Here is a 43,617-nt window from a genome sequence, read left to right as displayed (position 1 = left end):
GGATTTTCCTCGAGCCATTCGGTCATCCGGTCGGCCATCAGGCTTTCGAGCGGCTGGCGCACTTCGGAGGAGACGAGCTTGTCCTTGGTCTGCGAGCTGAACTTGGGATCGGGCAGCTTGACCGAGACGATCGCGGTCAGGCCTTCGCGCATGTCCTCGCCGGTCAGCGACACCTTTTCCTTTTTCAGCATCCCCGACTTTTCGCCATAGCCGTTCAATGTGCGCGTCAGCGCGGCGCGGAACGCCGCAAGATGGGTGCCGCCGTCGCGCTGCGGGATGTTGTTCGTGAAGCAGAGGACATTTTCATAATAGCTGTCGTTCCACTCGAGCGCGACGTCGATGCCGATGCCGTCGCGCTCGCTGCTGATCGCGATCGGATCGGGCAGCAGCGCATTCTTGTTGCGGTCGAGATATTTGACGAACGCCGCGATTCCTCCTTCGTAGAAGAGGTCGTGCGTCTCATGTTCGGCGTGGCGCGCATCGACGAGCTTGATGCGCACGCCCGAATTGAGGAAGGCGAGCTCGCGGTAACGATGCTCAAGCTTCTCGAAATCGAATTCGGTGACGTTCTTGAACGTCTCGGTCGACGCCTGGAAGGTCACGCGCGTGCCCTTCTTGCCCGCAGGCGCGGGGCCGTTGACCTTCAGCGGCGCGACCGAATCGCCATGTTCGAAGCGCATCCAATGCTCTTCGCCATCGCGCCAGATCGTCAGTTCGAGCCATTCACTGAGCGCGTTGACGACCGAGACGCCGACGCCGTGCAGGCCGCCCGATACCTTGTATGCATTGTCGTCGCTGGTGTTCTCGAACTTACCACCCGCGTGGAGCTGGGTCATGATGACCTCGGCCGCCGAAATCCCTTCCTCGGCATGGATGCCCGTCGGGATGCCGCGGCCATTGTCCTCGACGCTGACCGATCCGTCGCTGTTCAGCGTGATCAGGACGAGGTCGCAATGTCCCGCGAGCGCCTCGTCGATCGCATTGTCCGAAACCTCGAATACCATGTGATGCAGGCCCGACCCGTCGTCGGTGTCGCCGATATACATGCCCGGCCGTTTGCGCACGGCGTCGAGGCCCTTCAGAACCTTGATCGAATCGGCGCCATAGGCATTTGCGTTGGGTTGTTTCGGGGCGCTTTCGGGCGCGCTGTTCTCGGGGGTGTCTGTCATAGCGATTATATAGGGTCGGAGGCGGTAAAACCCAAGCGAAAATGCGGCTCTTGCACCTGTGGTGACGAGCGTTGCGCGGGGGCGCCGCGACGGCTAGTTTCGCATTCATGAAACAACGTCTCGCCTCACCCCTCGCCGCCGTCCTCACCCTTTCGCTCGCCGCGTGCAGCCAGCCGGCGCCGCCAGCCGAAAACGCCCCTGTCGTTGCGGGTGAACCGCTCGCGACGCGCGCCGTGATGATCGGGACCGAGGGGCCGAGCCTGCCCGCCTGTTCGAGCATCAGCCGCGTCAAGGCGGGTGGCACCGACGTCTATTGGGCGCCGGACGAGACGCGCGCGGTCAAGGCGAAGCTCGCCGGCGGCGCGAATGTCTCGCTGTGCGAGGCGGCGGAGAATGACAGCTGGTTCGGCATCGTGTTCGCCGCGCCCGGCACCGATGCCGACATGTGCGGCGTCGGCAAATCGGTGCAGAACGCCCGCGAATATCAGGGGCCTTGCCGCTGGGGCTGGATCAGGGGCGGAACGGTGCAGCTCGGCGGTTAAAGCCACAAAAGCCCCGCATGCGCGCATCGGATTTGTGTCCTTTGTGGCCTTAAGGCGACAAAAGATGGATGGGCGCGCGAGTGATGATCGACGATCCAAAGAGCCAGCGGTCAGGCTGACACAGCCGGATAATGTAGGAAAGCGATCTTTCGGATCCTCCCCGTGCCTGCGAGACAGGGAGGAGTTTAGCGGCAATCCTCGATTACCCGCCCGATCTCCGATTGCACCGGCAGCGTCAGCGCGCCACCGCCCGGTGTTTCGAGCGCGAAGCGGCCGCGGCTGAAGGCGATGCGGTCGAGCCGGGGATCACGACTGCCGAGGTTGGCGCTACCGCCGTCGAAGCGGATCTGGTCGGTCCCGGCGCTGGTGCGCAAGCTGACATTGCCCGCGAGCGTCGAGGTCATGCGAATGCCGTTCCCGACGCACGTCATACTGAGCAGCGGGCTGGCGCCGTCCGCCGGAAGGAACGCCGCGGTGCGGCTGCCGCTGTCGTAACGCCATGCGCCGGCGTCGACCGTGCGATCCTCCCAACCGGCGCTCGGAGTCGGCAGGGGTGCGGGCGTCGGGGCCGGCGCGACCGGTTGTGGTGCGGGCGGCGGTGCTGCGGGCTGGGGGATCGCGGTGCAGCCCGCGACGACAAGCATCAGCGCGCCCGCGATGGCGTAGCGAAAACCCGACTGCTTGCTGATCATCGTCAAAATCCCTGCCAATCAATCACTTCGCCCAGCGGCGCGCGCGGCACCGGCCACCGGTTCACTGCCGCGTCGGTATCGGCATAGCCGATCGCGAGCCCGGTGAACAAAATCTGCCCGTCGTCCAGCCCGAGCGTGCGGCGGATCGTCGCGCCGTACATGGCCCAGCATTCCTGCGGGCAGCTGGCGAGGCCATGTTCGACGAGCAGCAGCATCACCGATTGCAGCCACATGCCCATGTCCGACCATTGCGGTGGCCCCATGATGCGCGAGCAATGGAGGAAAAGCATCACCGGTGCGCCGAAGCCCCGGTAATTGTCCATGAACCGAGCGAGCCGCCCCGCCTTGTCCTCGCGAGGGATCCCAAGCGATGCATAGAGCGCCTCGCCGACCCCGAAGCGCCGGTCGGTCCAGGGCGCGGTGAGCGCGCGGGGATAGATATCATATTCGGGCTCCTGCCCGTCGCGCCCCATCGCGATGCGCGCCGCGACCGCGTCCTTGACCGCCGCCCACGGTTCGCCGGTGAGCACCGTCGCCTGCCACGGCTGGAGATTGCCGCCCGATGGCGCGCGCTGCGCCGCGGTGAAAATCTCCCTGAGCAGCGCGGGATCGACGGGCTTGTCGGTAAAGGCGCGCACCGAGCGGCGCGCGTGGAGCGCGTCGGTAACGCCGATATCAGTCGCTGGCATATTTATCCTCTCGACGCTTGCCGAACAGCAATTTGCGTTCGAGCCGGGCTTTCAGCTGGCGGTAATAGGAAAGGAGGAAGACGTCATCCTCTTCGGCGACGGGGCGGCCGATCTTCGCCCGGATCGCGTCGGCGACCTCGCGCATCGCGCGCGGATCGCGACCGCGCAGGACACGCTCGAGCTCCTGCAGCTCGAAAATGCCGTAGACGGCGAGTTCGGTCTCGGTGAACGTCATCGCGGTGCCTGCTGCGTCGGTCGCGATATCGGCGTCGAGCTTCGCACGCTCGGCCATCACGACCCAGGTGCCCGCGATCAAATCGCCCATGCGCATGCGGTCGCGGTTGAACAGCAGAAAGAGGCTCAGGGTCAGTGCCCAGAGCAGGCCGGCGAGCATGGTCCATCCCGACACCATGTCCCCGGCGGCGCCCGCGCCGAGCATCATCAGCGGCAGGAACAGTTCGAGCTCGCGGATCAGATTGCGCGCCACCACCGCGTCTGCGGTCAGGCGCCCGCCATCGCGCGCGACGACGCGAATGCCCATCAGCCTTTTGCCCGGTGTCGCGGCGCGCGAACCAAGCTCGAAGCCGATGAACCAGAAGGTGCGAAGCAGAAACGCTCCGAGCATCCATACGACCTCGGTAACGTCGGATCGCGAGGCAAAGCCGATCCACTGCATCAGCAACCAGAAAAGCAGCAGCGCAAGCTGGATCAATATCATGTCGACGAGCAGCGCGCCGAAGCGCAGCCCCGCGCTCGCGATCCTGAGCTCGAGATCGACGCCCTCGGGCGTCACGAACTGACGGATTTTCTTTGCCTTTGCGGCACGCTGCTTCGCGTTGGCGGCCGCCGCGGTCATGTCACATCCTCGCGACGCGGAATGTAATAATAGCCGAGCCAGAAGAGCAGCATCAGCGTACCGATCGCATAGCGCAGCATCGTGTCGGTGATCAGCTGGCGCCCGAAGCCTTCGAGCAGCCCCGCCGCGAACAGCATCAGGATCACGCCGACCATGACCTTGCCCGCGGTGCGCCCCGCCTGTGCCGCGGCCTGCAATCGCCCGCGCGCGCCGGGAAAGACAACTGCGGTCCCGATCCGAAGGCCCGCCGCGCCAGACAGGGCAGCAGCGAACAGTTCGGTGGTGCCGTGGATGAACAGCCAGCCGCCGAAATCGAACCCCAGCCCCTTGGCGGAAAACACCGCCATCATCGCACCGAGCCCGATGCCCTGATAATATTCGAGCATCATGGTCGGGATGCCGAAAGCGAAACCCAGCGCGAAGGACAGGATCGATACCTGGCTGTTGTGGGTGAACAGATAGGTTGCGAAGACGTGCAGCCCGCTTTCGTCCTTTTCCGCCGCCGCCTTGCCATGCCCCAGCGTCGTTTGCAGGAATTCGGCGGTGGCGCGCGGATCGCGTCCGCCGGACATCTCCTCGTCGACGAAGTTGAAATACCATTCGGGGTTGCTCGATACGAGCGAATAGCTGGTCAGTGCGCCGAGCAGGATGATCAGCGAAATGACCAGCGTCTCCTTCCACACCGACCGTACCGCAGCGGGCCAGTCATAGAGGAAGAAGCGGCGGAGGCGGTTCCAGCGGCTCTCCCGAACGCCATAGACGAGGAAATAGCCGCGGATCGACAGCGCTTCGAGATGATCCAGCAGCGCCTTGTCGAGGCTCGTCGCGCGCGCGATCGACAGCGACGACAGCGTGGCTCGATAGAGCAGGGGCAGTTGCAGCAGCTCGTCGCTGGCCAGTGCTTTCGCGCCCTTTTTCTCCAATTTGGTCAGCAACAGGTCGAAGGCGATCCAGTCGGCCTCGCGCTCGGCGCGGAAACGGCTCGTCGAGAAGCTCGGGGCGTCGACGGCCCGTGCAGGGGCGGCAGGCGGGATCACAGGCTGCCCTGTCTCTTGATGCCGAGATAGGCCTCGACCGCGCTCGCGCCCATCGCGTCGGCGGGCACCTCTATGACATCGGCGCCGAGGCGCTGGAGCCGCGCGATCACCAGTTGGCGGTCGCGCAGCATAGCCGCGGCGACGTTCGACCGCGTGACGTCGGCGCCGGTCTCGGGTCGCCGCCGTTCCTCGCTTTCGACTTCCTCGTCGCGGATCACGACGAACAGCAGGCGGTGCTTCTGCACCAGCCGCCCGGCGGCGCGTATCATCAGGTCGGCGCTGGTCGCGTCGGTGAATTCGGTGAACAGGATGATCAGCGAACGGCGGTTGAGCTGCGCCGACAGCGTGGTCAGCGCGAGGGTGAAATTGCTTTCGACATGCGCATAGTCGATCAGGCTCGCGGCGCGCTGCAGCGCCGGGAAATCCTGCGTGTGCATATAGGCGGGGGTCAACGCGTGCGGCTTTGCGGCAAAGGAGAAGAGGCTGACCCGGTCGTTCATCTTCAGCCCGACATAGGCGAGCAGCAGCGCCGCCGACACCGCGCGGTCGACGCGCGGCATGCCGCCGACGGGCTCGGCCATCGTCCGCCCGCTGTCGATCGCCAGCACCACGCGATTGTCGCGTTCGACGCGATATTCCTTGGCGAGCAGTTTGACGTGGCGTGCCGACGCGTTCCAGTCGATCGCGCGCCGGTCCATCCCCGGCTGATATTCGGCGAGCGCTTCATACTCGGTGCCTTCGCCGCGGAAGCGCTGCTGGCGCAGGCCGAACCAGCTGTTGCGCTGGAACAGCCGGCTGCCCTCGTCGGTGACCGCGCGCAGGCTGGGGACGACATGGATCGCGCCGCCGATATCGAATTTGCGCTGCTTCCACACCAGTCCGAGCGGCCCCGCCCAGCGCACCCACAGCGCCTCGACGCGCGCCTGCCCGCGCCGCGAGGCGGTGAGCGCAAGCGTGCGGACGAGCGTCTCGCCCGTGCCGGCACGTCGCATGTCGCCGGCGAGACGTCCCCCTTCGGCAAGCCGTTCGTCGAGTGCGAGCGCGATCCCGGCGCTTGGCGGGACGCCGCGGCCGCTCGCGGTCAGCGACAGGTCGAACGGGTCGCCGACGCCGACCTGATGCGGGAAGCGCGCGTCGAGGTTCAGGTGGCGCGGGTTCGCCCCCGCAATCGTGTCGAGGATCAGGCAGGCGATGATCACCCCGATCCAGCCGGGCGCGACCAGCCACAGCTCGGGCCGGATCAGCCCGAGCGCGAGCGCCATCGGAGCGCCCGCGAGCAGCAGATAGATCGCGCGGCGGGTCGGATAGATCAACGCGGCACCTCTTCGCGTTCGAGCAGCGTCGCGACGACCTGCTCGACATTGCGCCCCTCGATCTCGGCCGCCGCCGACAGGATGACGCGATGGCGGAGCACCCCCGCGGCGAGGCGCTGGATATCGTCGGGGATCACATAGTCGCGTCCGTCGAGCGCCGCCGCCGCGCAGGCGGCACGCGCGAGCAGGGTCGCGGCGCGCGGCGACGCGCCGCATTCGAGGTCGGCGCTCTCGCGGGTCGCGCGGACGAGACGGACGATATAATCGACGATTTCCTCCGCGAGCCGCACCGTCGCGATGATGTCGATCGCACCGCCGATCGCCTTGGCGTCGGCGACCTGCGTCACGCCGAAATCGGCAACCGCGGGGCTTTTGAAGCGCCCGCCATGATCGGCGACGATGCGCCGCTCCTCGGCGGCGTCGGGATAATCGACGACCAGCTTGAACAGGAAACGGTCGAGCTGCGCCTCGGGCAGCGGATAGACGCCCTGCTGCTCGATCGGATTCTGGGTCGCGAGCACGGTGAAGCGCGGGCTCATCGCGTGCGGCTCGCCGTTGATCGTCACCCGCCGTTCCTGCATCGCCTCGAGCAGCGCGGCCTGCGTCTTCGGCGGGGTGCGGTTGATTTCGTCGGCGAGCAGCAGCTCGGTGAAGATCGGCCCCTTGGTCAGGGTGAAGCTCGACGTCTGGAAGTTGAACAGGTTCGACCCCAGAATGTCGCCGGGCATCAGGTCGGGGGTGAACTGGATGCGCCCGAAGTCGAGGCCGGTGGCGCGGGCGAACGCCTGTGCGAGCAAGGTCTTCGCCGTCCCCGGCGGGCCTTCGAGCAGGACGTGGCCGCCCGCGAGGAGGGCGATCGTCACCATGCGCGTCAGCGGCCCCTGCCCGAACACGACCTTGGCGACTTCGCCCTCGATCGCGGCACCGAGCGCCTGGACGCTTTCCACGGGATTAGCTGTCACGGAGTAGATCCTTCCTGATATCGTGCAGCGCCTGTGCGTCTGCGAGGAATTCATGCGTGTTGCGCGCGAGCGGCAGGCGCCGCGCGAGCGCGGAGAAGAGATCGCTGCCCTTCTTCAGATGCCGGTCGATCCACGCGTCGGTCTCGGCATCGTCGAGCCCGCCGGGGGCGTGCAGCCGCCGCGCGATCGCGGTGCGCTGGCTCTTCACATAGGCGTCGGCGCCGTCGAGTTCGCGCCGCGCCTGCCGGATCAGGTCGGCGCTGTTCGCGATCAGCGCCGCTTTCGACACCGGAATTGCGCGCCCGGGCCTCAGGGCGGGGCCGAAGCGCATCCACGCCTGCCACAGCGCAAGCAGCCCCGCTGCCAGCAGGCAGAGCGTGATGCCGATGAAAGGCGGAACGAAAGCGAAGCGGAGCAGCGAGCGCTGACCGCCGAAGCCGTTGAGCGTCACGTCGAACGCAAAACCGTCGGCGTCGGCATATTCGGCGATCGCGTCGATCAGCGCCGCCCCTGCGACTGCCCGTTCGCGTGTGGCAAACGCGAAATTGTTGATGAGGTCGGGATCGGCAAGGATGTAGAGGTCGCGCGCGCCGACCTGCGCGAGTACCGCGCCGCCGCCGGGGCCCGCGATCAGCGTTTCGAGATTTTCGCCCGTGATCGTCTGGACGTCGCGCGGCAGCCGGGCGGTGAAGCTGCGGCCCGCGAGACGTGCCGGGACCTCTTGCGCCTTGCTCGACGCCGCCTTGATCTCGACCGTACCGAAATGGGCCGGTGGCAGCATCCTCGCGGGGGGCCGCACCGGCAATCCCGCGCTGACCCAGCCAGGTTTCGGCGTCTGTCCCGGGATCGCTATCGTCTGCCATTTGGGTAGCACGATCAGCACGGGGCCGCTGCGCCCGGCGTCGAGCAGTTCGGCGATCTCGGGTGCGCGGGTGCGATGCGTCGGCGTGAGGACGAGCAGCGGCTCATACTCCTCATATTTCGTCGTCTCGACCCTGCGGCGAAGCTCGACATCGGCGCCGGCACGCTCGGCGAGGTCGACGATGCCGGCATAGCCCGGCGCCGCCTTCGACAGCGCATGGCCGCCGCCGTCGTTGCCGCTGCTGATCTGCGGGCCGAGTGCGATCAGCGCCCAGAGCGCGACGAAGGCGATCAGGCCGATCGCCACCACTGCCGCGATCAGCCGCGGGTTGAAGCCATGGTCGTTGGCGGCGGCATCGTTCATGCGCGTGCCCAGTTCTTCGGCACCGTCAGCTCGGCATAGGCGCTGCGGCATTGCTCCCACGCCCCGGCGTCGATCGAGCGTCCGCCGAACAGGCTGATCTCGACCGCGCGCGCGATGCGGCTGAACGCGCCGCGCGCGACCGACGGCAGATCATGCGCTTCGGCAAGGTCGCGCGAGGTCATCGCGGGTTTGACGAGGCCGGGGCGGCGCCCTTCGATATCCTCGACGCTGCGATAGAGGAGCAGGTGCACGGCTTCGGCAAAGCGGCCTTCGGCGGCGAGTGCGTCGGCTTCAGCGAGCAGCGCCCGCGCCGCGCCCGCTTCGGCCTGTCCGATATGATCGTCGGCTTCGCCGCCGTCGCCTTTCCGTCCGAAACGCATATTGTCGACCCAGCGCGCAAAGGCGGGGACGAAGTGATAGAGAAGGAAGAGGAGGATCAGCGCAACCGCTATCCACATCAGTGGCTTGGCCGCGGGTGCGCTCCATTCGAAAAAATCGCCGATCCCCTGAAGCAGCGACTTCAGCCATTCGGGTGTGGGCGACGGCGGAGGCGGGGGCGGCGGAAAGGCGGTCTGGATCTCGCCGCCCGCGATTGTCTGGCTATAACCCGGGTCGACGAGCTCGGGATCGAGCAGCCAACCCTGGCTGGGCGGTTCGGACGCGGCCGATGCCTGGGCGATCCACAAGGATATCATGTTGAAAAGATGGCCCCGCCCCGATCGTGCATCGAATATGGTGGTAGCGCGAGCGGGCGCGGCAAGGCAAGAGATGCTTGCGCGCGAAACCGCCCCGTTCTAGCGCGCGGCAAAATCGGCCTGATCGTTGCGTTTGCAACCATGGGCCGCGCGACAGGAGAGACAGGTGGACGCGGCGCAGGCGGTACATGAGAAATTCCTTGGCGCGTTGGCGAAAGGGCGCTTGCCCGGCCGCGCCGACCTGCCCGATCCCGTCGCGGTCGGGCTGTCGCGCGCCGATGCCACCGACATCTTCCTGTCGCAGCTGACCAGCCGCCAGATGGACCGGCTGTCGCGCCACCTGCAGGCACGCGGCGAGGGTTTCTATACGATCGGATCGTCGGGGCACGAAGGCAACGCCGCGGTCGCCGCGGCGTTGCGCGTCACCGACATGGCCTTCCTTCATTATCGCTCGAACGCCTTCCAGCTCCACCGGTCGCGCCAGCTTCCGGGCGGGACGCCGACATGGGACATGCTGCTGAGCTTCGCGGCGTCGAGCGAGGATCCGATTTCGGGCGGGCGGCACAAGGTGATCGGCTCGAAACCGCTCGCGATCCCGCCGCAAACCTCGACGATCGCCTCGCACCTGCCGAAGGCGGTCGGCGCCGCCTTCTCGATCGGCATCGCGCGCCGCCTCGGCATGACGGGACTGCCGCTCCCCGACGACGCCGTGGTGCTGACGAGCTTCGGGGATGCCTCGGCGAACCATTCGACCGCGCAGGGCGCGTTCAACACTGCGGGCTGGGCGGCGTTCCAGGGGTCGCCGATGCCGCTGATCTTCCTGTGCGAGGATAATGGCATCGGCATCTCGACGCGCACCCCGACCGGGTGGATCGAGGCGCAGTTCCGCCACCGCGCCGGTCTCCATTACATCAAATGCGACGGCACCGACCTCGTCTCGGCCTATGCCGGCGCGTGCGAAGCCGCCGACCATGCGCGGCGATATCGCAAGCCCGTCTTCCTCCACATGGCGACTGTGCGTCTTTACGGTCACGCGGGGTCGGACGTGCAGGGCGCCTATCTGCCGAAGGCCCTGATCGAGGCCGACGAGGCGCGCGATCCGCTGCTCGCCGGCGCTGCGCTGATGGCCGAACATGGCTGGATGAGCCCCGCCGAAATCGCCGAGACCTATGAGGAAATCGGCGCGACGCTCGCGCGGCAGGCCGAGGCGGCGATCCTTCGCCCCAAGATCACCACGCCCGCCCACGTGATGGACAGCCTGATCCCGCCCAAACGCGACGTGGTCCGGCCGAATACCCCTTCGGACGAGGACCGCAAGGCGATGTTCGGCAGCGATGCGGGCCAGATGGACAAGCCGATGCATATGGCGCGGCTTCTGAGCTGGGCACTCGCCGACCTGATGCTCGCGCATGAGGAGATCATCGTGGCGGGCGAGGATGTCGGGCCCAAGGGTGGCGTCTACAACGTCACCGCGAAACTGCATCAGCGCTTCGGCTCGGCGCGCGTCGTCAACACCCTGCTCGACGAGCAGGCGATCCTCGGGCTCGCGATCGGCATGGCGCATAACGGTTTCGTTCCGATGCCCGAGATCCAGTTCCTCGCCTATGTCCACAATGCCGAGGACCAGATTCGCGGTGAGGCGGCGACATTGAGCTTCTTCTCGAACGGACAATACACCAACCCGATGGTCATCCGCATCGCCGGGCTCGGCTATCAGAAGGGCTTCGGCGGCCATTTCCACAACGACAACAGCCTCGCGGTCTTCCGCGACATTCCGGGCGTCATTCTCGCGGTGCCGTCGAACGGCCGCGATGCCGTCGCGATGCTCCGCGAATGCGTCCGCCTCGCGCGCGAGGAACAGCGCGTCGTCGTCTTCGTCGAACCGATCGCACTCTACATGACCCGCGACCTTCACGAGGAGGGCGATGGCTTGTGGACAAGCGTCTACGAAGCCCCCGGCGAAGGCGCGCCGATCCGCTTTGGCGATGTCGGCGTGCACGGCGACGGAACCGACCTGGCGATCGTCACCTATGGCAATGGCTATTACCTGTCGCGGCAAGCCGAAAAATTGCTCGCCGCCGACGGCATCAAGGCGCGCGTGATCGACCTGCGCTGGCTTGGTCCGGTCGACGAGGAAAAGCTCGTTGCCGCGGTCGGCGACGCCAGCCGCATCCTGATCGTCGACGAATGCCGCATTACCGGATCGCAGAGCGAGGCGCTGATGGAGACCTTCGTCGAACGCACCCCGGGCAAGAAGCTCGCGCGCATCGCTGCCGACGACAGCTTCATCCCGCTCGGCAAGGCGGCGACGCTGACGCTGCCGAGCCGCGACAGCATCCATGCCGCCGCGAAGGAGCTGCTCGCATGAGCGCGCGCAAGACCGCGCTTGTCGTCGCCCCCGGCCGCGGCACTTATGGGAAGGGCGAGCTCGGCAGCATCGCGCGGCTCCACGGCGCGCGCTTCGGCGAGCTGATCGCGAATTTCGATGCGCAGCGTCGCGAGCGCGGCCAGCCGACGGTCACCGAACTCGACGGCGCCGACCGCTTCAGCGTCGCGACGCATATGCGCGGCGATGTCGCCGCACCATTGATCTATACCGCGACCGCTCTCGACTATCTCTCGATCGACCGCGACCGGTATGACATCGTCGCCGTCGCGGGCAATTCGATGGGCTGGTACAGCGCGCTCGCACTGGGCGGCGCGGTGTCGGTCGAAGACGGTTTCCGCATTTCGAACGCGATGGGGCTCAACAGCCAGACGCACGGCCCCGGCGGGCAGATTCTCCTGCAAGTGGTCGACGAGGACTGGCGCCCCGTTCCGGGCCTGCGCGACCAGCTTCTGGCGCTCGTCGCTTCCATCGCCGCGCGCGCCGGTCACGACCTCGCCCTGTCGATCGACCTCGGCGGCATGCTCGTCCTCGCCGGCAACGAGGAAGGCCTTGCCGCGCTTCTCGCGGAAACGCCGCCGATGCCCGGCCGCGACCCGCTCCGGCTCGCGGGCCACGGTCCCTTTCACACGCCCTTGATGTTCGGCAGCTCGGACAAGGCGAAGGCCGAACTGCCCGCCTCGCTCTTTGGCGCGCCCGCGATCCCCATGGTCGACGGCCGCGGCCATATCTGGCGGCGTTTCGCCTCCGATCCGCATGCCGTTCGGGATTATACCTTCGGCCATCAGATACTCGCGCCCTATGATTTCGCGCTGTCGGTGCAGGTCGCGGTCAGGGAGTTCGCGCCCGACGTCGTCATCCTCCCGGGGCCGGGCGACACGCTGGGCGGCGCGATCGGCCAGTCGCTGATCGGCATCGGATGGCAGGGGATCGCGAGCAAGGCGGATTTCATGGCGCGGCAGGCGACCGACCCGATCCTGCTCTCGATGGGCCGGGCCGAACAGCGCGCGCTCGTGGCCGGACAGCAATAGGGCCGGCAGGAAGGAACATCCCTGCCGGCCCTGTCGTTCGCACGCGGTCAGGTGGGGTTGACCTTGTGCTCATGAACGGCGGCGCCCGTGGGGACCAACTCAGGGGCGGTACGCCGTTCCATTTCCTTATAGGCGCTACGCATCGCGTCCGGCCGGGTTCCCTTCGCGATCATGCACCGAAACGGACCGGATCGGCCGCCACCCCGCGTGCATATTCGGCGGTGAACTGCAGCCGCAGCAGCTCGGCGACATTGCCCGCGCCCGCGCGGCGCATGATGTTGGCGCGGTGAACCTCGACGGTGCGGGGGCTGAGCGCGAGCTGACGCGCGATGGCCTTGTTGCCGAGCCCCGCCGCGATGGCCTCGAGGATATCGCGCTCGCGCGGGGTCAGCGCTGCGAGCCGGGTTTCGGCCTCGCGATGCCGGTCGAGCGCGCGCCTCCGTGCGTGCCAGTCGGCGAGCGCCGCGTCGATCGTGCGGCGGACGAGCCGCGGATCGAGCGGCGCGGGGAGCAGGTCCTGTGCGCCGCCGCGCAGGATCGTGCGCGATTCGGCGATACTCAGCCGCTCGGCCGCGACGAAGGCGATGATGCCGGCGCGCCCCGCGATCCGTTCGAGCAACGCCGCGCCGTCGGTCCGGCCCGGTTGTTCCCAGCGGAAAAGCAGGATCGCGCATGTTTCGTCGCCGGCCGCCTCGATCCACGCGTCGGCGTTCGCAAAGCTGCGAACGATCCGTTCGGTTCCCGCTGCCAGCGTGCGAAAACAGGCCGCGCGCTCGGTCGGGTCCGGCAGGATCAGATGGATATGGCCCCCCGTTTCGGTCACCCGCCAAGGCTGCCGCGGGCTGGCGCCGAAGCCCAGCGCGATCCGCCCGGTTTCGGCGCCGATCCGGAGCGATCATCCGCGCCATGGCAGCGGTCCGACCCCGATCCGGGTCAGCCCGTGCGTCCGGCGGGTTGCCCTATCGACGGTGCCGGCCGCCTGCCGCAACAGCTCGTGCCGACGAGCAAGACCGGCAATCGGCGTTGGCTCGCGGCATAACATAATTCTGCGACATATTTTTATAAGATTAATAGGCGGATTTACGCCTTCGGGCCTGGATGAGGATATGCGCGAAAATGATGAAGTTCGTAAAAAGCGGCGTTCTCGGTACGATCACCGGCGTGAGTGCGCTGGCGCTGCTTGCCGGACCCAATGCGATCGCGGCAACGGTACAGGCACCCGTCCATGCGGCTGCATCGACGAAAGCCCAGGCGGCCAAGCGCCCCAATGTGATCGTCATCCTGGTCGACGATATGGGGTTTTCGGACATCGGCCCCTATGGCAGCGAAATCCCGACGCCCAATCTCGACGCGCTTGCCGCGAGCGGCGTCCGTTTCACGCAATTCTATAACAGCGCGCGGTGCAGCCCGTCGCGCGCCTCGCTGCTGACGGGTCTTTATCCGCACGAAGCGGGCGTCGGCGGGCTCGACAATGTCGTCCGTCCGGGCCTCGGAGGGTTTCAGGGGCGGATCGCCGATCGCGCGGTCACCATCGCCGAGGTGCTGAAACCCGCCGGCTATTTCACCGGCATGGCGGGCAAATGGCATGTCGGCGCGCAGCATGGCACGCCGCCAAAGGCGGTCGGATTCGACCGGTCGATGTTCCAGAAGGGCGGAACCTATTTTCCCGGGCAGCCCGGCCCGGGACGGGCATCGGTGACGATCGACGGCAGGCAGGTGCCGACCGATTCGCCCGAAGTCGGAAAAGGCGAATGGTACGCATCGGACATGCTGGTCGACTGGACCGTGCGCTTCGTCGACGAGGCAAAGGCGGCCGGCAAACCTTTCTTCCTCTACCTGCCCCTGACCGCGGTTCATTTTCCGGTGATGGCACCCGCCGAAGACATCGCGAAGTTCAAGGGCAAATATATGGTCGGCTGGGAACAGCTGCGCCGCGACCGTTTCGAACGCCAGAAAAAGATGGGACTTGTCGCGGCGGACGCAACGCTGCCCGACGTGCTTCCCGAGGCTTATGACTGGAACAGCATGTCGGCCGCCGACAAACAGCGGTTCGACGAGATCATGGCGGTTTATGCCGCCGCCATCTCGCGCATGGACAAGGCGATCGGGACGCTGGTCGCCGACCTCAAGGCACGCGGCGAGTTCGACAATACGCTGATCCTGTTCATGTCGGACAACGGCGGCAATGCCGAAAGCGGCCCCGACGGGCGGACCGGTGCGGCGCCGTGGGGCGGCAAGGATTCGAATGTCTGGGTCGGGCTCAACTGGGCGACGCTCCAGAACACCCCGTTCAGCTTTTTCAAGCATTATGCCGAAGAAGGCGGGATCGCGACGCCGATGATCGCATCGTGGCCCGCGGGTATCGACGCGAAGGTTCGGGGCACGCTGGTGCGCGAGCCCGGTCATCTCGTCGACGTCATGCCGACGCTGGCGGAGCTGGCGGGGGCAAAATATCCCGCGCGCTTCGATGGACACGACATTCGCCCCATGTCCGGCCGCAGCTTTGCCGGTGCGTTCGAGGGCGAACCGCTGGCCCGCAACGTCCCGATCTTTTGGGAGCATGAGGGCAACAAGGCGGTTCGCGACGGCCGGTGGAAGCTCGTCGCGCAGCTCGGCGCGCCCTGGCGGCTCTATGACATGAACGCCGATCGCACCGAAACGCGCGACCTAGCGGCAAAGCACCCCGACATCGCTGCGCGCATGGCGAAGCAATGGGAGGATTGGGCGGCGAGCAGCTTCGTCGATCCCTGGACGAAGAAGGTCGACGGCGGGGTGGTGAAGGGGCGCCTCGAAGGCGGCGCCGCGCCGGGGCCGGGCAAGGGCAAGCGCGCGAAAGGCAAGCGCAAGCGGGCGGCGCAAGCGGCTGGCGAAGAATGAAGCGGTGAGCCCGCGCCGTGCATCCGGAAAAGAAGGCCCGCAATCGCCGGTGGCGATTGCGGGCCGATGGATCCCGAGGAGTAGGGGATCAGAAGCGGAAGCGGACGCCCACGCGGTAGATCGTCTCGAGGAAACGAGTCTGCCACGGATAGGTGTTGCCGTCGGCGTCATATTGCCGGTGGTTCGTCGCCGCTGCGCCCAGCAAATTGGTGGCGCTGAACGAGATGGTGACATTCTCGGTCGGATCGAGCGTGGCGTTGAAATCGAGGCTGCCACGGCCGTCCTCGACCACCGGCAGCGTCGGGCCCAGCACCGCCGCGCCGAGCGTCGGATCGTTCACGCGGTTATATTCGACCACAAAGTCCGAGCGATAGTTGTACGAGAGGCGGGCCGAGAAAGACCGGTTCTCGTAGAAGACCGACGCGTTGGCGATATGGTTCGACACGCCTGCGATCCGTTGCTTGCCCGGAAGGGTTGCGGCCAGTGCCTCGGGCAATTCGGTCCCGTGGTCGATATATGTGTAATTTGCGAGCACGCCGAAATTCTGCAGCCATTCGGGCAGTTGCGGGAAGCGAAGGAAGGTACGGAAAGCCGCCTCGATGCCGCGCAGTCGCCCTTCACCACCGTTGAACGGCCGCGTCACGCGCAGCCGGCCGAATTCGGCGTCTTCGACATCGGTCGTGAAGTCGGAGATGAAGCCGGTCACGTCGCGGTGGAACACACCGAGCGTCAGCGAGCCGCCGCGCGAGAAATACCATTCGAGCGACGCGTCATAGTTTTGCGACTTGATCGGGTCGAGGTCGGCATTGCCGCCGTTCGAGGTGCGGACGCAATTGGGATTGTTCGGCCCCGCCTCCGGATTGTCCGGGCTGGGCGTGCAGATCGTCGCCGGCGCGCCGATCGTGAGCGACGGGTTGAGGTCGCCAAAGCCCGGACGCGTCCGCGTTTCGGTGAAGGCGAGGCGAAGCTGCAGCTTGGGCGTCAGACGCAGACGCGCGCTGACGTTGGGCAGGAAATCATTATAGGATTTGCTGCGCGATACCGGCCGGAGGATCGTCTCGCCGCCCTCGGTCACACGGTCGAACCCGTTGATATCGGTTTCGGTGCGCACGGCGCGCAGACCGACCAGGCCGTCGACGGTCATGCTGCCGAGGTCGAAGGCGTAACGGCCCTGGACATAGCCGGCATATCCCTTTTCATTCCCGAAATAGACTTGCTCGAGTGGCGGAACCTCGGTGCGCCCGCCGCTGATCGAGCGCAGGAAGTCGAGATTTTCCATGATGCTGTCGGCTGTCGGCGTCAGGAAGACGCGCGTGACCGGCACCTTGTCGCCGCGGAAACCGGGCGCGACGGTGCTGTATTCGAGCGGCAGCAGCGAATAAAAGCGTCCCGCCGCCGCGGTGCCGCTTTCCGAATAATTGGCGAAATCGAAGTCACGGCTGTTGAAACGGACACCGGCCTGGATGTTGGTGATGCCCGTCGGACCCATCCGGTAGTCGAGGTCGAGCCGACCCTGCCAGTCGCGGCCATGATTGCGCTCGCCATTTTCGCCGAGCCCCACCATGCGGTAGCGGGCGGGATCGTTGACGGGGAAATTGTCGACAACGACGGAGCCGCCGCCCGCGCCGACGTCGGTTTCGAAATCGAAGGTGCGCGTCGGCTGCGGTACGACGAGCGAATAGTTGAACTGCGTCGTCCGCCGCGTGAAGGTCGAATCGGTGAAGGCCACGTCGCCGGTGATCTTCAGACCGTCGCGCTTCCAGATGAAACCGGTGCCGGCCTGATAGGTGTCGGTCTTGCCGGTGACGATATTCTGGTTGCCCGTCGGGATGCCGCCGGCGGTCGCGGTCATGCTCTTGACCTTGTTGGTGCCGGGAAACAGCTCGATATCGGTCAGATTGGCCTGGACGCCCGAGTTGATCTGGAGGTTGCTGCCATAGCCGTCGCTGCGATAGCCTTGGAACAGGAAGTCGGCGTAGAATTCGAGCTCGTTGCTCGGGCGCCATTGCAGCGCGGTCGCCACCGACGGGCGGTAGCGGTCGGCCGTGTTATAGTTGATGTTGACGAACGACGGATAGCGGATGGTTCCAAGGCCGGCGACGTCGCGGCTGAGAATCGCCTGCGCGACGTTGCGCGCGGAATCGAGGAATTTGAGGTCGGTGTAGGATCCCTCGATCAGGAAGCCGATGTCGCCGATGCCCGTCTCCCAGCGCTTGCTGAGCAAAAGGTTCGCGTCGACGCCGAGCTTTTGCGACTGCTTCCAGTGCACGCCGCTGATGCCGCCGGCGATGCGGTCGCCCTTGAAGTCGAGCGGCTTGCGGGCGCGCACGTCGATCAGGCCGGCGACGCCGGGTTCGAGGAGATTGGCGCTCCCCGACTTGTAGACGTCGAGGCGTGCGATGCTGCTCGACGGGAAATCCTGCAGTGCGACGGCGCGGCCCTGACCGGTGAAGAGTTCGCGTCCGTTATAGGTCGTCGTGATGTTCGGCAGGCCGCGCACGCGGGTGCCGGCGGCGGTGCCATTGGCATAGTCGACCTGGACGCCGGTGATGCGGGCGAGCGATTCGGTCGCGGTCACGTCGGGCAGCTTGCCGATGTCCTCTGCGACGATCGAATCGACGATCTGGTCCGAATCCTCCTTGATCGCCTGCGACGTTTCGAGGCTGCGCTGGATCGCGGTGACGACGATCGCGTCGTCGGCCGTCGGATCGTCCGGCGCCGAATCGACCGTAATCTGCGCGTCCTGATCCTGCGCCAGCGCAGCCGACGGCATGGCCAGAAGCCCCAGAGCCGACGTCGTGCACGCCAGGATTATTCGGTTTCGCATTTAACTCTCCCCCTTGGTTGTCGGTCACTTATGGAATTAATATGATAAAATAAAGCAGGAAGCCTCGGCCGGCACCTTGGCCGCGCACTACATCGCGCGGCGTCGCGGCAAGGCTGGCGGCGGCAGGCCGGCGATCCATTTCGAGAGCTGCGCCGACAGCCTTGTCGTGATCGCGGGAGCCTCGGCCTTGCGATCACGCTGTTCCTGCGGATCCTCTTCGATATTGTAGAGTTCGGCTCCGCTGCCGTCGGCATTCATCAATAGTTTCCAGGGACCCGAGCGGATCGAATAGAGCGGACCGAAGGCTTCGCCGCCGGGCCGGGCGATATGACTGTAGATATCGGGACGCGCGGTGATGGGCCGTCCGCGCCAGGCAGCGGAAATGTCGATGCCGTCGATCCCCGCCGGCTTGGTCGCGCCGGAGATCGCGGCGAGCGTCGGAAGCAGGTCAACCGCCTGCGCGACACTCCGCGCGTCGCGTCCGCCGCCTGCTATATGGCCGGGCCAGCGGACGATCAGCGGCTGGCGCATGCCGCCCTCGTACAAGCTCGCCTTCCGGCCGCGATAGGGCGCCGCCGAACCCGGTGTGTTGGCGCCGATGGTGGGGCCATTGTCCGAGGTGAAGACGATCAGCGTGTCGTCGAGTTCGCCCGCCCGTCGCAGGCCGTCGACGAGCCGGCCGATCTCGGCGTCCATCGCGACGAGGACCGCGAGGAACTCGTCCTCGCGCGGTGTGGCGCCCTTGCCTTTTGTTGCGGCGAGCTGCCCGGCGCTGGGAACCCACGGCGTGTGCATGTCGGTGAGCCAGAGCTGCGCGAACCATGGGCGGTCCTTACTGCGCCCGACGAAATCGAGCGTCTTGTCGACGAAGCGGCCGGTGATCTCCGCGCGGGGGAGCCATTCGACCGGTCCCTGACCAAGCTCGGCGCTTTGCTGCCCGAGCCGGTTGGTGAGATCGGTCGGCAAGACGCGCGGCCCGAGGCCTTCCCACTGGGTATAGCTTTCGTCGAAGCCATAGGCCGAGGGAAGCGGCGCGTCGCCGATGTCGCGCCCGCCGCCGAGGTGCCATTTGCCGAAATGACCGGTGGTATAGCCCGCCTGCCGCATCAGGCGCGGCAGGACCGGCAGCGCGGGGTCGAGCCAGTCGGCCTGGCCGAACTCGCGGTTGCGCTTGCGGTCGTGAATGTAGGTGCCGAAGCGGTCGCGAGCCGGGAAGCGGCCGGTCATGAAACCGGCGCGCGATGGCGAGCAGATCGGCGCCGCGTCATAGAATTGCGTCATCACCATGCCGTCGCGGGCGAGCGCGTCGATGTTCGGGGTCGCGACGAGCTTGTTGCCGGTCAGCGACAGATCGGCATAGCCCATGTCGTCGATCAGGATGAACAGGATGTTCGGCCGTTTCGCCGGAGCTTGCCGGTCCGATTTCACCGGCGGGCGGGTCTGGGCGAAACCGGGGGCGGAGGTAATGCCGGCGCCGAGCATCGCGAAAAGGGCGGCTCCTGCCGCCCCGATCGCCCATCGACGCGTGCGCCGTGACGATTTCATCCCTTCCTCCCTTGCCCAGTCTTACGTCATCGTTATATCTGTATTATCGTATAATTAAGATGAGTCAAGATTGCGGCTTGATATGGGGAGGAGCGATATGTCGAAGAGCTGGATTCTCGCGGCCGGGGCTGCGCTGGCGCTACAGCCGGGCAGTGTTTCGGCGCAGGGCGTGCTCGGCGCGAATTTCAACGAGCATTATGAGGATGTCGATTATGGCGAACTCGATCGCGCCGGGGCGGAATGGATACGTCTGTTTCTGCCGATGCCGCAGGTCGATCGCGGGGCGGCCGAGCATGGCGCGATCCGCACGACGCTGGAAGCCGGCGCGCGGGGATACAGGACGATCTTCACGCTGAAATGGCCGCAAAACCACAGCGACTTTCCGAAGGCGGGAAGTGCGGAGTTCGCGCGCGAGGTGGCCCGGCTTGACGCGGTGTTACCCCTCGTGATGGGCAAGGTCGATATTTTGGTGATCGGCAACGAGCCCTATTTCGAAACGCGCGAGCAGGACCGCGATCTCGACCTCAACGCCTTTTACGAAGCGATGGCGGGCCGCATCATCGCCTATCGCAAGGCCAATTGCGGCGGCGACTGCAAGACGAAACTCTATATGGGCGCGCTCAACCGGCTCGACCTCAGGAAGAATATCACGCCGTCGACAGAACGCTGGCTCGCGTTCGTCAAGGCGACGCCGGAGATCGACGGCGTCAACATCCATCCGCATGTGCCCCGGATCGAGCTGTCGAAGGCGTTTCTCGATTATATCCTGCCGCGGATGCGGCCCGAGCAGACCTTCATCGTCACCGAATTCTCGCTCGTCGGCTGGTGGCAGCAGAATCTGGAAAAGCCGGTCGCGCCCGCCTTTGCCGACAAATATCGGGCGCCGCGCACCGCGCAGAACTGGCAGATCATCAAGGCGGCGCTCGAGACGCCTTTCCCCAAGGAGCAGTGGGACGATTTCCTGCGGATGAGTCCGTGGTTCGAGGGGCGGAAACATTATCTTGCCAACCAGATGAAGATATTCCGCGATACCGGCCGGCTGGCGGTCGCGACATACGGTTTCAAGCAGGGCAGTTCGATGTCGAACAATTTCGGCCCGAAGAAGACGCCGTGGCTGCTCAACAGCGTCTATGCGGGCCGCACGATCCGTCCGAATGCGGATGGCACCGCGGCGTTCAACTATGCCTGGATCGACGATTTCCGGCGAATGCAGGCGAAATAGCCCAGCCGCGTTGCGCGCCTCAAATAAATCAGATATATCCTACTCAAGCGAACGGGAGAGGGTCTTGAAGTCCATATTGTCGCGTCGGGCGCTGCTGCTGGCTGGCGCGGGACTGGCCGCGGTGCCGCGTATCGCCTTGGCGGCCGCGCCGCGCACGAGGCCCAATATCATCGTCATCTATGCCGACGATCTCGGCTATGGCGACCTCTCCTGCTATGGCGCAAAGGCGCTGAAGACGCCCAATGTCGACCGGCTCGCGGCGCACGGGACGCGCTTCGTCAACGCGCATTCACCCTCGGCGACCTGCACGCCATCGCGTTACGCGCTGCTGACCGGCGATTATGCTTGGCGCGCCTCGGGAACGCAGATATTGCCGGGCGACGCGCCCGCGCTGATCCGCCCCGGCCAGTTCACTTTGCCGCACATGCTGAAACAGGCAGGCTATGCGACCGGCGTCGTCGGCAAATGGCATCTGGGGCTCGGCGACGGCAAGGTCGACTGGAACGGCGAGATCGCGCCCGGCCCGCTCGATGTCGGCTTCGACTATGGTTATTTCATGCCCGCAACGCTCGACCGCGTGCCGACGGTGCTGATCGAGAACCGGCGCGTCGTGAACCTCGATCCCGCCGATCCGATCCGCGTCGATTACAAGGCAAAGGTCGGTGACGAGCCGACCGGAGCCGAACATCCCGAGCGGCTGAAATTCAGGGGCGATCCCGAACATTCGAACACGATCGTCAACGGCATCAGCCGCATCGGCTATATGACCGGCGGCCAGTCGGCGCGCTGGACCGACGAGGAGCTGACCGACCGGCTCCTCGGCAAGGCGATCGATTTCGTAAGTGCGCGCAGGGACAATCCCTTCTTCCTCTATTTCGCGATGAACGAGCCGCACGTCCCGCGCGCGCCGCATCCGCGCTTCGTCGGGGCATCGGGCATGGGGCCGCGCGGCGATACGATCGTCCAGTTCGACTGGACCGTCGGCGCGCTGATGGACAAGCTTGCCGAGCTCGGAATCGCCGACGACACGCTCGTCATCCTCAGCAGCGACAATGGCCCGATCCTGTTCGACGGTTATGCGGACCAGGCGGTCGAACTCGCAGGCGATCACAAGCCGTCGGGGCCGTATAGCAGCGGCAAGTACAGCATCTATGAGGGCGGCACGCGCGTGCCGATGATCGTCCGCTGGCCGGGGCATGTACGCGAAGGCCATGTGTCGGAGGCATTGGTCGACCATGTCGACATGCTCGCCTCGCTCGCCGCGCTGGTGGGGCAGGCGCTGCCGCAGGACGTCGCAGTCGACAGCTTCGACATGCTGGTGCCGCTGATGGGGCGCAGCGAACGCGGGCGCGAGCATGTGGTCGAGGACACCAAGCTGATGGTGACGACGGGATCGACCGTCGCGAGCAGCGGTGCGCGTATTCTCGCGCTGCGCGCCGGCGATTGGAAATTCATTCGCGGCAGCGTGGAGCCGCACGAGTTTCACGGCAACGCGATCGGCACGCTGCCGCGGCATCAGCTCTACAATCTGGCTAGCGACCCGGGCGAGCGTGACGATCTGTCCGCGAAGATGCCCGAACTCACCGCCCGGCTCGCGGCGCGGCTCGACAAAATCGAAAAGGACGGCCGCAGCCGGCCGTGATCAGGATCAGGAGAAGATGAGGATGCGGGGATTGTTGGCCGCCGTTGCGGCGATTGCCTGCCTGCCGGGCATTGCGCAGGCGCAGGGCGCGCTCGGCGCGAATTTCAACGAGCATTATGAGGACGTCGATTACCGCGACCTCGAAAAGGCCGATGCAAGCTGGGTCCGGCTGTTCGTGCCGATGCCGCAGCTCGACCGCGGCGCCGCCGAACATGGCGCGGTCAAGGCGATCCTCGATGCGCATGGCCGCGGTTACAAGACGATCCTGACGCTGAAATTCCCCTATAATCGCGGCGATTTTCCGAAGGCGGGCACGCCGGCGTTCGAGCGCGAACTCGCGCGTGTCGATGCGGTGCTGCCGCTTGTGATCGGCAAGGTCGATATCCTCGTTATCGGCAACGAGCCCTATATCGAAAGCCGCGAGAAGGACCGCGACCTCGACCTCAATGCCTTTTACGAGGCGATGGCGAAGCGCGTGATCGACTATCGGGCCAAGGCGTGCCCGGGGACCTGCAAGACGCGCCTCTATATGGGCGCGCTCAACCGCATGGATCTCAAGAAGAACCGGACGGCATCGACCGAGCGCTGGATGGCGTTCGTCAAGGCGACGCCCGAACTCGACGGGGTCAACATCCACCCGCATATCCCGGCGATCCAGGCGTCGAAGCCCTTCCTCGACTATATCCTGCCGCGGATGCGCCCCGAGCAGACGTTCATCGTCACCGAATTCTCGCTCGTCTGGTGGTGGCAGCAGAATATGAAGGGCGTGGTGAACCCCGCCTTCGCCGACAAATATCAGGCGCCGCGCACCGCGCAGAACTGGCAGATCATCAAGGCGGCGCTCGAGACGCCTTTCCCCAGGGAGCAGTGGGACGACTTCCTGCGGATGAGCCCGTGGTTCGAAAGCCGCAAACATTATGTCGCGAACCAGATGAAGATGTTCCGCGACACCGGACGGCTGGCGGTTGCGACCTATGGTTTCAAGCAGGGGCGCTCGATGTCGAACAATTTCGGTCCCGACAAGACGCCGTGGCTGATCAACAGCGTGTTCGTGCCGGCGACGGTCCGCAAGAATGCGGACGGCAGCGCGGCGCCCAACTATACGATATTCGACGACTTCAAGGCGCTCCAGAAGGGTAAATGACCGTGCAGATGAAGACCTGGATCACCGGCCTGACACTGGCGGCGCTGTCCCTGGCGCCGTCAGCGGACGCGCAGCAGAAGATGAAGACCGCGGTGGCCGACGATATATTCGCCGACCATCCGTCGATGGACAGGAATGCGACGGTTATGCCCGCATCCGACGCGAAGCCCGTGGCGCCGATCTTTTCCGAGCGGCCCATCGGCGACGCGTCGGTTGCGCGGCTGCCGAACGGCGGCTGGATCCTCACCGGTACGAGCTTGCGCAGCGGCGCGCGCCACGGCGTCGAACTGTGGACCTCGCCCGACGCGATCAAATGGACGCGCGTGGGGCCGGCGAAGATTTCCGGCGAGGGTATCGATCCCGGAGACGTGTCCGAACGCTATCTGGCGCCGTCGGTGACGGTTGCGGGCGACAAGCTCGATCTCGCTTTCTCCGACAAGACGGGCTGCGCGCACATCGCGACGGGGCTGGCTGCGCAGCCCGGCGGCGCGTTCAAGGCTTCGCCCTGCCTCGTCGAGAACGCGCCGGATGTGTCGCTTTTCGTCGACCGTGACGGAACCGGCTACCTGATCTGGGGTGGCGGCATGATCGCGAAGCTGGCGCCGGGCTTCGCCACGCTCGCCGAAGCGCCGCGCTTCCTGAAGCCCGATCAGGCGCTGTTCGCCAAGCATCCGCCGGTCGGCAAGGACTGGCCGGTGCGTACGCGCGTTGGCACGCGCGGCGCGACGATGGTCCGCGACGGCGACCGCTATATCCTCGCCGCGAGCGAAGTGACGGGGCGGATGCGCACCGCGACCGAGGATCTGTTCATGGCCGAGGCGCCGACGCCTTACGGCCCGTTCACGATGCGCGCGCTCGCGGTCCCGCACGCGGGGCGCGGCTCGGTTGTCCGTACCGACGACGGCAAAATCGCGGCGGTCTATAATCCCAAATGCGACGACGGCTTCGCGATGTTCTGCGAGCAGGTCGGGCTGGTGCCGCTCGAACGCGCGCCCGACGGGCGGTTGCGGCAGGCTGCGTCGGTGATCACCGAGGACAGCGCGGTTGCCACGCGCAAGGCGCTCGTCACCAGCGAGACGATGCGCGACCCGTCGGTCGCGCTCGGTGGCGACGGCACTTATTATCTCGTCGGGACGCTCGACGGCTATGGCTATCACAAGCCCGACGGCGGGGTGAAGCTGTGGCGCTCCTCCGACCTCAAGCAATGGGACGAGGTCGGCTTCATCTGGAAGTGGGAAGGGATGGGCTATGATTTCGGCAAGAATATCGCCGAGCTCTGGGCCCCCGAGATCATGTGGTCGGCGCGCGACAAGACCTATTATCTCGCCTTCTCGGTGATGGAGAAGGGCGTCGGTGGCAAGACCTGGCTCTATCGTTCCAGGACCGGCAAGGCCGAGGGGCCTTACGAGAATGTGACCAAGAGCTTCTTCGTCAAGGGAATCGACGGCTTTCCGTTCGAGGACGACGACGGCCTCTATTTTCTGTGGGGCGGCGGCAGCATCGCCAAGCTCAACGCCGCGCGCAGCGGTTTCGAGGGGCCGGTGCGCCAGCTCGTCGACGTCGATGGCGATCATGTCGGCTATGAAGGCAACGGGCTGATCAAGGCGAACGGCGTCTATTTCCTGACCGGCGCCGAATGGCACGGCCCGCTGCGCACACACGGCACCTATGACATGATGTACGGCACCTCCAAGAGCCTGTTCGGCCCCTATACGCAGCGCCGCATGGGGGCGCCGCACGGCGGCCACGGCACCGCGTTCCGCGATAAGGAGGGGCGTTACTGGTACACGATGTTCGGCAATGACCCGACCGCGCCGTGGCGCATGCACTTCGGATTGGTCCCGATCGACATCGGCGACGCCGGATCGATCGGCGTGCCGCGGATCGACGCCGCGGGCGACTAGGTCGCCGAGGCCCCTTTTCTCTGCTCTCCCACATGCCCGCCATCCCGTCCGGGGTGGCGGGCTTTTTTGGGTCAGCGGGCGCGGCGTGCCTGATCGGTGAGGATGCGCACCCATGCGTCGGCGAAGGCGCGCTGGCCGACGCCCGCGAAATGGCAGCGGTCATAACGATTTTCCGGGGGGACGAGCAGGTTCGTCTCGGGACCTGCGAACAGGCCTTTCGCAGGATCGACCAGACCGCGCTGCGCGGTCGTGATGGCGTCCTCGTCCTTCCAGTCGCCGGGCTGGCCGCACCGGCTGCCCACCGAGATGAAGATCGGCGCATCGACCTTGGCTGCGCGAAGACTCGCGGCGAGCGATCGGAAGCTCGCGGCATAGGCGGCGCCGGTCGTACCGAGATTGAGATCACGTTCGCCCTGGTGCCAGAGGAAATGGGTGATACGGTAATGACGCTGCAGGTCGGCGACGACGCCAAGCATCATGCGGTTGAGGTCGCCGCCCTCCTGCCAGCGCGCGATCCTGGTGCCGCCGATTCCGGTCGTCACGATGATCACGCGATCGAACAGGCCCGCGTCGATCAGCCGGTCGGCGAGCGGGGTCCAGCTTTCGCCGCGCATCCCGGTTGCGCCGAGCAACGGCGAGGCTGAAGGGTAGCAGTGGCCTGCGAAATAGTTGAAGGTTTTGCCCGGATGCGCGCTCGAAAACTGCTCGGCGCCATGATTGGCCGAATTGCTCTGTCCCGCGATCAGCAGGACGGCGGTGCGCCCGGTCTGGCGGGGGCAGGCGGTCGCCTCGCGCCCGGCGACTTCGACGATGCGGCCGATCTCGTCCTTGCGGTATTTCTCCGTCGGAGCAGATTGCGTATCCGCCGCGTTGGCGAGCGACATGCCGGCCGACGCAGCGAGGACGAAGGCCAAAGCTTTGCTTGCGATGCGCATCATGATCTCTCGTCCGAGGTCAGAACCGGAACGGCGCGACCGTGCGCCGCTCGGCGACGAGGAAGGCATCGGCGACAAGCTGGAGCGGGCGGATGTCGACGTCGCTTTCGCCGGCTTGGACAAGGTCGGCGAAACGCGCATAGAGGCGCGGATATTCAGCGTCTTTGCGGGTAATCGGTTCGGCGCCCGGCAGTTCGAGCACGCTGCCGCCCAGCGACAGACGCAAGGTGCCCGCGTCGGTTTCGACCTCGATGTCCCAGCTTTGCGGCCCGGTCTGCAGGAAATCGAGGTCGGCGGTGACCGCGGCGTCGCCGCTTCGCATCGCCATCGTCGCGGCGATCGGCGAGCTGCGCCCCTCGGGAATGTCGATTCGCGCCGCGTCGAGCAACAGCGGCGCGGGTAGGATCGCGGTCATGATCGACAAGGCATTGATGCCGGGGTCGAAGACGCCGAAACCACCAGCCTCGAGAATCCATTCCTGACCCGGGTGCCAGCGGCGGATATCTTCCTTCCACCGGATATGCGCAGTGCGGATATGTTTGTCGCTGAGCCAGGCGCGCGCGTCCGCGACGCCAGCGGCTTCGCGCGAATGCCAGGTGGCGAACAGGGTGACGCCGCGCTCCCGCGCCAGATCGGCCAGCGCGGTGATTTCGGTGGTCGTCGCGGCGGGCGGCTTTTCGAGCATGACGTGCAGCCCCGCATCGATTGCCGCCGCCGCGATCGCATGGCGACCCACCGGCGGGGTACAGATCGAAACGGCATCGAGTCCGTGATTCCCCGCGATCATCGCTGCAATATCGGCATGCCCGGGCACGCCGTCGATCTGTGCATGGCGGCTGGCGGTCGCGACGAGTTCGTACCGGTCGTCGGCTTCAATGGCGGGAAGATGCTGGTCCCGCGCGATTTTTCCGATGCCGACCAATCCCAAGCGAATCATTATTCTTCATCCCATTTTTATTTGTCTGATATATATGCTTCCTATCCGGCGCGGTTCAGGTTATCAACCGCTTCTGGCCATGGCCTGAAATGATCATCGAGAAGGATATATATGGGAGAAGGGGCGAATACGCGGCCGGAAGGCAAAGTGGGGTTGCGGTCGCGTGCCTGGTTCGACAATCCGGGCAATCCGGATATGACGGCGCTCTATCTCGAACGCTATCTGAACTTTGGTCTCAGTATCGACGAATTGCAATCAGGGCGGCCGATCATCGGCATCGCCCAGACCGGCAGCGACCTGACCCCGTGCAACCGCCATCATCTCGAACTCGCGAAGCGTGTACGCGACGGCATCCGCGACGCGGGCGGCATTGCGATCGAATTTCCGACGCACCCGATTCAGGAAACGGGCAAGCGGCCGACCGCGGGGCTCGATCGCAACCTTCAATATCTGAGCCTTGTCGAGGCGATCTATGGCTATCCGCTCGACGGCGTCGTGCTGACCGTCGGTTGCGACAAGACGACGCCGGCGTGTCTGATGGCGGCGGCGACGGTCAACATCCCGTCGATCGCGCTGTCGGTGGGGCCGATGCTCAACGGCTGGTTCAAGGGTGAGCGGACCGGATCGGGCACGATCGTCTGGCGCGCGCGCGAAATGCTCGCCGCGGGCGAGATCGACTACAAGGGCTTCGTCGAACTCGTCGCCTCGTCGGCGCCGTCGACGGGGTGGTGCAACACGATGGGCACCGCGACGACGATGAATTCGCTGACCGAGGCGCTCGGCATGTCGCTGCCCGGATCGGCAGCGATCCCAGCGCCCTATCGCGACCGGCAGGAATGCGCCTATCGCACCGGCCTGCAGATCGTCGAAATGGTTCACGCCGACCGCAAGCCGAGCGACATCCTGACGCGCGCCGCCTTCCTCAACGCCATTCGCGTCAATTCGGCGATCGGCGGATCGACCAACGCGCCGATCCACCTCAACGCGATTGCGCGTCACATCGGTGTCGAGCTGACGCTGGAAGACTGGGAGACGCAGGGCGCCGACATTCCGCTGATCGTCAACCTGCAGCCTGCGGGCGCCTATCTGGCCGAGGATTTCTATCGCGCCGGGGGCGTTCCCGCGGTGATGGGGCAGTTGCTTCGTGCGGGGCTGATCGACGGCGATGCGCTCACCGCCAACGGCCAGACGATCGCGGCGAATATCGGCGAGGCCGACACGCAGGACGTCGATGTCATCCGCACGCTCGACGCGCCGCTGAAACCCGCGGCGGGGCTGACCGTGCTGCGCGGCAATCTGTTCGACAATGCGGTGATGAAGCTCAGCGTCATTTCGCCCGAGTTCCGTGAACGTTATCTGAGCAATTCGGCCGACCCCGACGCGTTCGAGGGCGTCGCGATCGTGTTCGACGGGCCCGAGGATTATCACAGTCGCATCGACGATCCGGCGCTCGGCGCCGATGCCCATTCGATCCTCATCATGCGCGGGGCGGGGCCGATCGGCTACCCCGGCGGCGCCGAGGTTGTGAACATGCGTCCGCCCGTGGCGCTGATCCAGGCGGGCGTCCATGCACTGCCGTGCATCGGTGATGGGCGCCAGTCGGGGACGAGCGGCAGCCCGTCGATCCTGAACGCCGCGCCCGAGGCCGTTGTCGGCGGCGGGTTGGCGCTGGTGCAGACGGGTGACCGCATTCGCATCGACCTAGTCAAACGCACCGCCAATATGCTGGTTGACGATGCCGAGCTCGAACGCCGCCGTGCGGCGCTGAAAGCTGATCCCGACTATATGCCGCCCGCGCAGACGCCGTGGCAGGAAATCCACCGCGCGCTGACCGGGCAGTTCGACGGCGGTGCGGTGCTCGAAATGGCGGTCAAATATCAACGCGTCGCGCAGACGCACGGATTGCCGCGAGACAGCCACTGATGCCGGACGTGCGGGTGATTGCGCGCGACCGGCGCGACCGGCTGGGCGAGGGGCCCTTGTGGTCCGCGCGGCACGACGCGCTGTTCTGGGTCGATATCCTCGGTCGCCGCATCAACCGTATGGCGCTGGCGGGCGAGTGCGTGGAGAGCTTCGAGCAGCCGCATTATGCGGCGTGGATCATCGAGCGCGAGGAGGCCGGCTTCGTCGCAGGTATCGGCCGCGATATCGTTCGCATCGATCTCGATGGCGATGCCCGCGAACCGATTGCGTCGGTCGACCCGCGCAATGCCGCAAACCGGCTGAACGATGCCAAGGCCGATGCCAAGGGGCGGATATGGGCCGGGACGATGCCCGTTACCTGTGACCGCCCCTCGGGCGCCTTCTACCGGCTCGATCCCGACGGCGCGCTGACGCAGGTCGACGGCCCCTATACGATTGCCAACGGTCCCGCGATCGATCCAGAGGGGCGTTTCCTGCTCCACACCGACACCGCGCGCGGGACGATCTTTCGCTTCGATATCCACGACGACGGATCGCTCGGCGAAGCTGCGCCGTTCATTGTCTTCGAGAAGGATTGGGGCAATCCCGACGGGATGACCTTCGATGCCGAGGGCGGCCTCTGGGTGGCTTGCTGGGGGGCGTCGCGAGTCATGCGCTTCGCCCCCGACGGGACGCTCGACCGCCATATCGGGCTGCCGGCGTCGCAAATCACCAGCTGCACCTTTGCGGGCGCCGACCTCGACCGGATGTTCGTCACCTCGGCGTCCGACGGCGTGGTGGAGGAACATGGTGGCGCGCTGTTCGAGGTCGATCCGGGGTGCCGCGGCCTGCCGACAATGAAATACAGGGGTTAGAGGAGTGAAGAAAATGACGAAACTGGCTTGGGGCGCTGCGGCGGCGGCATTGGTCGCAGCGACGCCTGCACTTGGCGCGGAAGCAACGCAATCGAGCTTCGGCAAAATGCCCGACGGGCGTAGCGTGCCTGCGGTGACGCTGACCAATGGCAACGGGATTTCGGCAACGGTCATCGCGCTTGGCGCGACGCTGCAGTCGGTGGTGATGCCCGACCGCGATGGCAAGAAAGCCGATGTCGCGCTCGGCTACGACAATCTCTCCGACTATATCGACAAGCCGCAATATTTCGGCTCGACCGTCGGACGCTTCGCCAACCGGCTTGCGGGCGGGCGTTTCAAACTCGACGGCAAGACGTGGCAGACGCCGGTCAACAACGGCGCGAACGCGCTGCACGGCGGTACGCTCGGTTTCGACAAGGTCTTGTGGGAAGTGACCTCGGTCAAGAGCGGGCCGACCGCATCGGTCACGCTACGCTATGTCAGCCCCGACGGCGACCAGGGCTATCCGGGCACGATGACGGTCGATGCGATCTATTCGCTCGACGAGAAGAACGACCTCCGGATCGAATATGTCGCGACGACCGACCGCCCGACGATCGCGAACATCACCAATCATGCCTATTGGAACCTGTCGGGCGAGGGTTCGGCGAACGGGGCGATGGGCCATGTCGTGACGATCCCGGCGGAAAGCTATCTGCCCACCGACTCGGGTGCGATCCCGACGGGCGAATATCGTCCGGTCGCCGGCACCGTGTTCGATTTCCGCAAGCCCACTGCGATCGGTGACCGCGTCCGCGACGCCGGTGACGAACAGATCGTCTTCGGCCGCGGCTACGATCATAATTGGGTGATCGGCCGCAAGGTCACCGCCGACCAGCATCTGATGGCGCGCGTCGAGGATCCGGCGTCGGGCCGCGGGTTTGAACTCTGGTCGAACCAGCCGGGGCTCCAGATGTATTCGGGTAACTTCTTCGACGCGACGAGCCACGGCAAGAGCAGGAAAATCTATCGCATGGGCGACGCGCTCGTCATGGAGCCGCAGATTTTCCCCGATGCGCCGAACCAGAAGAATTTTCCCGTCGCCCGCCTCGCGCCGGGCGAAACCTATCGCAACGTGATGACCTACCGCCTGACCACGGGGGCGAAGCGATAGCGAGCCGGGCGTCGCCGCCTTATCCGGCGGCGCCGTCGGGCTTCGCGGTGTCGATGAGATCGAGCACGTCGCTGATCAGCGATCGCATCGCCTTGCGCGCCTTGTCGGGATTGCCGCCGGCGATCGCATCGCGCACCGCCGCATGGTCGGCGACATTCGCGGTGCGCCCCTTGACGCGATTGGTGAATCGGATCGAGGTGCGCAGCGCGGTGCTGACGACGTCGCGGAACTGCGCGTAAAACGGGTTCCGTGATGCGCGCAGCACCGCGATATGAAAGGCGATGTCGCTTTCCAGCGTGTCGTCCTCGCCGCGTTCGGCCCGTTCCATCCGTTTGAGGCCGGCATTCACCCGCTCGATATCGTCCGCCGTCGCGACGCGGGCTGCGAGCGCCGCCGCTTCGGGTTCGATCGCGACGCGCAGTTCGTTGAACTGTCGCAGCAGGTCGATCGAGAATTGCCGCTCCAGCAGCCAGCGAAGGACATCGGTGTCGAAGAGGTTCCAGGAGGTCGTCGGCTGGACGGTCGTCCCTTGGCGCGGGCGCGCGCTGAGCAGCCCCTTCGCGGTCAGCATCTTTACGGCTTCGCGCGTCACCGACCGGCTGACGCCATGCTGCTTGGCGAGTTCGGCTTCGGTCGGGAAGGTCGCGCCGTCATAATCGCCGACGACGATCGCGCGCCCGATCGCATCGAGCATGCCATAGGTCAGATTGCGCCCCAGCTGCGGCCCCGCATCCTCGATACCCAGTCCCGACATGTTCGCCACGTTCGTCTCCACGCGTTATTTTGACTTATTTTGACCGGCCTTATCACTGATTCCGCACAGGAAGCTAGACAAGCAATTTAAATCAGATAAATGTGATTTCAATAATCAGCCAAGGGGAGAGTCCGTATGTCGGGCCTGTCGCAAATCGATATCATCGTCATCGTCATATATGCCATCGGCATTTTCGGCCTCGCGCAATGGGTGAGCCGCGAAAAGGCCGGGCATGCGAAGGATACGTCCGACTATTTTCTTGCCTCTAAATCGCTGCCCTGGTGGGCGATCGGCGCATCGCTGATCGCCGCGAACATCTCGGCCGAACAGATCGTCGGCATGTCTGGATCGGGCTATGCGCTCGGCCTTGCGATCGCTTCCTATGAATGGATGGCGGCACTGACGCTGCTGATCGTCGGCAAATATTTCCTGCCGATCTTCCTCAAGAATGAAATTTACACGATGCCGCAGTTCCTCGAGCAGCGGTATGGCAGGACGCTGCCGGTGATCATGGCGGTCTTCTGGCTCGCGCTCTACGTTTTCGTGAACCTGACCTCGATCATCTGGCTCGGGTCGATCGCGGTGAACAAGGTCGCGGGCGTCGACCAGAATGTCGCGCTGATCGTACTCGGCGCCTTTGCGCTGCTCTATCAGCTCTATGGCGGTTTGAAGGCCGTTGCGCTCACCGACATCGTACAGGTGACCCTGCTCGTCATGGGCGGCCTGATCATCTCCTATCTGACGCTCAACGAGATCAGCGACGGACAGGGCGTGATCGCGGGCTTCTCGATCCTGACCGAGCGCGTCCCGGGGCATTTCGACATGATCCTCGCGCCCGATCACCCCTTCTACAAGGACCTGCCTGGTATTGCCGTACTCGTCGGCGGCATGTGGATCGCGAACCTCAGCTATTGGGGATTCAACCAGTATATCATCCAGCGCGCGCTCGCCGCGAAGGATCTGGGCGAAGCGCAGAAGGGCGTGATCTTCGCGGCATTCCTGAAGCTGCTGATGCCGGTGATCATCGTCCTGCCGGGTATCGCCGCCGTCGTGCTGGCGCCCGATCTCGCCAAGCCCGACGAAGCCTATCCGACGATGATGCGCCTGCTGCCTCCCGGGCTGCTCGGCCTCGTCTTCGCCGCGCTGATCGCCGCGATCATCGCGTCGACCGCAAGCAAGATCAATTCGATCGCGACGATCTTCACGCTCGACCTCTATGCCAAGGCCCGCGGCCTTTCGAACGAAGCTGAGGACGGACAGCGCGGCGGGCGCGAGAGGCATCTGGTGCTGGTCGGCCGCATCGCCGCCGCTCTGGCGGTCGTGATCGCACTGCTCACCGCACGCCCGCTGCTCGGCAATTCGGATCAGGCCTTCCAGTTCATCCAGGAATTCTCGGGCTTCTTCACGCCGGGTATCACGGTGATCTTCCTGCTCGGCCTGTTCTGGAAAAAAGCAAGCGAAGCGGGGGCGATCGCCGCCGCCATCGCGTCGGTGGCCCTGTCTTACGCGTTCAAGATCGGCATGCCCGACTTCCCCTTCATGAATCGCATGGGGCTTGTCTTCCTGATCAGCCTCGTACTCGCGGTCGGGATCAGTCTGATGTTCAAGGGGCGCGGCGATGCGAACCGCATCACGATGCAGGGCGTCAGCTTCGCGACCCCGACAACGTTCAACGTCGCGGGCATCGGCGTCATCCTGGTCCTCATCGCGCTCTACGCGACCTGGTGGTGAGCAAGCCGTCCGCCTTTCTCGCCGTCGACTGGGGCACGACCAACCGGCGCGTGTTCCGGTTCGAGGACGGCGCGGTCGCGCATACCGAGCGCGACGATCGCGGCGCCGCGTCGGTCACCGACTTCGCGGGCGAGGTCGCGGCGATTCGCGAGCGGTTCGGCGACCTGCCGATGCTGCTCGCGGGGATGGTCGGTTCGACCGTCGGCTGGCGCGTCGTGCCCTATGTCGCGGCGCCGGCGGGGCTCGACGAGCTGGTGGCCGGGCTCGATCGGGTCGACGACCGTACGGCGATCGTGCCGGGCGTTTCCTGTTCGGCGCGTGGGCGCGCCGACGTGATGCGCGGCGAGGAAGTCCAGTTGCTCGGTGCGGTCGCGGGCTGGATGGTGCCGCCCGACGCGCTGCTCGCGCAGCCGGGGACCCACTGCAAATGGGCGACGATGACGGACGGGCGGATCAGCGGTTTCACCACCGCGATGACGGGCGAGCTGTTCGCGCTGCTTCGCGGACACAGCCTGCTCGCGGGGGCGCTGACCGCCGAGGTTACTGACGGCGACGCGTTTCGCGCGGGGCTGGCCGAAGGCGCGCGGCGCGACCTTGCGGCGTCGCTGTTCGCCATCCGCGCGGCGTCCGTGCTCGGACTTCGCGATGATGCCGACGCGGCGTCCTTCGCCAGCGGCGTGCTGATCGGCAGCGATGTCGCCGCGCGCATGGACGATTGCGCGTTCGAGCAGATTCATATTCTCGCCGATGCCCAGCTCGGCGATCTTTACGCCACCGCTGTCGCGGCGACCGGCCGCGAGCCGGTGATCGTCGACAGCCATAGCGCCTTTGCGCGCGGTATCCTCGCCATCGGAGACAAAGCCCTATGACCCATGTTGCCGCCTTCGACGCCGCCTTCGCGCGCTGTCCGCTGATCGCGATCCTGCGCGGCGTGAAGCCGGACGAGGTCGAAGCGATCGGCGAAGCACTGGTCGAGGCCGGTTTCACGCTGATCGAGGTCCCGCTGAATTCGCCCGACCCGCTGGATAGCATCGGCCGCCTTGCCGGCCGGATGAAGGGCCGCGCGGTCATCGGCGCCGGCACGGTGCTGACGACCGCCGATGTCGCCGCTGTCGCCGACGCCGGCGGGACGATGATCATTTCGCCCAACACCGATGTCGACGTCGTCGCCGCAGCCGCCGGCGCGGGCCTCGTGTCATTGCCTGGCTTCGCGACGCCCAGCGAGGCCTTCGCCGCGCTGGCGGCAGGCGCGGCGGCGCTGAAGCTCTTTCCGGCCGAGGCGGCGAGCCCGGCGGTTCTCAAGGCGCTGGGAGCGGTGGTCCCCGCGGGGACGCGGCTGCTGCCCGTCGGCGGGATCGCGCCCGACAATATGGAACCGTGGCTCGCGGCGGGGGCAGCGGGCTTCGGCCTCGGGTCGGCGCTCTACAAGCCCGGCATGGGTGCGAGCGACGTCGGCGACCGCGCGCGCGCCTTCATCGCGGCGCTCGGCCGATAAAAACTCTACAATCCGGGAGATATCCGATGTCCAAATTCAGCCGGCGTAACCTGGTGCTCGTATCGAGCGCCCTCGCCTTTTCCTTCGCTTCTGCCGCGCCCGGCCATGCGCAGGGCGCCGCCAAGTCGCCGGCGAAGCCCAATATCGTGATCTTCCTCGCCGATGACCTGAGCTATGCCGACGTTCCGCTCGGCGGCGATGCGAATGTCCGCACCCCGGCGCTGCAACGTCTCGCTTCCGAAGGCATGTCGTTCGATCGTGCCTTCGTCGCCTCGCCGGCCTGCGCGCCGAGCCGCGCCGCGCTGCTCACCGGGATGATGCCCGCGCGCAACGGCGCGGAGGCGAACCACGACCGCGCCAATGCGGCGATCCGCAAGCTGCCCTCCTATCTCCAGGAACAGGGCTATGAGGTCGTCGCCTTCGGCAAGGTCGCGCATTACCAGCACACGGGAACCTATGGTTTCGATTATTATGCGAACGACACTTTCCACGATCACAAGGGTATCCCGGCGGCCGCCGAATGGCTGAAGGCGCGCAAGGACAAGCGCCCGCTCGCGCTGTTCGTCGGCACCAACTGGCCGCATGTTCCGTGGCCGCGGACGACCGAGGGCTATGACCCGGCCGCGATGAAACTGCCGCCCAAGACGGTCGATACGCCGATCACCCGCGACGCGCGCGCGCGTTTCTATGCGGCGGTCACGCGCATGGATCAGGACCTCGCATCGACGATGGACGCGGTCGATGCGGTGCTCGGCAAGGATACCTTCGTCCTCTATTCGACCGATCATGGCACGCAGTGGCCCTTCGGCAAGTGGAACCTCTACGACACCGGCACGCGCGTGCCGATGGTCGTGCGCTGGAACGGTCATGTGAAGGCGGGCACCCGGACCGACGCGATGGTCAGCTGGGTGGACGTCCTGCCGACGCTGGTCGAGCTCGCCGGCGGCAAGAAGCCGGAAGGCATCGACGGGCTTTCCTTCGCCGGCCTCTTCGGTGGCGGACAGGCGGCGGCGGGCCGCAAGGAGATTTTCACGACTCACAACAATGACGGCCGCGTCAATGTCTATCCGATGCGCAGCATTCGCACCGACCGCTGGAAATATATCGAGAATCTGCATCCCGACTGGACCTATACGACGCACATCGACCTGAAGGTGATGCGCACGGACTCGGGCGCCTATTTCCCCTCGTGGCGCGAGGCGGCCGACAAGGATCCGGCCGCGAAGGCGGTCGTCGACAGCTATTACAAGCGCCCCGCCGAGGAGCTCTATGACCTGGCAGCGGACCCCGACGAGAAGGTGAACCTCGCGGGCGATCCGCGCTATGCCAAGCAGTTGGCCGACCTCCGCGGCCGCCTCGCAGCCTGGCGCAAGGCGCAGGGCGACAGCGGGTCGGTCCCGGTCAAGCCCCGCTTCGAACGCGGGGCGATGAGCGGTGAGAGCGACTGACGGCGGCTGCCGGCCAATCGACGTGATGATGCGCCGGAGCCCGCCTCCGGCGCATTTTTTTCGGTCGGCCCCTGTTTCGTTGCCATCGCGCGTTGCCATATTCTCCGTTTTATATTATTTATCGTTCCAAGGCCTCGATATCGGGGTGGTACGAGCGCGCGAAACGCGTCAGACAGGGAGAGGATTATGCGTAAGGCTTTGTTGGGTGCGGTGTCGGCAACGGCCGTATTCGTTTCGATGCCGGCGGTTGCTCAGGATACGGCGGCGCCGGTCGCGCAGGATCCGGACCAGCAAGCGGAAAGCGCCGACGGCGATATCGTCGTCACCGGCGTGCGCCAGTCGCTCGAACGCGCGGCCGAGGTAAAGCGCAACGCAACACAGGTCGTCGATTCCATCGTCGCGACCGACATCGGCAAATTGCCCGACCCGACCGTCGCCGCCGCGCTGCAGCGCGTACCCGGTATCCAGGTCCAGAACGACCGCAACAACGAGCTGTCGACGGTCCGCATCCGCGGCCTCACCGACATTTTGACAACGGTGAACGGCCGCGAGGTGGTGACCACCACGGGGCGCGGTTTCGACCTGCAGGACGTCCCGGCAGAGGCGCTCGCGCGGATCGATGCATTCAAATCGCAAACCGCGGATCAGATCGAAGGCGGCGTTGCCGGCGCGCTCGACCTGCGGCTCAATCGCCCCTTCGACTTTCGCGACCCGACCTTCGTCCTGACCGCGCGCCAGAATTACGCGACGACCGCCGACGCGAGCAATCCGCAATTCGGCGCTCTCGCCGCCGCCAAGACCGATTCGTCGATCGGCGAGATCGGCGCGCTGGTCAATGTGACCTATTCGCAGGCCGAGAATATCCGCAGCGTCACCAACCTGGGCGAGCGTCGTTTCGTGTCGGGGGCGCCGTTCGGCACCGCCGACATCCTGATGCCGCAGGTGCTGCGCAACATGCCCGACGTCGGGGACATCAAGCGCTTTCAGGCCAATGCCGCGCTGCAATGGCAGGCGACTCCGTCGCTGCAATTCTATGCCGACGGCCTCTATACCTATTTCAACAGCACCACGGGCTTCGCCGGTTTCAACCCCCAACCGTTCACCAATGGTTCGCAGATCGCCGAGGTCACCCTCAGCGATTATTGCATCGACGCGCGCGTCAACGGTGCCGGGACGAACCCCCAGATCGTGAACAATGTGGATCCGGATACCGGGGAAGTGACGCCAACGCTTCAGCCGGCGACCGTCAAAACGATGTGCGAGCCCACGAGCGCGCGCTTCAACAATGTCGTGATCAACCAGAACAGCTCGTCCGAGGAAGTGACGCAGCGGAACAAGATGATCGCCGGCGGCCTGATTTTCGAACAGGATCGCGGCGTGCTCAAGGTCGACGTCGCCTATCAGACATCGCGCTCGGTGACCGAGAATTTCAACGCCGAGGTGGGGCAGCGCGTGCCGACCATCTTCGTCGAATTCGACGACAATGACGGTCCGTCCTTCACGATCGATCCCTCGATCCCGCTCAGCTCCGAGAATGTCTCGCTCCGCAATTCGATCAACCAGAATTTCTCGACTGGCAAGGGCAGCCTGTTCCAGGCACGCATGGACAGCGAATATGAATTCGACGGCATCCTGACCAAGCTTCGGGGCGGCCTGCGCTATGCGAAGCGTGAGGCGCGGTTCCAGGAAGTGCGCCAGACCAACACCGTCCAGTCGATCGGTTTCGGCAATATCGGCACGCCGTCGGAAGCCAATGCGCGGCTGATTTCCAGCCTGCCGCTGTCGCCCGATTTCCTGGGCGTCATCGGCGTTGCCCCGCGGCTCAACGGTGGTCAGGCGTTCCTTGGCGTGAATCCGGCCTACCTGCGCTCCGAACGCGGCCGGAACGAACTGCGCGATCTGTTCGGCCTCCCCCTCGAGGCGCCGCCCTACGATCCGACGAAGGAATTCAACGCCAGCGAGGAAACCTTGGCCGCCTATCTCGAGGGCAGCTATGAAATCCCGATCGGCGCGTTGACGCTCGATGGCGTGGTCGGTACGCGCGTCGTCAAGACCGATCGCACCATCTCGGGCTTCGAGCGCGTCGAGGACAGCAATGTCTTCAGCCCGATCGTCGCCAAGCGGTCCGACGTCGATATCCTGCCATCGGCCACCGCGCGGCTGAAATTCCCGGGCTCGTTCCAGACACGCCTTACCTATTCGCGGTCGATGCGGCGTCCCGATTTCGGCTCGCTCAACCCTGCGGAATCGCTCACCGTCGTCGGCAATGTGTTCCTGATCAACAACGGCACGCGCGGCAACCCCGACCTGCGTCCGCAACAATCGGACAGCATCGACCTGACCGCCGAATATTATTTCGACAGCGGCTATGTTGCGGTCGCCGGCTATTATCGCTCGATCAAGGACCGCGTCGTCACCGCGAACCGGCAGGAGGAGATCGGCGGCGAAAATTACCTGATCTCCACCCCGCGCAACGTCGGGTCGGTCGACCTCAAGGGCATCGAGGTCAGCGCGCAATATTTCTTCGACTTCCTGCCGGGGGCGCTGTCGGGTTTCGGCGTGCAGGGTGCGTTCACCCTGGCGGATTCGAAGATCAAGGGCGACGATCCGCTCGCGGGCAACCCGCTGGTCGGGGTGTCCAAATATAATTACACCGCCGGCCTCCTCTATGACAAAAAGGGCCTGAGCGGGCGCCTGATCTGGACCTTCCGCTCCAAATATATCAACGGCGACAACACGGGCGGCGTCGCGGTACGGCCCTACGACGAAAGCCGGCCGGTCAACGATCCCTATATCCCGGTGTTCCTGTCCTATGTCCGGCCCGCCGGCCGTCTCGACTTCAGCATCGGCTATGATGTGACCGACGCTTTGCGGCTCGACGTGGGCGGTACGAACATCCTGCGCAACAAGACGTCGACCTATTGGGGCGACAAGCGGGTCGTCTTTGCGCTGCAGGGCGACGAGACGGTCTATAGCATCGGTGCCCGGGTAAAATTCTGAACGGACAAGGAAATCGCATGAAGCTTGCCTGCAGGAAGGGGGCGGCGGGTTCGACCCGCCGCCTCGACAAGTCATATGACGGACGCACCCGCCGATCGGCGGCGCTGCTCGCCGCGGCGCTTCTGGCCGGCATGGTCGCCCCGGCGGGCGGGGCCGAAGCGTCGCCGGCGACCTTCAGCAACCCGCTGCTCCCCTCGGGTCCCGATCCGTGGATCATGCAGGTGGACGGCGTCTATTATTACACGCACACGCTGGGCAACCGCCTCATGCTGTGGCGGACCGACAATATCGCCGACCTTGCGAAAGCGGAGAAGCGCGTCGTGTGGACGCCGCCCGCCAAGGGGGCGAACGCGCACAGCATCTGGGCGCCCGAACTGCATCGCCTCGACGGAAAATGGTATCTCTACTATTCGGCCACCGCGAGCGGCTTCAAGGACGACAAGCATCGCGCGGTCTTCGTGCTCGAGAACAGCGGCGCCGATCCGATGCGGGGCGAGTGGATCGACCGCGGACGCGTGAACACCGCGCGGGCCGGGATCGACGGCACCGTCTTCGAGCATGGCGGCAAACGCTATTTCGCCTACTCACCCTATATCGGTGCCGACAGCGGTTTGGCGATCGCGGAAATGGCCAATCCCTGGACGCTCACCGGGCCCGAAAGCGTGATCGCGATGCCCGACAAGCCTTGGGAAAAGCAGGGCGGGCGCCAGATTCTCGAAGGTCCGGAGTTCCTGCTGGGGCCGAAGGGCGACCTGTTCCTCACCTATTCGGCGAGCGCCTGCTGGTCCGACGATTATTCGCTCGGTCTGCTGCACGCGCCCGCGGGATCGGACGTACTCGACCCCAAGGTCTGGACGAAGACCGCCCAGCCCGTCTTCAAGAGCGCGAACGGTGTCTATGCAACGGGGCACAACGGCTTTTTCACTTCGCCCGACGGCAAGGAAAGCTGGATCATCTATCACGCCAATCCCGGGCCGGGCATGAAATGCACGCCCGCTCGGGCGCCGCATATCCAGCGTTTCGGATGGAGCGAGGCGGGGTGGCCGGAGTTTGGCGAACCCGTCGCCAGCGCCACACCGATGCCGGTGCCGTCGCGCGGTCGCTGAGCATTCGGTCATCGTGACAAACAAAAAGGCCGCGGGGTTACCGCGGCCTTTTCTTTGCCTCCGGACCCGCCTCAGTTTCTGCGAGGCTTGCCATTGATCGGCTGCGCCGCGGGCTGGCTGTCGAGGATCGCGTCGAGCTCGGCGCGAACCTTGGGCAGCGTGTTCGCCTGGTTGCGCGTCTCTTCGGGATCGGCGACGAGGTCATAGAGTTCATAATCGCGCGCGCCGGTCTTTTCCTGCGTCCAGCGGACGAGGCGGTAGCGGTCGGTACGGATCGCCTGGCCGAGCCGTCCGGGGCGCGGATAGGCGTGATAGGCATAGCCGCGTACGCGCGCCGCCGGGTCGTGCAGCACCGGCGCGAGCGACGTGCCGTCGATCGGCTGCGGACCCTTGGGCGCAGGCAGGGCGGCGAGGGCGGCGAGCGTCGGATAGATGTCGACGGTTTCGGCGAGCTGGCGGGTTTCGCGTCCCCTGACGATCCCGGGCCCCGCAAAGATCAGCGGGATGCGCGTCGCCTGTTCCATGTTGGTGTGCTTGGTCCAGATGCCATGATCGCCGAGATGATAGCCATGGTCGCCCCACAGGACGACGATGGTGTTGTCGGCGAGCCCTTCGCGTTCGAGCGCCCTCAGCACCTTGCCGATCTGGACGTCGACATAGGAAACGCCGGCATAATAGCCGTGGAGCAACTGTCGCTTGATCTCCGGCGGGAACTGGTCACCACGGATATCGCGCGGCGGCTCGCGATAGGCGTTGATCTCGCCGCCCTGCTTGTCGGTATAGGCGGGTGCACCCTCGGGCAGCTTTTCGAAGCTCGGCATCGGCAGCTTCGCCGGGTCGTACATGTCCCAATAGCGTTTGGGGACCGAGAAGGGCAGGTGCGGCCGCGCGAAGCCGACGGCGAGGAAGAAGGGCTGGTTGCCCTGCTTCAGCGCCTTCAGCCGTTCCTCCGCGCGCTTGGCGGTGCGGCCGTCGGCATAGGCGTCGTCGGCGACATCGGGCATTTCCCATGCCGCGCCGCGCGCGAGCGTGCGCGCATAGGCGAAGGGATTGCCCTCGGGGACCGGAATTTCCTCGAACAGCGCCTCTTCCTGCGTGGGCTTTCCGCCGGTACTCGCGGGATCGACATATTCGATCACCTTGTCCTTGTGGTGCGGGACCGACCAGCCGGCGGTGTCGCCGACGGTGCCGTGGCCGATGTGATAGACCTTGCCCATGCTTTCGGTGTGATAGCCGGCGCGCATGAAATAGTCGGGGAGCGTCACCGCATCGGGCATATAGTCGCGCAGGTTCATCCCGAAATTATAGATACCACTGCTCGTCGAGCGCGCGCCGCTCATCAGGTTGATGCGGCTGGGTGCACAGACCGCTTCGTTGGCATAGGCGAGGTCGAAGCGCACGCCGCGCTGGGCGAGGCGATCCATGTTGGGGGTGATCGCGGTGCGATCGCCGTAGGTGCCGAGCGCGGGCTTGAGGTCATCGACGAGGATCAACAGCACGTTGGGACGCTGCGCCGTTGCGGGTGCCGGCGCAGGGTTCAGCGCTGCGCGCGGCGCAGGTGCCTGCGAGCATGCCGACGTCGCCGTGATCAGCAAGGCCAGCATGGCCCTGCGGGTCCAGTGCGCGGTACGTGACATGTTCATTCTCCCTTTCGTCGCGACACGCAGCGAAAGCCGATATGGCTTGTCGCGCTGTCGACATGTTGCGGATGCCGCGCCGCCGGGCGGTAGCGCTGGCAATAGTTGACTGCGCAAAGGTGCGAGCCACCCTTCAGGACCTTGCGGCCGATGCGCGCGCCGGGGGCGGCGGCATCATAGCTTTGCGCGAGTGTCGCGCCGCGCGGATTGGCGATCGCGCAGCAGGGCGACTTGCTCTTCGCCGCCTGCGGCGCCGCGTACCAGTCGCGCGTCCATTCCCATACGTTGCCGATCATGTCGAAGAGGCCATGGCCGTTCGCCGGAAAACTGCCGACCGGCGTCGTGCGATACTGCCCATCGGCTTTGGTCGTCGAAATCGGAAAAAGGCCGAGCCAGTAATTGGCGAGGATCGCGCCATCCGGCGCCAGCTCGTCGCCCCAGGCATAATCCTGTCCATCGACGCCTCCGCGCGCGGCATATTCCCATTCGGCCTCGGTCGGCAGCGACTTTCCGGCCCACTTCGCATAGGCCTCGGCATCGCAGTGCGCGACATGGACGACGGGATGATCCTCGAGCCCCTCGATCGTGCTTTCGGGGCCGGTCGGATGCCGCCAGTCGACGCCGGGGACGAAGGCCCACCATCCTGACGGGTCGTCGAGCGGGATCAGGCCGTCGGCTTTCCGGAAGAGCAGCGATCCGGGCTCGACCCCCTCCAGATCGGCGCCCGGATACAGCTTCGGATCGGGCGGCAGTTCGGCAAGGGTGCGATAGCCCGTCGCCGTGACGAATTCGGCGAAAGCGCGGTTGGTCACCGGCGTCTCGTCGATCCAGAAGCTGTCGACCTTGACGCGGCGCAGCGGCTGTTCCTCGGGATAGAAGCGATCCG

Annotated in this window: 35 protein-coding genes; 18 read left to right on the top strand and 17 right to left on the bottom strand. The window is 65.6% G+C overall.

The window, feature by feature from the left end; all coding sequences use genetic code 11:
* The coding region (locus JHC57_RS07515) for an ATP-binding protein (RefSeq protein ID WP_294029390.1) at positions 1-1,169 on the bottom strand (1,169 nt) is incomplete at its 3' end.
* A gap of 107 nt (positions 1,170-1,276) precedes the next feature.
* Here JHC57_RS07515 and JHC57_RS07510 point away from each other — a divergent pair.
* On the top strand, positions 1,277-1,711 hold the full coding sequence (locus JHC57_RS07510; RefSeq protein ID WP_294029389.1) for a hypothetical protein: 435 nt from the start codon (positions 1,277-1,279) through the stop codon (positions 1,709-1,711).
* A gap of 185 nt (positions 1,712-1,896) precedes the next feature.
* Here JHC57_RS07510 and JHC57_RS07505 read toward each other — a convergent pair whose 3' ends face one another.
* From JHC57_RS07505 to JHC57_RS07470, 8 genes are read right to left on the bottom strand one after another with little or no spacing between them, the layout of a single operon-like run.
* Entirely contained in the window at positions 1,897-2,403 is a 507-nt protein-coding gene (locus tag JHC57_RS07505; protein WP_294029388.1) for a hypothetical protein, read from the bottom strand.
* Positions 2,404-2,405: 2 nt separating this feature from the next.
* Positions 2,406-3,092 carry a nitroreductase gene (locus JHC57_RS07500; protein ID WP_294029387.1) on the bottom strand — a complete coding sequence of 229 codons (687 nt, stop codon included), beginning with the start codon at positions 3,090-3,092 and terminating at the stop codon, positions 2,406-2,408.
* Entirely contained in the window at positions 3,079-3,948 is an 870-nt protein-coding gene (locus tag JHC57_RS07495; RefSeq protein WP_294029386.1) for an RDD family protein, read from the bottom strand. The genes JHC57_RS07500 and JHC57_RS07495 overlap by 14 nt, the downstream gene beginning before the upstream one ends.
* Positions 3,945-4,985, bottom strand: a complete 1,041-nt coding sequence (locus JHC57_RS07490) for a stage II sporulation protein M (protein WP_294029385.1) — start codon at positions 4,983-4,985, stop codon at positions 3,945-3,947. Before JHC57_RS07490 ends, JHC57_RS07495 begins: the two co-directional genes overlap by 4 nt.
* Complete coding sequence (locus JHC57_RS07485) at positions 4,982-6,298, bottom strand: DUF58 domain-containing protein (protein WP_294029384.1); 1,317 nt, start codon at positions 6,296-6,298, stop codon at positions 4,982-4,984. The genes JHC57_RS07490 and JHC57_RS07485 overlap by 4 nt, the downstream gene beginning before the upstream one ends.
* On the bottom strand, positions 6,295-7,260 hold the full coding sequence (locus JHC57_RS07480; protein WP_294029383.1) for a MoxR family ATPase: 966 nt from the start codon (positions 7,258-7,260) through the stop codon (positions 6,295-6,297). Before JHC57_RS07480 ends, JHC57_RS07485 begins: the two co-directional genes overlap by 4 nt.
* Entirely contained in the window at positions 7,250-8,485 is a 1,236-nt protein-coding gene (locus tag JHC57_RS07475) for a DUF4350 domain-containing protein (RefSeq protein WP_294029382.1), read from the bottom strand. The genes JHC57_RS07480 and JHC57_RS07475 overlap by 11 nt, the downstream gene beginning before the upstream one ends.
* Positions 8,482-9,180 carry a DUF4129 domain-containing protein gene (locus JHC57_RS07470; RefSeq protein WP_294029381.1) on the bottom strand — a complete coding sequence of 233 codons (699 nt, stop codon included), beginning with the start codon at positions 9,178-9,180 and terminating at the stop codon, positions 8,482-8,484. Before JHC57_RS07470 ends, JHC57_RS07475 begins: the two co-directional genes overlap by 4 nt.
* A 166-nt stretch (positions 9,181-9,346) precedes the next feature.
* Between JHC57_RS07470 and JHC57_RS07465 the strand changes: the two genes are divergently transcribed.
* On the top strand, positions 9,347-11,548 hold the full coding sequence (locus tag JHC57_RS07465; protein ID WP_294029380.1) for an alpha-ketoacid dehydrogenase subunit alpha/beta: 2,202 nt from the start codon (positions 9,347-9,349) through the stop codon (positions 11,546-11,548).
* Complete coding sequence (locus tag JHC57_RS07460) at positions 11,545-12,597, top strand: ACP S-malonyltransferase (RefSeq protein ID WP_294029379.1); 1,053 nt, start codon at positions 11,545-11,547, stop codon at positions 12,595-12,597. Before JHC57_RS07465 ends, JHC57_RS07460 begins: the two co-directional genes overlap by 4 nt.
* A 169-nt stretch (positions 12,598-12,766) precedes the next feature.
* On the opposite strand, the gene JHC57_RS07455 is transcribed toward JHC57_RS07460, so the two are convergent.
* Complete coding sequence (locus tag JHC57_RS07455; RefSeq protein ID WP_294029378.1) at positions 12,767-13,420, bottom strand: LuxR C-terminal-related transcriptional regulator; 654 nt, start codon at positions 13,418-13,420, stop codon at positions 12,767-12,769.
* Here JHC57_RS07455 and JHC57_RS07450 point away from each other — a divergent pair.
* Both JHC57_RS07450 and JHC57_RS07445 read left to right on the top strand, forming a co-directional pair.
* Entirely contained in the window at positions 13,400-13,636 is a 237-nt protein-coding gene (locus JHC57_RS07450) for a hypothetical protein (RefSeq protein WP_294029377.1), read from the top strand. The two genes, JHC57_RS07455 and JHC57_RS07450, sit on opposite strands and share 21 nt — an antisense overlap.
* Before the next feature lie 77 nt (positions 13,637-13,713).
* Positions 13,714-15,474 carry an arylsulfatase gene (locus JHC57_RS07445; protein WP_294029376.1) on the top strand — a complete coding sequence of 587 codons (1,761 nt, stop codon included), beginning with the start codon at positions 13,714-13,716 and terminating at the stop codon, positions 15,472-15,474.
* An 88-nt stretch (positions 15,475-15,562) separates the two neighbouring features.
* Here the strand turns inward: JHC57_RS07445 and JHC57_RS07440 are convergent, their stop codons facing one another.
* Together JHC57_RS07440 and JHC57_RS07435 are read right to left on the bottom strand one after the other, a co-directional pair.
* Positions 15,563-18,301, bottom strand: coding sequence for a TonB-dependent receptor (locus JHC57_RS07440; RefSeq protein WP_294029375.1), 2,739 nt, complete (start codon positions 18,299-18,301; stop codon positions 15,563-15,565).
* An 87-nt stretch (positions 18,302-18,388) separates the two neighbouring features.
* Positions 18,389-19,846, bottom strand: coding sequence for a sulfatase-like hydrolase/transferase (locus tag JHC57_RS07435; RefSeq protein ID WP_294029374.1), 1,458 nt, complete (start codon positions 19,844-19,846; stop codon positions 18,389-18,391).
* Positions 19,847-19,943: 97 nt separating this feature from the next.
* On the opposite strand from JHC57_RS07435, the gene JHC57_RS07430 reads away from it, so the two are divergent.
* From JHC57_RS07430 to JHC57_RS07415, 4 genes are all read left to right on the top strand, one after another.
* Complete coding sequence (locus JHC57_RS07430) at positions 19,944-21,068, top strand: hypothetical protein (protein ID WP_294029373.1); 1,125 nt, start codon at positions 19,944-19,946, stop codon at positions 21,066-21,068.
* A gap of 64 nt (positions 21,069-21,132) precedes the next feature.
* Positions 21,133-22,710 (top strand): arylsulfatase, encoded by a 1,578-nt coding sequence (locus JHC57_RS07425; protein ID WP_294029372.1) that lies wholly within the window; start codon positions 21,133-21,135, stop codon positions 22,708-22,710.
* A gap of 22 nt (positions 22,711-22,732) precedes the next feature.
* Entirely contained in the window at positions 22,733-23,854 is a 1,122-nt protein-coding gene (locus JHC57_RS07420) for a hypothetical protein (RefSeq protein WP_294029371.1), read from the top strand.
* Positions 23,851-25,758, top strand: coding sequence for a family 43 glycosylhydrolase (locus JHC57_RS07415; RefSeq protein ID WP_294029370.1), 1,908 nt, complete (start codon positions 23,851-23,853; stop codon positions 25,756-25,758). Before JHC57_RS07420 ends, JHC57_RS07415 begins: the two co-directional genes overlap by 4 nt.
* A 71-nt stretch (positions 25,759-25,829) precedes the next feature.
* Here the strand turns inward: JHC57_RS07415 and JHC57_RS07410 are convergent, their stop codons facing one another.
* Complete coding sequence (locus JHC57_RS07410; RefSeq protein ID WP_294029369.1) at positions 25,830-26,696, bottom strand: sialate O-acetylesterase; 867 nt, start codon at positions 26,694-26,696, stop codon at positions 25,830-25,832.
* A 16-nt stretch (positions 26,697-26,712) separates the two neighbouring features.
* A complete protein-coding gene (locus JHC57_RS07405) occupies positions 26,713-27,630 on the bottom strand; it encodes a Gfo/Idh/MocA family oxidoreductase (RefSeq protein ID WP_294029368.1) in 918 nt (305 codons plus the stop codon).
* Between the two features lie 111 nt (positions 27,631-27,741).
* Here JHC57_RS07405 and JHC57_RS07400 point away from each other — a divergent pair, with 111 nt between their 5' ends.
* The 3 genes from JHC57_RS07400 to JHC57_RS07390 are packed head-to-tail and all read left to right on the top strand — an operon-like array spanning position 27,742 to position 31,560.
* Positions 27,742-29,553 carry an IlvD/Edd family dehydratase gene (locus JHC57_RS07400; protein WP_294029367.1) on the top strand — a complete coding sequence of 604 codons (1,812 nt, stop codon included), beginning with the start codon at positions 27,742-27,744 and terminating at the stop codon, positions 29,551-29,553.
* Complete coding sequence (locus JHC57_RS07395) at positions 29,553-30,407, top strand: SMP-30/gluconolactonase/LRE family protein (protein ID WP_294029366.1); 855 nt, start codon at positions 29,553-29,555, stop codon at positions 30,405-30,407. The genes JHC57_RS07400 and JHC57_RS07395 overlap by 1 nt, the downstream gene beginning before the upstream one ends.
* A gap of 13 nt (positions 30,408-30,420) precedes the next feature.
* Complete coding sequence (locus JHC57_RS07390; protein WP_294029365.1) at positions 30,421-31,560, top strand: aldose epimerase family protein; 1,140 nt, start codon at positions 30,421-30,423, stop codon at positions 31,558-31,560.
* Between the two features lie 19 nt (positions 31,561-31,579).
* Here JHC57_RS07390 and JHC57_RS07385 read toward each other — a convergent pair whose 3' ends face one another.
* Positions 31,580-32,314: a FadR/GntR family transcriptional regulator gene (locus JHC57_RS07385; RefSeq protein WP_294029393.1), complete on the bottom strand. Its 735-nt coding sequence runs from the start codon at positions 32,312-32,314 to the stop codon at positions 31,580-31,582.
* A 135-nt stretch (positions 32,315-32,449) separates the two neighbouring features.
* Here JHC57_RS07385 and JHC57_RS07380 point away from each other — a divergent pair, with 135 nt between their 5' ends.
* The 6 genes from JHC57_RS07380 (at position 32,450) to JHC57_RS07355 (ending at position 41,094) form a co-directional block, all read left to right on the top strand.
* Positions 32,450-34,045: a sodium/solute symporter gene (locus JHC57_RS07380; RefSeq protein WP_294029364.1), complete on the top strand. Its 1,596-nt coding sequence runs from the start codon at positions 32,450-32,452 to the stop codon at positions 34,043-34,045.
* On the top strand, positions 34,036-34,914 hold the full coding sequence (locus JHC57_RS07375) for a 2-dehydro-3-deoxygalactonokinase (RefSeq protein ID WP_294029392.1): 879 nt from the start codon (positions 34,036-34,038) through the stop codon (positions 34,912-34,914). Before JHC57_RS07380 ends, JHC57_RS07375 begins: the two co-directional genes overlap by 10 nt.
* Positions 34,911-35,540 carry a 2-dehydro-3-deoxy-6-phosphogalactonate aldolase gene (locus tag JHC57_RS07370; protein ID WP_294029363.1) on the top strand — a complete coding sequence of 210 codons (630 nt, stop codon included), beginning with the start codon at positions 34,911-34,913 and terminating at the stop codon, positions 35,538-35,540. The genes JHC57_RS07375 and JHC57_RS07370 overlap by 4 nt, the downstream gene beginning before the upstream one ends.
* A gap of 26 nt (positions 35,541-35,566) precedes the next feature.
* The gene (locus tag JHC57_RS07365; protein ID WP_294029362.1) at positions 35,567-36,988 is read left to right on the top strand and encodes a sulfatase; all 1,422 of its coding nucleotides are present in this window, start codon (positions 35,567-35,569) and stop codon (positions 36,986-36,988) included.
* Between the two features lie 186 nt (positions 36,989-37,174).
* On the top strand, positions 37,175-39,988 hold the full coding sequence (locus tag JHC57_RS07360; RefSeq protein WP_294029361.1) for a TonB-dependent receptor: 2,814 nt from the start codon (positions 37,175-37,177) through the stop codon (positions 39,986-39,988).
* Positions 39,989-40,005: 17 nt separating this feature from the next.
* Entirely contained in the window at positions 40,006-41,094 is a 1,089-nt protein-coding gene (locus tag JHC57_RS07355; RefSeq protein ID WP_366928533.1) for a glycoside hydrolase family 43 protein, read from the top strand.
* Between the two features lie 71 nt (positions 41,095-41,165).
* Here the strand turns inward: JHC57_RS07355 and JHC57_RS07350 are convergent, their stop codons facing one another.
* Together JHC57_RS07350 and JHC57_RS07345 are read right to left on the bottom strand one after the other, a co-directional pair.
* Positions 41,166-42,731: a sulfatase gene (locus JHC57_RS07350; protein WP_294029360.1), complete on the bottom strand. Its 1,566-nt coding sequence runs from the start codon at positions 42,729-42,731 to the stop codon at positions 41,166-41,168.
* A 2-nt stretch (positions 42,732-42,733) separates the two neighbouring features.
* On the bottom strand, positions 42,734-43,617 hold an 884-nt coding region (locus JHC57_RS07345), incomplete at its 5' end, for a formylglycine-generating enzyme family protein (RefSeq protein ID WP_294029359.1).

This window comes from Sphingopyxis sp., from assembly GCF_016463645.1.
Taxonomy (GTDB): Bacteria; Pseudomonadota; Alphaproteobacteria; order Sphingomonadales; family Sphingomonadaceae; genus Sphingopyxis.
The sequence above is the reverse complement of the archived record's forward strand: the minus strand, read 5'-3'. Positions and strand labels throughout refer to the sequence as shown.

Bases quoted from the DNA above. Each gene is read 5' to 3' on its own strand.
- JHC57_RS07510 (WP_294029389.1), top strand. From the start codon at position 1,277: ATGAAACAACGTCTCGCCTCACCCCTCGCCGCCGTCCTCACCCTTTCG.
- JHC57_RS07505 (WP_294029388.1), bottom strand. From the start codon at position 2,403: ATGATCAGCAAGCAGTCGGGTTTTCGCTACGCCATCGCGGGCGCGCTG.
- JHC57_RS07500 (WP_294029387.1), bottom strand. From the start codon at position 3,092: ATGCCAGCGACTGATATCGGCGTTACCGACGCGCTCCACGCGCGCCGC.
- JHC57_RS07495 (WP_294029386.1), bottom strand. From the start codon at position 3,948: ATGACCGCGGCGGCCGCCAACGCGAAGCAGCGTGCCGCAAAGGCAAAG.
- JHC57_RS07475 (WP_294029382.1), bottom strand. From the start codon at position 8,485: ATGAACGATGCCGCCGCCAACGACCATGGCTTCAACCCGCGGCTGATC.
- JHC57_RS07470 (WP_294029381.1), bottom strand. From the start codon at position 9,180: ATGATATCCTTGTGGATCGCCCAGGCATCGGCCGCGTCCGAACCGCCC.
- JHC57_RS07460 (WP_294029379.1), top strand. From the start codon at position 11,545: ATGAGCGCGCGCAAGACCGCGCTTGTCGTCGCCCCCGGCCGCGGCACT.
- JHC57_RS07450 (WP_294029377.1), top strand. From the start codon at position 13,400: ATGGCCCCCCGTTTCGGTCACCCGCCAAGGCTGCCGCGGGCTGGCGCC.
- JHC57_RS07445 (WP_294029376.1), top strand. From the start codon at position 13,714: ATGATGAAGTTCGTAAAAAGCGGCGTTCTCGGTACGATCACCGGCGTG.
- JHC57_RS07440 (WP_294029375.1), bottom strand. From the start codon at position 18,301: ATGCGAAACCGAATAATCCTGGCGTGCACGACGTCGGCTCTGGGGCTT.
- JHC57_RS07435 (WP_294029374.1), bottom strand. From the start codon at position 19,846: ATGAAATCGTCACGGCGCACGCGTCGATGGGCGATCGGGGCGGCAGGA.
- JHC57_RS07430 (WP_294029373.1), top strand. From the start codon at position 19,944: ATGTCGAAGAGCTGGATTCTCGCGGCCGGGGCTGCGCTGGCGCTACAG.
- JHC57_RS07420 (WP_294029371.1), top strand. From the start codon at position 22,733: ATGCGGGGATTGTTGGCCGCCGTTGCGGCGATTGCCTGCCTGCCGGGC.
- JHC57_RS07415 (WP_294029370.1), top strand. From the start codon at position 23,851: ATGACCGTGCAGATGAAGACCTGGATCACCGGCCTGACACTGGCGGCG.
- JHC57_RS07410 (WP_294029369.1), bottom strand. From the start codon at position 26,696: ATGATGCGCATCGCAAGCAAAGCTTTGGCCTTCGTCCTCGCTGCGTCG.
- JHC57_RS07405 (WP_294029368.1), bottom strand. From the start codon at position 27,630: ATGATTCGCTTGGGATTGGTCGGCATCGGAAAAATCGCGCGGGACCAG.
- JHC57_RS07400 (WP_294029367.1), top strand. From the start codon at position 27,742: ATGGGAGAAGGGGCGAATACGCGGCCGGAAGGCAAAGTGGGGTTGCGG.
- JHC57_RS07395 (WP_294029366.1), top strand. From the start codon at position 29,553: ATGCCGGACGTGCGGGTGATTGCGCGCGACCGGCGCGACCGGCTGGGC.
- JHC57_RS07390 (WP_294029365.1), top strand. From the start codon at position 30,421: ATGACGAAACTGGCTTGGGGCGCTGCGGCGGCGGCATTGGTCGCAGCG.
- JHC57_RS07385 (WP_294029393.1), bottom strand. From the start codon at position 32,314: ATGTCGGGACTGGGTATCGAGGATGCGGGGCCGCAGCTGGGGCGCAAT.
- JHC57_RS07380 (WP_294029364.1), top strand. From the start codon at position 32,450: ATGTCGGGCCTGTCGCAAATCGATATCATCGTCATCGTCATATATGCC.
- JHC57_RS07370 (WP_294029363.1), top strand. From the start codon at position 34,911: ATGACCCATGTTGCCGCCTTCGACGCCGCCTTCGCGCGCTGTCCGCTG.
- JHC57_RS07365 (WP_294029362.1), top strand. From the start codon at position 35,567: ATGTCCAAATTCAGCCGGCGTAACCTGGTGCTCGTATCGAGCGCCCTC.
- JHC57_RS07360 (WP_294029361.1), top strand. From the start codon at position 37,175: ATGCGTAAGGCTTTGTTGGGTGCGGTGTCGGCAACGGCCGTATTCGTT.
- JHC57_RS07355 (WP_366928533.1), top strand. From the start codon at position 40,006: ATGAAGCTTGCCTGCAGGAAGGGGGCGGCGGGTTCGACCCGCCGCCTC.
- JHC57_RS07350 (WP_294029360.1), bottom strand. From the start codon at position 42,731: ATGTCACGTACCGCGCACTGGACCCGCAGGGCCATGCTGGCCTTGCTG.